This is a genomic window from Actinomadura oligospora ATCC 43269 (genome assembly GCF_000518265.1).
GTDB classification, from domain to species: domain Bacteria; phylum Actinomycetota; class Actinomycetes; order Streptosporangiales; family Streptosporangiaceae; genus Spirillospora; species Spirillospora oligospora.
Map to the genome: position 1 here is coordinate 1 of NZ_JADG01000018.1, position 56,330 is coordinate 56,330.

The 56,330-nt window shown below is 71.5% G+C and carries 58 protein-coding genes and 1 tRNA gene (1 of these 59 running past the window's edge); 13 read left to right on the forward strand and 46 right to left on the reverse strand.

What is annotated here, in order from left to right; translation table 11 throughout:
* Positions 1 to 284 precede the first annotated feature (284 nt).
* Both P696_RS48210 and dprA read left to right on the forward strand, forming a co-directional pair.
* Positions 285 to 1,646, forward strand: coding sequence for a YifB family Mg chelatase-like AAA ATPase (locus P696_RS48210; protein ID WP_157429922.1), 1,362 nt, complete (start codon positions 285 to 287; stop codon positions 1,644 to 1,646).
* A 130-nt stretch (positions 1,647 to 1,776) separates the two neighbouring features.
* A complete protein-coding gene (gene dprA / locus P696_RS48215; RefSeq protein ID WP_034487008.1) occupies positions 1,777 to 2,937 on the forward strand; it encodes a DNA-processing protein DprA in 1,161 nt (386 codons plus the stop codon).
* 943 nt (positions 2,938 to 3,880) lie between these two features.
* Here dprA and P696_RS0126095 read toward each other — a convergent pair.
* The 32 genes from P696_RS0126095 to P696_RS0126245 form a co-directional block, all read right to left on the reverse strand.
* Positions 3,881 to 4,195 carry a DUF2469 domain-containing protein gene (locus P696_RS0126095; protein ID WP_026414626.1) on the reverse strand — a complete coding sequence of 105 codons (315 nt, stop codon included), beginning with the start codon at positions 4,193 to 4,195 and terminating at the stop codon, positions 3,881 to 3,883.
* On the reverse strand, positions 4,192 to 4,914 hold the full coding sequence (locus tag P696_RS0126100) for a ribonuclease HII (protein WP_026414627.1): 723 nt from the start codon (positions 4,912 to 4,914) through the stop codon (positions 4,192 to 4,194). The genes P696_RS0126095 and P696_RS0126100 overlap by 4 nt, the downstream gene beginning before the upstream one ends.
* An 861-nt stretch (positions 4,915 to 5,775) precedes the next feature.
* Positions 5,776 to 6,864 (reverse strand): signal peptidase I, encoded by a 1,089-nt coding sequence (lepB, locus tag P696_RS0126105; RefSeq protein ID WP_342669042.1) that lies wholly within the window; start codon positions 6,862 to 6,864, stop codon positions 5,776 to 5,778.
* Between the two features lie 191 nt (positions 6,865 to 7,055).
* Positions 7,056 to 7,409: a 50S ribosomal protein L19 gene (gene rplS, locus P696_RS0126110; protein ID WP_026414629.1), complete on the reverse strand. Its 354-nt coding sequence runs from the start codon at positions 7,407 to 7,409 to the stop codon at positions 7,056 to 7,058.
* Between the two features lie 133 nt (positions 7,410 to 7,542).
* Complete coding sequence (trmD, locus tag P696_RS0126115; protein ID WP_026414630.1) at positions 7,543 to 8,328, reverse strand: tRNA (guanosine(37)-N1)-methyltransferase TrmD; 786 nt, start codon at positions 8,326 to 8,328, stop codon at positions 7,543 to 7,545.
* A 7-nt stretch (positions 8,329 to 8,335) separates the two neighbouring features.
* Positions 8,336 to 8,851: a ribosome maturation factor RimM gene (gene rimM / locus P696_RS0126120; protein WP_034487011.1), complete on the reverse strand. Its 516-nt coding sequence runs from the start codon at positions 8,849 to 8,851 to the stop codon at positions 8,336 to 8,338.
* A 395-nt stretch (positions 8,852 to 9,246) separates the two neighbouring features.
* A complete protein-coding gene (locus P696_RS0126125; protein WP_026414632.1) occupies positions 9,247 to 9,489 on the reverse strand; it encodes an RNA-binding protein in 243 nt (80 codons plus the stop codon).
* Between the two features lies 1 nt (position 9,490).
* Entirely contained in the window at positions 9,491 to 9,937 is a 447-nt protein-coding gene (gene rpsP / locus P696_RS0126130) for a 30S ribosomal protein S16 (protein ID WP_026414633.1), read from the reverse strand.
* A gap of 419 nt (positions 9,938 to 10,356) precedes the next feature.
* Positions 10,357 to 11,919: a signal recognition particle protein gene (ffh, locus tag P696_RS0126135; RefSeq protein WP_026414634.1), complete on the reverse strand. Its 1,563-nt coding sequence runs from the start codon at positions 11,917 to 11,919 to the stop codon at positions 10,357 to 10,359.
* A gap of 106 nt (positions 11,920 to 12,025) precedes the next feature.
* Positions 12,026 to 14,413: a [protein-PII] uridylyltransferase gene (locus tag P696_RS48220; protein ID WP_034487014.1), complete on the reverse strand. Its 2,388-nt coding sequence runs from the start codon at positions 14,411 to 14,413 to the stop codon at positions 12,026 to 12,028.
* Positions 14,414 to 14,420: 7 nt separating this feature from the next.
* Positions 14,421 to 14,765, reverse strand: coding sequence for a P-II family nitrogen regulator (locus P696_RS0126145; protein WP_281174989.1), 345 nt, complete (start codon positions 14,763 to 14,765; stop codon positions 14,421 to 14,423).
* Positions 14,762 to 16,105: an ammonium transporter gene (locus tag P696_RS0126150; protein ID WP_026414636.1), complete on the reverse strand. Its 1,344-nt coding sequence runs from the start codon at positions 16,103 to 16,105 to the stop codon at positions 14,762 to 14,764. Before P696_RS0126150 ends, P696_RS0126145 begins: the two co-directional genes overlap by 4 nt.
* A 278-nt stretch (positions 16,106 to 16,383) precedes the next feature.
* Positions 16,384 to 17,541 carry a signal recognition particle-docking protein FtsY gene (gene ftsY, locus P696_RS0126155; RefSeq protein ID WP_026414637.1) on the reverse strand — a complete coding sequence of 386 codons (1,158 nt, stop codon included), beginning with the start codon at positions 17,539 to 17,541 and terminating at the stop codon, positions 16,384 to 16,386.
* Positions 17,542 to 17,613: 72 nt separating this feature from the next.
* Complete coding sequence (locus P696_RS52985) at positions 17,614 to 18,492, reverse strand: glycoside hydrolase family 16 protein (protein WP_051468193.1); 879 nt, start codon at positions 18,490 to 18,492, stop codon at positions 17,614 to 17,616.
* A 114-nt stretch (positions 18,493 to 18,606) separates the two neighbouring features.
* Complete coding sequence (locus P696_RS0126165) at positions 18,607 to 19,347, reverse strand: DivIVA domain-containing protein (protein ID WP_026414638.1); 741 nt, start codon at positions 19,345 to 19,347, stop codon at positions 18,607 to 18,609.
* Between the two features lie 4 nt (positions 19,348 to 19,351).
* Positions 19,352 to 20,734, reverse strand: a complete 1,383-nt coding sequence (locus tag P696_RS52990) for a globin domain-containing protein (protein ID WP_051468194.1) — start codon at positions 20,732 to 20,734, stop codon at positions 19,352 to 19,354.
* 40 nt (positions 20,735 to 20,774) lie between these two features.
* On the reverse strand, positions 20,775 to 21,188 hold the full coding sequence (locus tag P696_RS0126175) for a globin domain-containing protein (protein WP_026414639.1): 414 nt from the start codon (positions 21,186 to 21,188) through the stop codon (positions 20,775 to 20,777).
* A gap of 125 nt (positions 21,189 to 21,313) precedes the next feature.
* A complete protein-coding gene (gene smc / locus P696_RS0126180; protein WP_026414640.1) occupies positions 21,314 to 24,991 on the reverse strand; it encodes a chromosome segregation protein SMC in 3,678 nt (1,225 codons plus the stop codon).
* 513 nt (positions 24,992 to 25,504) lie between these two features.
* Positions 25,505 to 25,702 (reverse strand): hypothetical protein, encoded by a 198-nt coding sequence (locus P696_RS0126185; protein ID WP_026414641.1) that lies wholly within the window; start codon positions 25,700 to 25,702, stop codon positions 25,505 to 25,507.
* Between the two features lie 178 nt (positions 25,703 to 25,880).
* A complete protein-coding gene (locus tag P696_RS0126190) occupies positions 25,881 to 26,189 on the reverse strand; it encodes an acylphosphatase (RefSeq protein ID WP_026414642.1) in 309 nt (102 codons plus the stop codon).
* Positions 26,190 to 26,300: 111 nt separating this feature from the next.
* Entirely contained in the window at positions 26,301 to 27,203 is a 903-nt protein-coding gene (mutM, locus tag P696_RS0126195) for a bifunctional DNA-formamidopyrimidine glycosylase/DNA-(apurinic or apyrimidinic site) lyase (protein WP_026414643.1), read from the reverse strand.
* On the reverse strand, positions 27,196 to 27,978 hold the full coding sequence (gene rnc / locus P696_RS0126200; RefSeq protein ID WP_026414644.1) for a ribonuclease III: 783 nt from the start codon (positions 27,976 to 27,978) through the stop codon (positions 27,196 to 27,198). The genes mutM and rnc overlap by 8 nt, the downstream gene beginning before the upstream one ends.
* Before the next feature lie 322 nt (positions 27,979 to 28,300).
* Entirely contained in the window at positions 28,301 to 28,480 is a 180-nt protein-coding gene (rpmF, locus tag P696_RS0126205) for a 50S ribosomal protein L32 (RefSeq protein WP_026414645.1), read from the reverse strand.
* Between the two features lies 1 nt (position 28,481).
* Entirely contained in the window at positions 28,482 to 29,009 is a 528-nt protein-coding gene (locus tag P696_RS0126210; protein WP_084338167.1) for a YceD family protein, read from the reverse strand.
* Between the two features lie 175 nt (positions 29,010 to 29,184).
* Positions 29,185 to 29,664 (reverse strand): pantetheine-phosphate adenylyltransferase, encoded by a 480-nt coding sequence (gene coaD / locus P696_RS0126215; protein WP_026414647.1) that lies wholly within the window; start codon positions 29,662 to 29,664, stop codon positions 29,185 to 29,187.
* Positions 29,665 to 29,799: 135 nt separating this feature from the next.
* Complete coding sequence (locus P696_RS0126220) at positions 29,800 to 31,254, reverse strand: penicillin-binding transpeptidase domain-containing protein (RefSeq protein WP_051468195.1); 1,455 nt, start codon at positions 31,252 to 31,254, stop codon at positions 29,800 to 29,802.
* A 57-nt stretch (positions 31,255 to 31,311) separates the two neighbouring features.
* Positions 31,312 to 31,875, reverse strand: a complete 564-nt coding sequence (gene rsmD, locus P696_RS0126225) for a 16S rRNA (guanine(966)-N(2))-methyltransferase RsmD (protein WP_026414649.1) — start codon at positions 31,873 to 31,875, stop codon at positions 31,312 to 31,314.
* Between the two features lie 95 nt (positions 31,876 to 31,970).
* Positions 31,971 to 32,909, reverse strand: a complete 939-nt coding sequence (locus tag P696_RS0126230) for a HEAT repeat domain-containing protein (RefSeq protein ID WP_051468196.1) — start codon at positions 32,907 to 32,909, stop codon at positions 31,971 to 31,973.
* A 195-nt stretch (positions 32,910 to 33,104) separates the two neighbouring features.
* Positions 33,105 to 33,176, reverse strand: a complete 72-nt coding sequence (locus tag P696_RS59405) for a putative leader peptide (RefSeq protein ID WP_378239651.1) — start codon at positions 33,174 to 33,176, stop codon at positions 33,105 to 33,107.
* Between the two features lie 106 nt (positions 33,177 to 33,282).
* On the reverse strand, positions 33,283 to 34,716 hold the full coding sequence (locus P696_RS0126235) for an MFS transporter (RefSeq protein WP_026414651.1): 1,434 nt from the start codon (positions 34,714 to 34,716) through the stop codon (positions 33,283 to 33,285).
* A 200-nt stretch (positions 34,717 to 34,916) separates the two neighbouring features.
* Positions 34,917 to 37,109, reverse strand: coding sequence for an ATP-dependent DNA helicase RecG (recG, locus tag P696_RS0126240; RefSeq protein ID WP_026414652.1), 2,193 nt, complete (start codon positions 37,107 to 37,109; stop codon positions 34,917 to 34,919).
* Positions 37,110 to 37,134: 25 nt separating this feature from the next.
* Entirely contained in the window at positions 37,135 to 38,724 is a 1,590-nt protein-coding gene (locus P696_RS0126245) for a DAK2 domain-containing protein (RefSeq protein WP_026414653.1), read from the reverse strand.
* Between the two features lie 271 nt (positions 38,725 to 38,995).
* On the opposite strand from P696_RS0126245, the gene rpmB reads away from it, so the two are divergent.
* Entirely contained in the window at positions 38,996 to 39,190 is a 195-nt protein-coding gene (gene rpmB / locus P696_RS0126250; protein ID WP_026414654.1) for a 50S ribosomal protein L28, read from the forward strand.
* 116 nt (positions 39,191 to 39,306) lie between these two features.
* Here the strand turns inward: rpmB and thiD are convergent, their stop codons facing one another.
* The 3 genes from thiD to P696_RS0126265 form a co-directional block, all read right to left on the reverse strand.
* On the reverse strand, positions 39,307 to 40,119 hold the full coding sequence (gene thiD, locus P696_RS0126255; protein WP_026414655.1) for a bifunctional hydroxymethylpyrimidine kinase/phosphomethylpyrimidine kinase: 813 nt from the start codon (positions 40,117 to 40,119) through the stop codon (positions 39,307 to 39,309).
* 79 nt (positions 40,120 to 40,198) lie between these two features.
* Positions 40,199 to 40,804: a cellulose binding domain-containing protein gene (locus P696_RS0126260; protein ID WP_026414656.1), complete on the reverse strand. Its 606-nt coding sequence runs from the start codon at positions 40,802 to 40,804 to the stop codon at positions 40,199 to 40,201.
* A gap of 101 nt (positions 40,805 to 40,905) precedes the next feature.
* Positions 40,906 to 41,934 (reverse strand): thiamine-phosphate kinase, encoded by a 1,029-nt coding sequence (locus tag P696_RS0126265; RefSeq protein ID WP_026414657.1) that lies wholly within the window; start codon positions 41,932 to 41,934, stop codon positions 40,906 to 40,908.
* 112 nt (positions 41,935 to 42,046) lie between these two features.
* On the opposite strand from P696_RS0126265, the gene P696_RS0126270 reads away from it, so the two are divergent.
* The 3 genes from P696_RS0126270 (at position 42,047) to P696_RS48235 (ending at position 44,771) form a co-directional block, all read left to right on the forward strand.
* Positions 42,047 to 42,280, forward strand: a complete 234-nt coding sequence (locus P696_RS0126270) for an Lrp/AsnC ligand binding domain-containing protein (protein WP_026414658.1) — start codon at positions 42,047 to 42,049, stop codon at positions 42,278 to 42,280.
* A 16-nt stretch (positions 42,281 to 42,296) separates the two neighbouring features.
* A complete protein-coding gene (locus tag P696_RS0126275) occupies positions 42,297 to 42,800 on the forward strand; it encodes a DUF3515 domain-containing protein (RefSeq protein ID WP_245627813.1) in 504 nt (167 codons plus the stop codon).
* A gap of 336 nt (positions 42,801 to 43,136) precedes the next feature.
* Positions 43,137 to 44,771, forward strand: a complete 1,635-nt coding sequence (locus tag P696_RS48235; protein WP_051468197.1) for a TlrC/CarA/OleB/SrmB family ABC-F type ribosomal protection protein — start codon at positions 43,137 to 43,139, stop codon at positions 44,769 to 44,771.
* Here the strand turns inward: P696_RS48235 and P696_RS0126285 are convergent.
* Genes P696_RS0126285 through P696_RS0126310 form a run of 6 tightly spaced genes read right to left on the reverse strand, consistent with a single transcriptional unit; the run spans position 44,735 to position 49,332 of the window.
* Positions 44,735 to 45,286 carry a nuclear transport factor 2 family protein gene (locus P696_RS0126285; RefSeq protein WP_026414660.1) on the reverse strand — a complete coding sequence of 184 codons (552 nt, stop codon included), beginning with the start codon at positions 45,284 to 45,286 and terminating at the stop codon, positions 44,735 to 44,737. The two genes, P696_RS48235 and P696_RS0126285, sit on opposite strands and share 37 nt — an antisense overlap.
* Positions 45,286 to 45,477 (reverse strand): ferredoxin, encoded by a 192-nt coding sequence (locus tag P696_RS0126290; protein ID WP_026414661.1) that lies wholly within the window; start codon positions 45,475 to 45,477, stop codon positions 45,286 to 45,288. The genes P696_RS0126285 and P696_RS0126290 overlap by 1 nt, the downstream gene beginning before the upstream one ends.
* Positions 45,474 to 46,799 (reverse strand): cytochrome P450, encoded by a 1,326-nt coding sequence (locus tag P696_RS0126295; protein ID WP_026414662.1) that lies wholly within the window; start codon positions 46,797 to 46,799, stop codon positions 45,474 to 45,476. The genes P696_RS0126290 and P696_RS0126295 overlap by 4 nt, the downstream gene beginning before the upstream one ends.
* The gene (locus P696_RS0126300) at positions 46,796 to 47,575 is read right to left on the reverse strand and encodes an SDR family oxidoreductase (protein WP_026414663.1); all 780 of its coding nucleotides are present in this window, start codon (positions 47,573 to 47,575) and stop codon (positions 46,796 to 46,798) included. The genes P696_RS0126295 and P696_RS0126300 overlap by 4 nt, the downstream gene beginning before the upstream one ends.
* Entirely contained in the window at positions 47,576 to 48,760 is a 1,185-nt protein-coding gene (locus tag P696_RS0126305; RefSeq protein ID WP_211245865.1) for a cytochrome P450, read from the reverse strand. It abuts the gene before it with no gap.
* A gap of 14 nt (positions 48,761 to 48,774) precedes the next feature.
* Entirely contained in the window at positions 48,775 to 49,332 is a 558-nt protein-coding gene (locus tag P696_RS0126310) for a TetR/AcrR family transcriptional regulator (RefSeq protein ID WP_026414665.1), read from the reverse strand.
* A gap of 143 nt (positions 49,333 to 49,475) precedes the next feature.
* Between P696_RS0126310 and P696_RS0126315 the strand changes: the two genes are divergently transcribed.
* The 3 genes from P696_RS0126315 to P696_RS57550 all read left to right on the forward strand — a co-directional run bounded on the left by P696_RS0126315 (position 49,476) and on the right by P696_RS57550 (position 51,517).
* Positions 49,476 to 49,823, forward strand: coding sequence for a DUF1330 domain-containing protein (locus P696_RS0126315; protein ID WP_026414666.1), 348 nt, complete (start codon positions 49,476 to 49,478; stop codon positions 49,821 to 49,823).
* 114 nt (positions 49,824 to 49,937) lie between these two features.
* The gene (locus P696_RS48240; RefSeq protein ID WP_211245866.1) at positions 49,938 to 51,194 is read left to right on the forward strand and encodes an ATP-binding protein; all 1,257 of its coding nucleotides are present in this window, start codon (positions 49,938 to 49,940) and stop codon (positions 51,192 to 51,194) included.
* Entirely contained in the window at positions 51,170 to 51,517 is a 348-nt protein-coding gene (locus P696_RS57550; protein WP_211245867.1) for a hypothetical protein, read from the forward strand. Before P696_RS48240 ends, P696_RS57550 begins: the two co-directional genes overlap by 25 nt.
* A 53-nt stretch (positions 51,518 to 51,570) precedes the next feature.
* Here P696_RS57550 and P696_RS0126325 read toward each other — a convergent pair whose 3' ends face one another.
* Together P696_RS0126325 and P696_RS0126330 are read right to left on the reverse strand one after the other, a co-directional pair.
* Positions 51,571 to 51,762, reverse strand: a complete 192-nt coding sequence (locus P696_RS0126325) for a hypothetical protein (protein ID WP_026414667.1) — start codon at positions 51,760 to 51,762, stop codon at positions 51,571 to 51,573.
* A complete protein-coding gene (locus tag P696_RS0126330; protein ID WP_170026584.1) occupies positions 51,759 to 52,175 on the reverse strand; it encodes an ATP-binding protein in 417 nt (138 codons plus the stop codon). The genes P696_RS0126325 and P696_RS0126330 overlap by 4 nt, the downstream gene beginning before the upstream one ends.
* A 146-nt stretch (positions 52,176 to 52,321) precedes the next feature.
* On the opposite strand from P696_RS0126330, the gene P696_RS0126335 reads away from it, so the two are divergent.
* Both P696_RS0126335 and P696_RS54875 read left to right on the forward strand, forming a co-directional pair.
* Entirely contained in the window at positions 52,322 to 53,113 is a 792-nt protein-coding gene (locus P696_RS0126335; protein WP_026414669.1) for a helix-turn-helix domain-containing protein, read from the forward strand.
* Positions 53,104 to 53,361: a DUF397 domain-containing protein gene (locus P696_RS54875; protein ID WP_084338171.1), complete on the forward strand. Its 258-nt coding sequence runs from the start codon at positions 53,104 to 53,106 to the stop codon at positions 53,359 to 53,361. Before P696_RS0126335 ends, P696_RS54875 begins: the two co-directional genes overlap by 10 nt.
* A 394-nt stretch (positions 53,362 to 53,755) precedes the next feature.
* On the opposite strand, the gene P696_RS0126340 is transcribed toward P696_RS54875, so the two are convergent.
* Both P696_RS0126340 and P696_RS0126345 read right to left on the reverse strand, forming a co-directional pair.
* Positions 53,756 to 53,995 carry a hypothetical protein gene (locus P696_RS0126340; protein WP_026414670.1) on the reverse strand — a complete coding sequence of 80 codons (240 nt, stop codon included), beginning with the start codon at positions 53,993 to 53,995 and terminating at the stop codon, positions 53,756 to 53,758.
* 262 nt (positions 53,996 to 54,257) lie between these two features.
* Positions 54,258 to 54,770 carry a DUF6624 domain-containing protein gene (locus P696_RS0126345; RefSeq protein ID WP_051468199.1) on the reverse strand — a complete coding sequence of 171 codons (513 nt, stop codon included), beginning with the start codon at positions 54,768 to 54,770 and terminating at the stop codon, positions 54,258 to 54,260.
* A gap of 115 nt (positions 54,771 to 54,885) precedes the next feature.
* On the opposite strand from P696_RS0126345, the gene P696_RS56225 reads away from it, so the two are divergent.
* Entirely contained in the window at positions 54,886 to 55,092 is a 207-nt protein-coding gene (locus P696_RS56225; RefSeq protein WP_157429926.1) for a hypothetical protein, read from the forward strand.
* Positions 55,089 to 56,270 carry an ATP-grasp peptide maturase system methyltransferase gene (tgmC, locus tag P696_RS0126350; RefSeq protein WP_064744120.1) on the forward strand — a complete coding sequence of 394 codons (1,182 nt, stop codon included), beginning with the start codon at positions 55,089 to 55,091 and terminating at the stop codon, positions 56,268 to 56,270. The genes P696_RS56225 and tgmC overlap by 4 nt, the downstream gene beginning before the upstream one ends.
* A gap of 26 nt (positions 56,271 to 56,296) precedes the next feature.
* On the opposite strand, the gene P696_RS0126355 is transcribed toward tgmC, so the two are convergent.
* A tRNA-Tyr gene (locus P696_RS0126355) sits at positions 56,297 to 56,330 on the reverse strand (it continues 49 nt past the right edge of the window).

A 56,330-nucleotide genomic window follows, 5' to 3' on the forward strand; every position in this document is an offset into this window, starting at 1 on the left:
TGGATGAGCCAAACGCTACGAGCGTGCACACCAGCTCGCACGTGATGACGGCAACGGGGAGAAGCCAGGCAACAGAGGCGTGCCAACCGGCCGCCTTGCCGAGAGCGTACTGAGGTGCTGCGGAGAGGGCGGCTACGGCCGCCAGGGAGACGGGGGTCCCGGCGTAGACGGCCCAGCGGGCTGGACGGCTCGAAACTTGTTGCTGCTGCACAGGTGCTGACTCCCGAGGCACGTGGTACGTTCAACATTGCTTCGGGTAGGACTGGCCCAACAGGCACGTCACGGTGTCACTTTTCCCGGCAAGCCTGCCGAAAAAGGGTTCGACCTTCGACATCGCCATCGCCGTGGCGCTGCTCGCGGCTGCCGAAGCGGTCTCCCCGTTCTCCTGCGCGGGTCTGACGCTGGTCGGGGAACTTGGGCTGGACGGCCGGATGCGAGCCATCCCGGGCGTGCTGCCCGCGGTCCTCGCGTCCGCCAACGCGGGCTGCCAGACGGTGGTCGTGCCTCGGGCCAACGCGGCCGAGGCCAGGCTGGTCCCGGACATCGAGGTCGTCCCTGTCGCCAGCCTGCGCGAGTTGCTGTGCCTGCTCCGCGACGAGCCGCCGCCCACAGAGGACGACCAGCCCGAGCAGGCGTCCACCCATTACGGCATGGATGGGCTCGCCCCACGTTGCCCAGACCGGCGGACAGACCTCGATCTGACGGACGTCCGAGGGCAGGCCGAGGCCCGCCGGGCCCTGGAGATCAGCGCGGCGGGCGGCCACCACCTTTTCTTCAGTGGTCCGCCTGGCTGCGGGAAGACCATGTTGGCCGAACGGCTCCCCACCCTGATGCCGCCGCTGGAGCCGGAGGCGGCCCTAGAGGTCACGGCGATCCACTCCGTCGCGGGCACCCTCCCGCCAGACCAGCCGATGATCACCAAACCGCCGTTCCACGCACCGCACCACACCGCGACAAGAGCGGCGATCGTCGGCGGCGGATCAGGTCGCGTCCTCCAACCGGGAGCGGTTTCCCTGGCCCACCGAGGAATCCTCTTCCTGGACGAGGCGCCCGAATTCCAAGGCGGAGTCCTGGACGCTCTCCGGCAGCCGCTCGAAGAAGGGGAGGTCAGGTTGTCCAGGGTGGAAGGCACCGCGCGGTTCCCGGCACGATTCACGCTGGTCCTGGCGGCGAACCCGTGCCCGTGCGCCGCCGCCAAGCAGATGGACTGCTCCTGCGCCCCGGGCATCCGCCGCAAGTACACCTCGCGCGTTTCGGGGCCCCTGCTCGATCGCATCGACCTGAAGCTGGAGCTCACCCCTGCGAGCCGCGCCGAACTCCGATACGACCTGGAGTTCGCCGAGTCCAGCGAGGTCGTGGCCGAACGCGTCCTGAACGCCCGCGAGCGTGCGGTGAAGCGCCTGTCCGGCACCCCCTGGCGCACCAATTCCGAGATCCCCGGCCCGGAACTCCGCCGCCATTTCACCCCGTCCGGAGAGGCGATGCGCGCCGCCGACGAAGCGCTCCAGAAGGGAACCCTCAGCGCCCGGGGCCTGGACCGCGTGCTCCGCGTCGCCTGGACGATCGCCGACCTGGCCGACCGCGAAGAGCCGGGCGACGACGACATCGGCGGTGCCCTGGCCCTATGGAACGGCCGCTGGACATGAAGCCCAAGCAACCCGCACTGATGCGCGCTCTCCAAGAGCGCAAACAGCCCGCGCCGGTGATTCCCCCACGGCTGCGGACCGTCCGCGTTGGTGTGCTCCCAAGAGAAGGAACTGCCCCGAGGAGGCGACCATGACCGATGACCAGACCGCACGAGCGATCCTCACGGCCTTGGCCGAGCCGGGCGAACCCGTGCTCAACCAGATCATCGACCGAGTCGGCGCACCCGGAGCGCTCGAAGCCATCCGCTCCGGCCGGTTGCCGGACGCGCCGACGGGCCGGACCGCCGACGACTCCGAAGTTGCCCGGATGACCGAACGCCTGGCCCACTGGCGGATCCGGTTGTCCGCCGCCGAACCCGCGAGTGACCTGCTCGTCGCCGAGCGCCTAGGCGTCCGGTTGGTCTGCCCGGGCGATCCTGAGTGGCCCACCACCCTGGACGACCTGGGCTCGCGACGTCCGTACGCCCTGTGGCTGCGCGGCCCCACCGACCTGCGCCACGGCTGCCTGCGCTCGGTCGCGCTCGTCGGGGCCCGCGCGGCGTCCTCCTACGGCCTGCGCATAGCGGCGGAGATGGCTTGCGAGCTGGGCGACCGCGGATGGACGGTCGTATCAGGCGGAGCCATGGGCATCGACGCCGCAGCGCACCGAGGCTCTCTGGCGGCAGGCGGCCCGACCGTCGCGGTCCTCGCCAACGGAGTGGACGTCCCCTATCCGGCCTGCAACGACGGTTTGTTCGCCGAACTCGCCCGCCGTGAGTTACTCATCAGCGAATCACCGCCTGGCACCGCACCGAGGCGCCAACGTTTCCTCGTCCGCAACCGCGTCATCGCCGCCCTCTCCAGGGGCACGGTCGTCGTCGAGGCGGGACGCCGCAGCGGGGCGCTGAGCACTGCCCACTGGGCCCGGAAACTGAGCCGCGTGGTCATGGCCGTCCCGGGCCCGGTGACCTCGGCGTCCTCCGTCGGCTGCCACGCGCTCCTCCGCGATCCGCCACCCGCCCTCCTGGTCACCCGAAGCGAAGAGGTGATCGAAGCCGTGGGCGAACTCGGCACGGACCTCGCTCCGATCCCTGCCAGCCCGGTCCTGTCCCGCGATCTCCTGGATCCGGTCTCCCACGCCGTCCTGGAAGCCCTGCCTTCCCGGGCGGCGGCGGGCCCGGCCCAGATCGCCGCGAAGGCCGGCGTGGACCTCCCCACCGCCAACGCCAAACTCGGCCTTCTCGCCGCCGGCGGTTTCGTAGAACGCGCCCCCGGCGGCTGGCGCCTGACCCAGAAAGCCAAAACCCCATGACCGCCCACCAGACGTCGTCCCGCAGCACAGCTCATCGAACGTCCACAGCCGCCCCGAGCCCCCAGGTCCATGCACCGGCTTTCGCGTCCACAGCCCCCTGGCACCGCAGCTCCGCAGCGCCCTCCCCAGAAACCCCGCCTGCACGATCACCACCCCGACCGGCGGCCCCATTGAAATCTGCTCATGCGCCCGCACCAGCACGCACACTCGCCAAAAACACTCAGCAACAGCACCAACATGCGTCCGGATTGATGAACTGGCATCAACCGCCTGACTCCAGCAACCGGGGTGGACAACTCACACGCCTGAGCCGGATTCCGCCCAGCATGACCGCACGAGCCACGCGGTGGTCGCACACAGGGTCTGCGGAAGGCGGACGCGGAAGGCGGTTTCTCTGGTGAGGCGGCGCAAGTTGGCAGCTTGCTGGCACTGCCGGTGCTGAGCACGCTCAGCGAGCGCCCGTTGTGCCCCGCCTCTCGCGAGGCAGGGACTGGTCCCACGACGACACGGCCACCACGAAGGAACCCGGCGTTCCATGAGGGGTCGCTGCGGTTGTCGAGAGGGCTGGTGGAGTCAGGCTGCGTTTCGGTGACGGTCTCGTGGCTCGTCGGGGCTCGGTGGCCCAAGCCGACATGCCACGGCAATCGTTAGCGGGGCATGGTCGGGGTCGCCTAGTGGAAGGGGGACTCGCAGCCCCGGTCGGCGTTACCTCCAGCGCCCTCTCCATCCTCACGACCGTCTTCGACGGGGAAGCATGCAAGAAGGCGATCCGAAGCGCTGCGACCGACGACAGCGCTGGTGCTGGGGCCTGCTTCTCCTGCGGATCGTTGTGTATGTGGGGGCCTAGGGCTGGAGGTTGCTGGTGGAGCGGAGGAGGGCAGCGTTGAGGGATGTCAGCGCAGGTGGTACTTGGGAAGGGGGATTTGATTGGGCGGAGTGGGATTTATTGGTCGGCGGGGAGTTCGAAGTCGCTCTTGGCTAGTTCTTCGACGTTGACGTCCTTGAAGGTGACCACGCGGACATTCTTGACAAACCTGGCGGGACGGTACATGTCCCAGACCCAGGCGTCCTGCATGGTGACCTCGAAATAGACCTCGCCGTTGTCGGCGCCTCGGACCTGGAGGTCGACCGAGTTGGTCAGGTAAAAGCGGCGCTCGGTCTCCACCACGTAGCTGAAGAGGCCGACGACGTCGCGGTACTCGCGATAGAGCTGGAGCTCCATCTCGGTTTCGTACTTCTCGAGATCCTCGGCGCTCACACTCGTACCCCTTCCGTCCGGGTCCTGTGGTCCTCCCCGGTCTGCTCCCCCGTGACCACATCCCCATTCTTACGCACCAGCCGGCCCACGTTGACGAAGGAGAGGCGGTGTTCGGCACATGGACCGTGTTCGGCGAGCGCGGCGGTGTGCGCCTTGGTCGCGTATCCCTTGTGCACGTCGAAGCCGTAGTGGGGGAATCGCTCGTGCAGATCGATCATGATCCGATCCCGGGTGACCTTCGCCACGATCGAGGCGGCGGCGATGCAGGCAACCACCTGATCACCCTTGATCACGCCCAGACTGGGCGCCATCAGTCCGGGCACCGAGAAGCCGTCGCTCAGGACGTACGCGGGACGCTGGCCGAGCGCGGCCACGGCGCGGCGCATGCCGGTGATGTTGCATCGATGCACGCCGAAGCGGTCCACCTCGTCCCGGGGAACGATGATCACGCTCCAGCTCGCGGCGCGCTCGACGATCTCCTCGTAGAGCGCCTCGCGGCGGGCCGGAGTCAGCAGTTTGGAATCGTTGAGGCCTTCGATCCGGCCTCGTTTGCCGTCCGCCAGAATCGCGGCGCCGATCACCAGCGGCCCGGCGCAGGCTCCGCGGCCCGCCTCGTCCACCCCGGCCACGGGGCTGAAACCCCCGTGTCCGAGGGCGCGCTCGAAGCCGTACAGCCCAGCGTCACGCCTGGGCGTGAACCGCAGTGGACGACCGTTCATACTCGCAGCGTACGTCCCTGGAAAGCCGGAAAACCCCGTTTTGACGCTCAAGAGCGCCCTGGAACGGACGATCATCGCGAAGCCGCAGTTCGCGCCTGTGTCAGCGGTGGTTCAGCCCAAGGCGGAACCACCGGTCGAGGCCAACTGGACCCGATCCATGCCTGCCGTTCCCGCGCCAAGCCAGTTGACAGCCAGCCAGCGGGTCAGGGCACCCACGCACAAGCCGGTTCGCCGGTCCCACCAGGGCGGTCCCAGGCCGCCCGCCCCCGGCGCGTCCGGCCCCGGCGATCCGCCTCTGGCCATCGCCCTCAGCGGCGGACACCCCTGGTCCCGCCCAGGGCGGGGCTCGGCGGCCCGGCCCTGCCCTCTGGCCCCCGGCGCCCCTTCGGCGACGGACATAGCCTGGAGGCTTTACCCACCGCCCTGGCCCCATCTGGGGCGGTCCCCCAGCGATGCGCCCCCTGGCCGTCGCCGTCGGCGGCGGGCGCAGCTGGTCCCGCCCCGGGGCGGGACCAGCGGCCCGGCCCGGCCCTCTGGCCCCCGGCGACCCGCCCTCGGCGGCGGGCTCAGGCTAGGGGGCTTTCCGCCGCCTTTCACTGGCCCCTTCCCGGGCGATCCCCCGGCGATCCGCCCTTTGGCCGTCCGCCCCTCGGCGGCACAGCTGGCCCCGCCCGAGGGCGGCCCTAGGCGGTCCGGCCCTCGGCGGTCCGGCCTCGGTGGTGGGAGCAGGCTGGAAGCTTTGCTCGCCGTCTTATCGCTGGTCGCGCCTGGGGGCGGGGCCCCGGGTGCTCCGGCCCGGCCCTCCCCGGCGGCCCGCCATCGGTGGTGGGTGCAGGCTGGAGGGGCGGTGCCGGGAGCGGCTTAGCGGCGGAGGTGGAGGCGTAGGCGGCGGGTCAGGTAGGTGATGGGGATGGCGCCCAGGGAGCCGAGGGTCAGTGGGGCTGCCGGGGCCAGGGCGGCGGCCGTCTTGAGGGTCGGCTGCTTGAAGGTGGACGGGATGGGGAGGGTGTCCAGGCGGTTCAGGGGCCAGACGATGACGAAGGCGCGGCCGATGACGTGGTCGATGGGGATGGTGCCGCCGCCTCGGTCGCCGCGATGCCAGCGGGAGTCGGACGAGGCCTCGCGGTGGTCGCCCATGACCCAGAGCTGGCCGGGGCCGACGGTGGCGTCGAAGGGGTCGATGGACGGCTTGTTCTGCACCCGCGTGGACGGGTCGGTGAACAGGTAGGAGTGCTCGTCCAGCGGGACGCCGTTGACGGTGACGCGGCCCTGGGCGTCGCAGCACTTCACGTGGTCGCCGGGGACGCCGATGACGCGCTTGATGTAGTCCTTCTCGTTCGGCGCGACGCCGAAGGCGCCGCCGACCGCGCGCAGGACCCTGCTGACGGGGTTGCTCGGTCGGCTGACCTGGACTTCCGGGTCCCAGGAATCGAGGCCGTTGAAGACGACGACGTCGCCGCGGGAGATGTCCCGGGTGTGGTAGACGACCTTGTTGACCAGGACGCGGTCGCCGATCTGGAGGGTGTTCTCCATCGACCCGGACGGGATGTAGAACGCCTGGACGACGAACGCCTTGATCACCAGGGCGAGGACGAGGGCGACGCCGATCAGCACCGGCAGTTCCTTCAGGAACGAGCCCGGCTTCTTGCGCTTCTTCCCGGTCGGCTCGGCGGACTCGGCGTCGTCCGGGGACGTGTCGGGCCGCTCGACGGCGGGCTCGCCACCCTCGGCGCCGGCATCGGGGGCCCCGGCGGTGGGATCGGGGCGCCCGGCGGTGGGGTTCGGGTGCCCAGCGGTGGCATCGGGGCGCCCGGCGGTGGGGTCGGGGTACCCGGGAGTGGACGGGGCGCGTTCGGTGTCGGACGGCTCGCGTTCGGAGGGGGACGGCTCGCGTGCGGGGGTCACGGTCTGCTTCTCTTCGGGCACCGCGCCCTCGGCTTCGGAACGCACGTCTCTCCGATCGTCCTCGTAAGTCATCAGGGCGCCAGACTAGCGGCGGGAGGGCCGCCGAATCTCGTGCATGGCCGTGTCGTGGCCACGTCCCGATCCGCTCCGACGTGCACTTTCCCCCAAAACGGGCGGCGCCCCGGGATCCGTGGTCGGGATCCCGGGGCGCCGGTCGCTCAGCGAGGCGAGAGCGATCAGAAGTCGCGCTTCTCCTTGATGCGAGCCGCCTTGCCGCGCAGGTTGCGCAGGTAGTACAGCTTGGCGCGGCGGACGTCACCGCGGATCGCGACCTCGAGCTTCTCGATGTGCGGGCTGTTGATCGGCCAGGTGCGCTCGACGCCGTAGCCGCCCTTGCTGATCTTGCGGACGGTGAAGGTCTCGCGGGAGCCGCCGCCCTGACGCCGGATCACGACGCCCTCGAAGACCTGGACACGGGTGACCTTGCCCTCGGTGATGCGCGCGTGAACGCGCACCGTGTCGCCGGGACGGAAGTCCGGGACGTCGGACCGCAGGGCGGCCTTCTCGATCTCCTGGATCAAAGCGTGCATGGCAGCTGTACCTCAGTCGTGTCGAACGCGGACGTCGAGAGGCCCCGGCCTGAGTGCATGGGGGCGTCGCTCCGCACAAAATGGATCTTCTTGGAAGTCTGCGCGCCGCGCGTCACGAGCACACGGCGACGCTCTAGTTTGCCATATCTTCGCCGTGCTCCGGAAAACCGGTGTCGGCGAGGATCTTCCGATCATGTTTGTCAAGCGTTTCGGGGGCGAGGCGTCCGAGCAGCTCGGGGCGGTTCTCGGCGGTGCGGCGCAGCGCCTGGTCGCGCCGCCAGCGGGCGATCGCGCCGTGGTTGCCCGAGAGCAGGATCTCCGGGACGGCCCGCTCCCGCCAGACCGGCGGCTTGGTGAAGACGGGCCCCTCCAGAAGCGATTCCATGGCTCCGGGGGCGAACGAGTCGTCGGCGACGGACTCGGCGTTCCCGAGGACGCCGGGGATGAGCCGTCCGATCGCCTCGACCATCACCAGGACGGCGACCTCGCCGCCCGCCAGCACGAAGTCGCCGAGGCTCACCTCGGACACCGGCATGCGGGTGGCGGCCTCCTGGACGACACGGGAGTCGATGCCCTCGTAGCGTCCGCAGGCGAACAGGAGGTGCTCCTCGGCGGCCATCTCGGCGGCCATGGCCTGGGTGAACGGGCGTCCGGACGGGGTCGGCACCACGAGCCGCGGGGCCGGGCCGTCCGGCGGGGCGACGGCGTCCAGGGCCTCGCCCCACGGCTCGGGCTTCATGACCATGCCGGGGCCGCCGCCGTAGGGGGTGTCGTCCACGGTGCGGTGCCGGTCGTGCGTCCAGGACCGCAGGTCGTGGACGTGGACGTCGAGCAGCCCGGTGCGCCGGGCCTTGCCGATCAGCGAGACGTCGAGGGGGGCGAAGTACTCGGGGAAGATGCTGATGATGTCGAGTCGCATCGGGGGGTCAGTCCTCGTCCAGCAGGCCGGCGGGCGGGTCGATGACGAGCGCGCCGCCCGCGACGTCCACCTCGGGGACGAGCGCGGTGACGAACGGCACCAGCAGCTCGCCGCCCCCGGTGCGGCGGATGACCAGCAGGTCCTGGCCGTGGTGGCGGACGTCGGTGACCTCGCCCACGTCCGTGCCGTCCACGGTGCGGACGGCCAGGCCGACCAGCTGCGCGTCGTGGAAGTCGTCGGGGTCGTCCGACTCGGGGATGTCGTCGGCGTCCACGACGAGCCAGGTGCCCCGCAGGGTCTCGGCGTCGTTCCGGTCGGCGACGCCCGCGAACCGGACGATCAGCCGCCCGGAGTGCCAGCGCGCCTGCTCGACGACCAGCGGACCGGCGCCCGCGGGGTCGGTGGCGATCTCGGTGCCCGGCGCGAACCGCAGCTCCGGGTCGTCGGTCCGCACGTCCACGGTGCTGTCACCACGAACGCCGTGCGGACGCCCGATCCGGCCGATCACGATCCGTTCGGCCACGAGCCGTTCCTTCCAGCGAATGATCAATGTCGGAGAACCCCGCGCCGTCACCGTTCCGGCGGCGAACGCGTCCCTGCTTCCAGCCTGCCAGCCGGACCCCATGCCCGGGACAACCGGGCCCTGCCATCAGTACAGACGGCCGGTGCGGCGCACCTGGGGTAAAACGCGATCCGAGCCGCCGCGTCGTGGGACGACGTGGCGGCTCGGATCGTTGTCGGACCCGCGAGCGGGTCCGTTATGACGTCCTCCCCGATGTGGGGTGGGTGCCGCCGTCACTCGGACGGCGGTGAAGTGAGCTCCCGGGATGGGCGCGCCGAGGCACGGCCTCGGCGCGTCCCCTCGTGCGGACGGAGCGTCCGCGGTGGGGAGCCCTGCGCCCGAGCCGCCCTACGGGGTCAGCGGACCTCGTTGACGTCGAGCAGGTCGACGCGCACGTAGCGGCCTCCGGAGAGGGCGCTGATGACCGTGCGCAGGGCCTTGGCGGTACGACCGCTTCGGCCGATGACCTTGCCGAGGTCGTCGGGGTGCACACGCACCTCCAGAACCCGGCCGCCCCTGATGCGGCGGGCGCGGACCCGGACGTCGTCCGGGTTCTCCACGATCCCTCGCACCAGGTGCTCGAGCGCTTCTTCGAGCACGTCAGTCCTCGCTCTTGACTTCGGTCTCGGCGGAGTCGGCGTCGGCCTTCTTGGCCTCGGCCTTCTTCTTCGGCTTGGCGGCCGGAGCGGCGGCTTCGACGTCGCCCATCGACTCCTTGACGGCGGCCTCGAAGACGGCCTTCTTGTCCGGCTTCGGCTCGGCCTTGCGCAGGGTGCCCTCGGCGCCCGGCTCGCCCTTGAACTTCTGCCAGTCGCCGGTGACCTTGAGCAGGTTCAGCACCGGCTCGGTCGGCTGCGCGCCGACGCCCAGCCAGTACTGCGCGCGCTCGGAGTCGATCTCGATGAGCGACGGCTCCTGCTTGGGCTGGTAGAGGCCGATCTCCTCGATGGCGCGACCGTCCCGCTTGGTGCGGGAGTCGGCGACGACGATCCGGTACTGCGGGTTCCGGATCTTCCCCAGACGCTTGAGCTTGATCTTGACTGCCACGGGTGTGGTGTTCTCCAGACTTGGTACAGGCGAGCTTGGCCGCACCAGGTGGGGACACCGGCGACCGGCCAGCTCTGTGGACTCCGGGCACGCGGGACGAGAGAGGGCGCCAGCGCGATTCCGGGTTTCCAGCCTGCCATTCTGCCAGACGTTCGCGGAAAAAGCGCAATCGGACGATGACACGCGGCCACGCGGTCGGCAAAGCCCGCCTGACCTGCGGGAACGTTTCGCCCAGAACGAACACGCGAACCGCCGGTCCCGGGCCGTCCAAGGGGCCGGAAAATAAGGCGAATCGGCGCGCACCGACATCCGTGACCACGAACCGCCCACACGTCCCACGGGCGCCCGGCACGGCGAACGCCGCGCCCGCCGGAGGGCGGGACACGGCGTTCGCTGTGAGTCGGGTTACTTCTTCCGGGTCACTTCTTCTTGCCGCCGCCCAGGTCACCCAGGTCGGGCATCTGGAAGCCGGGCGGGAGCTGCTTGGCCAGGCCGGGCGGGAGCTGGCCGCCGAGGCCCGGCGGGAGGCCCTGGGGCAGGGCGTCGGCGGCGGGCTGGTCGGCGGGCTGCTTGCCGACGGCGCGCTTGCGCGGGTCGCCGCTGCGCTGCTTGCCCTTCTTCTTCGCCGCCTTCTGCGCCTGCTTGGCGCGGCGGCGGCCCGGCATGCCGGGGAAGCCCATGTTGCCGGCCATCGCGCGGACCATCTTCTGCGCGTCGAAGAACCGGGTGACCAGGCTGGACACCTCGCCGACCTGGACGCCGGAGCCCTTGGCGATGCGGGCCCGCCGGGAGCCGTTGATGATCTTGGGGTTGGAACGCTCGTCGGGCGTCATGGAGCGGATGATCGCGGCGACCCGGTCCAGGTCCTTGTCGTCGATCTGGGAGATCTGGTCCCGGACCTGGCCCATGCCGGGCATCATCCCGAGCAGGTTGCCGATCGGCCCGAGCTTGCGGATCATCATCATCTGCTCGAGGAAGTCCTCGAGCGTGAAGTCCTCGCCGGACGCGAACTTGGTGGTCATCTTCTCGGCCTGCTGGGCGTCGAACGCCTGCTCGGCCTGCTCGATCAGGGTGAGGATGTCACCCATGTCGAGGATGCGCCCGGCCATCCGGTCCGGGTGGAAGACGCTGAAGTCGTCCAGCTTCTCGCCGGTGGACGCGAACATGATCGGACGGCCGGTGATGTGCCGCACCGACAGGGCCGCGCCGCCGCGGGCGTCGCCGTCGAGCTTGGTGAGGACGACGCCGTCGAAGCCGACGCCGTCCACGAAGGCCTGCGCGGTGTTCACCGCGTCCTGGCCGACCATGGCGTCGACGACGAAGAGGATCTCGTCCGGCGTGACCGCGTCGCGGATGTCGATGGCCTGCTGCATCATCTCCGCGTCCACGCCGAGGCGGCCCGCGGTGTCGATGATGACCATGTCGTGCTGGGCGTGCCGGGCCTGCTCGATCGAGCGGCGCGCCACGTCCACGGGGTCGCCGACGCCGGAGCCCGGCTCGGGGGCGAAGACCTGCACCCCGGCCCGCTCGCCGACGACCTGCAGCTGCTGGACGGCGTTGGGGCGCTGGAGGTCGGCCGCGACCAGCAGCGGCGCGTGCCCCTCCTTCTTCAGGTGCCGGGCGAGCTTGCCCGCGAGGGTGGTCTTGCCGGCGCCCTGCAGGCCCGCGAGCATGATCACGGTCGGCGGGTTCTTGGCCAGGTTCAGCCGCCGGGTCTCGCCGCCGAGGATGCCGATGAGCTCCTCGTTGACGATCTTGACGACCTGCTGCGCCGGGTTGAGCGCCTGGGAGACCTCCGCGCTCGCGGCCCGTTCCTTGATCCGCGCGATGAAGTCCTTCACCACGGGCAGCGCGACGTCGGCTTCGAGCAGCGCGACGCGGATCTCGCGGGCCGTCGCGTTGATGTCGGCCTCGGAGAGCCGGCCCTTGCTGCGCAGCGACGAGAAGACCGTCGTCAACCGGTCGGAGAGCGTCTCGAACACGTGTGGACCCGTCCTTGGAAAGCTTCGTGGGATCGCCTATCAGACTATCGGGTCATGCGCCGGGTCCCGCCCCGCCGGTTTTTCCGCCTTGTCCGGCTTGCCGTGATCAGCCCAGCGCCCCCAGGACATGGGCGCGGACGGTCGCGGCGGACTCCCCCAGCGGACGGCCCTCGGCGTCCACGACGTAGAAGGCGTCGACGGCCTCGGCGCCCAGGGTGTCGACCCGGGCGGCGATCACCTGGAGGCCGCACTCGCCGAGCGCCTGGCCGACCCGCCACAGCAGGCCCGGAACGTCGTGGGCGCGGACCTCGACGACGGTCGCGCTCTCCGACGCGTCCGGGACGATCGTGACGCGCGGCGGCGGGACGGCGGCTCCGGGCCGGGTCCGGACGGACCGCGCACGGCGTTCGAGCCGGTCCGCGACGTTCAGGCGTCCGGCCAGCATGCGGCGCAGGTCGGACTCCAGCGCGGCCGGGTCGGGCGGATCACCGAACTCCGGGACGGCCGTGAAGTCGAGCACGGCGGTCGCCGTCCCCTCCGTCCCGGCGGCCTTCGGGGCGGTTTCGGAGACGGTCCGGGCCGTGCGGACGGCCAGGCGGTGCAGGGCCAGGACGCCCGCCGCCCGCCAGAGCAACCCCGGACGGTCCGGGGCGGCGATCATGATCCGCGCGCCCTGGACACGGACGGCGGCGCCGTCGTGCCTGGCCAGCGCCAGGGTGTCCGGTCCGAGGGACGGCGCGGGCGGCAGCGTCCCGCCCGCGAGGGACATCAGGGCGCGGCGGGCCAGTTCCGCCACGAGCCCGGCCTTCCAGGACCCCCAGGCGGCGGGACCGGTGGCCTGGCCGTCCGCGACGGCGAGGGCGGCGAGCAGTTCGAGGACGTCGCGCTCGCGCCCCGGGGCCTCGGCGACGGCGTCCAGGACCGTCTCGATCGTCTTCGGGTCGTCGATGTCGCGGCGGGTGGCGGTCTCGGGCAGCAGCAGGTGGTGCCGGACGACGGTCTCCAGCACCTTCACGTCTCCCGCCGGGAAGCCCGTCCGCGCGGCGGTCTCGCGGGCGACGGCCGCGCCGCGGACCGAGTGGTCGCCCGGCAGGCCCTTGCCGATGTCGTGCAGGAGCGCGCCGACGAGCAGCAGGTCGGGACGGGCGACCTCGCGGGCCAGCGCGGCGGCTCCGGCGGCGGCCTCGACGAGGTGGCGGTCCACGGTGAAGCGGTGCACGGGGTTGCGCTGCGGCCGGTTCCGGACACGCTCCCAGTCGGGGAGCAGCCGGACGATCAGCCCCGCCTGGTCGAGGGCCTCCCAGACGCCGATCGCGGCGGGGCCCGCGCCGAGCAGCGAGACCAGGGCGTCGCGGGCCGCCGAAGGCCACGGCGCGCCGGGCAGGACGGCCCTGCGGGCGAGCGTGTCCACGGTCGCCGGAGCGAGGGGCAGGCCGTTCTGCGCGGCGGACGCGGCGACGCGGAGCGTCAGCGCGGGGTCCCCCAGGTCGGCGTTGCGGGCGAGCACGACCTCGCCGTCCTGCTCGACGGCGCCGTCGCCGACGGGCCTGCGCCGGGCTCGGGCGCGTCCGTTGCGGGGGCGGACGAACCGGTCCACGCGCCGCCAGACCTGGTCGTCGGCGTGGGTGATCGTCCGGGCGGCGGTGGCGACCGCCCGCAGCAGGACGTCGGCGTCGGGCATGCCGAGCGCCGTGGCGACGGCCTCCTGCTCCTGGAGGACGAGCCGGTCGGACGGCCGTCCGGTGGCCGTGTGGAGCGCGTGCCGGACGTCCAGCAGCAGGTCGTGGGCGTCGCGGACGCGTCCGTCCGGTGCGGGGGCCACCCAGGACGCGGCGACGGCGTTCATGACCTCCACGTCGCGGAGCCCGCCGCGTGCCTCCTTCAGGTCGCCTTCCAGCAGGAACGCGAGCTCGCCCTGCGCGTCCCAGCGTTCCCGGCACAGGCCGCCGAGCTCGGCGAGCCGCTTCCGCGCGTCCGTCCGCCAGTCGGCGAGGACGGCCGCGCGAGCCTCGTCCGCGAGTGTGGGGTCCCCGGCGATGTGGCGTGGCGTGAGCAGGCCGAGCGCGGCCTTCATGTCGTCGCGGGCGACCGCCTGCGCCTCCTGGACGATCCGGACCGAGTGGTCGAGCCGCAGTCCCGCGTCCCAGATCGGGTACCAGATCCGATCGGCGATCTCCGCCACGTCGCCGCGTCCTCGATGCAGGAGCACCAGGTCGAGATCGCCGCCGGGCGTCAGCTCGCGGCGCGCGTGGCTCCCGACGGCGACCAACGCCACGTCCGCCGCCCTCGCCGGGACCGGCGGCTGCTCGGCGCTCGGTCCCCGGACCCCGCCTTCGGGGCCCAGCGCGGCGTTGAAGAGGCCGGTGAGGTGACGGTCGAGGTCGGTGGCGCGGGCGGCGCGCGCGGCGGCGAGGGCCGCGCGGGCCGCGGGGCCGGAGGAAGGGGCTCCGGGCCCGCGGCCCGCTGGTCCGGGCGTTCCCTGGGCGAGGACCACGCGACGCCTACAGGGCGTCCGGGCCGGTCTCGCCGGTGCGGACGCGGACGACCGTGTCCACCGGGACGGCCCAGACCTTGCCGTCGCCGATCTTGTCGGTGCGGGCGGCCTTGACGATGACGTCGATGATGTCGTGCGCGTCCTCGTCGTCCACCAGGACCTCGACGCGGAGCTTCGGCACGAGGTCCACCTTGTACTCGGCGCCCCGGTAGACCTCGGTGTGGCCCTTCTGGCGGCCGAAGCCGCTGGCCTCGCTGACGGTCAGGCCCCGGATCCCGAACGCCTCCAGCGCCGCCTTGACCTCGTCCAGCTTGAACGGCTTGATCACCGCGGTGATGAGCTTCACGGTCACGCCTCCACCTTCTTCTCGGCGGCCACTCCGCCGCTGGTCACAGGGCCGGGCACGGAGGTCACGTGACCGGTGCGGACCGAGCCCGCGCCCGCCGGGGCGAGATCGTAGGCGGTCTCGGCGTGCGTGGTGAGGTCCACGCCGGTCGCCTCGGCCTCCTCGTCGATCCGGAAGCCCATCGTCTTGTCGATCACCTTGGCGATGACCCAGGCCATCGCGAACGAGTAGAGGCCGATCACGACCGGGCCGAGCACCTGCAGGCCGAGCTGGTGGACGCCGCCGCCGTAGAACAGGCCCTTGTGCTGCGAGGACAGCGCCGGGTAGGCGGCCAGGAAGCCCAGGGAGACCGCGCCGACCGCGCCGCCGACCAGGTGCACGCCGACGACGTCGAGCGAGTCGTCGTAGCCGAGCCGGTACTTCAGGCCGATCGCGTAGGCGCAGACCGCGCCCGCGACCAGGCCGAGGACGACCGAGGCCCAGGGATCGACGAACCCGCACGCGGGGGTGATCGCGACGAGGCCCGCGACCGCGCCGGACGCGGCGCCGAGCGTGGTGGCGTGGCCGTCCCGGAGCTTCTCGACGACCAGCCAGGCCCCGGCCGCCACGGCGGTCGCGATCTGGGTGTTCATGAACGCGAGGCCGGTGGTGGTGTCGACGCCGATCTCCGAGCCCGCGTTGAACCCGAACCAGCCGAACCACAGGATCGCCACGCCGAGCAGGACGAACGGCAGGTTGTGCGGACGCATCGGCTCCTTCGGCCACCCGCGCCGCCTGCCCAGGACGATCGCCAGCGCGAGCCCCGCCGAACCGGCGTTGACGTGGACGACCGTCCCGCCCGCGAAGTCCTCGATGCCGAGCTTGTTCAGCCAGCCGGTGCCCCACACCCAGTGCGCCACGGGGAAGTACACCAGCGACGCCCACACCACCGTGAAGGTCATCCACGCGCCGAACTTCGCGCGGTCGGCGATCGCGCCGCTGATCAGCGCGACCGTGATGATCGCGAAGGTGAGCTGGAAGGCCGAGTAGACCAGCAGCGGGATGTTGTGGTCGGGGGCCGTGCCCTGCTGGATCGCGGTGGCCGTCCCCTTCAGCCCGACCGCGTCGAACCCGCCGAGGAACTTGTTGACGAACGAACTGCCGTTGTCGGTGAAGGCGACGGAGTGGCCGAAGAGCACCCATAGGACGGTCACGCTGATGATGCTGCCGAACGACATCATCATCATGTTCAGCACGCTCTTCGCGCGCGTCATGCCGCCGTAGAAGAACGCGAGCCCGGGGGTCATGAACAGCACCATCGCCGTGGCGGCCAGCATCCAGGCCGTCGCGCCTGTATCGATCTTCATCTCGGGGGATGCCCCTCCTCGACCGGGAACGTGGACTGGGCAAAAGATTCCGGCGCGGCCGTTTCGCCTGTTCGGCTCCCGTGTTTCGGCGGTGTGAAACCCCGTCACGGCGTGTTGCGCGGTTGTTTCGGAACCCTCACCGACTCCCCGGTCCGGACAGGTGTTTCGGGCTTTTCCGCTAGGTCATTTCATACGAGAAGGCCCCGCCGGTCGGGTGACCGGCGGGGCCTTCTCGATCAGTCGGTGCTCGGGTGATCGGGCAGGTGATCGGGCGATGATCAGTCGCCGAGGATCGCGTCCACGAACGCGTCGGGCTCGAAGGGGGCCAGGTCGTCCGGGCCCTCGCCGAGGCCGACGAGCTTGACCGGAACGCCCAGCTCGCGCTGCACCTGGACGACGATGCCGCCCTTGGCGGTGCCGTCCAGCTTGGTCAGGGCGATGCCGGTGATGTTGACGACCTCGGCGAACACGCGGGCCTGCTGCATGCCGTTCTGGCCGGTCGTGGCGTCCAGGACGAGCAGGACCTCGTCGACCGCGGCCTGCTTCTCCACGACCCGCTTGACCTTGCCGAGCTCGTCCATGAGCCCGGCCTTGGTGTGCAGCCGTCCCGCGGTGTCGATGATCACCGTGTCGACCCTGCTGTCGATGCCCACCTTGACCGCGTCGAACGCGACCGAGGCCGGGTCGGCGCCCTCGTCCTTGCGGACGACCTGCGCGCCGACCCGCTCGCCCCAGGTCTGGAGCTGGTCGGCGGCGGCGGCGCGGAAGGTGTCGGCCGCGCCGAGGACGACGGTCTTGCCGTCCCCGACCAGGACGCGGGCCAGCTTGCCGGTCGTGGTGGTCTTGCCGGTGCCGTTGACCCCGACGACCATCAGGATGGCGGGCTTGTCGCCGTGCCTGTCGGTGTGGAGCGAGCGGTCCAGGTCCGGGCCGATCTGCTTGACCAGCTCCTCGTGCAGCAGGGCGCGCACCTCGGCGGGCGTGCGGCTGCCGAGCACCTGGACGCGGGTGCGCAGGTCGTCGGTGATCTGGCGGGCGACCGAGACGCCGATGTCGGCGCCGATCAGGGTGTCCTCGATCTCGTCCCACGCCTCGTCGTCGAGGTGGTCGCGGGACAGCAGGCCGAGCAGGGTCTTGCCGAAGGTGTTCTGGGACCGGGCGAGCCGGGCGCGCAGCCGGACGAGGCGGCCCGCGGACGGCGGCGGGACCTCGATCTCCGGCTTGGGCGGCGCGGCGGGCGTGGGCGGGGCCCGTTCCACCGTCGGGGCGGCCTGATCCTCCTCCGGCGGCGCGGTGGTCGCGCCTGCCTGGATGTCGGGCCGCTCCGCTGGTTCGACGGGAGCTTGGGGCTTGCGGCGGCCGGGCCGCAAGAACATCACGCCGCCCACGATCAACGCGAGGACGGCCAGCCCGGCGATGAGGATCACGTATTCCATAGCGGGTCCAGTTTTCCAGACGGCCGCCGATGCCCCGTACCCGAGCGCCGGATGGAACGCCTTCCGGCCCCGTCAGCGCCGATACATGCGGATCCAGTCGACCTGGAGCGTCGCGGGGGCGTTCCCCTTGATCCCGCGCGCGGTGCGGCGGGCGTCCTCGGGGAACCAGTCGAGCTGGATCGTCTGCCCCATCCGCCCGCGGGGCAGGGCGTAGCGGCGGGTGGTGTGGAACCAGCGCCTGCCGTCCACGAAGCCGCTGACCCACGTGGACGTCCACTCAACGGCGAAGGCGTGCCAGCGGGTCAGGTCGACGTGGACCTGACCGGCGATCCGCCTGTCCTTGCGTGTGGGCCCGTAGTGCAGGAAGAACTCGGCCTTCTGGCGGGTGCCGTTGTCGGCGACCTCCAGCCAGTCCACCTCGCCGCCACCGCCCTTGGGGGCGACTCCCCCGCGGGCGCGCGTCGGCCACAGCAGCAGGACGGGGTGGTACGAGGCGCAGGAGCGGGACATCCGGACCCGGGCCTCCCAACGACCCGTCCGCTGCGAACCGCGTTTCCAGGCCGCGCCGCCGGTCATGCCATTGGGACGTCCGGTCAGGGTGAGGACGCCTTTCCGGACGCTCACCGCACGCGGGCTGCGACGCCCTTTACCTCCCTGACCTGGGCCGTCGTAGATCTCCCAGGCGCGACGGTCGAGACGCCTCGCGCGGAAGTCGTCGGACGCGACCGGCTTTCCCCAATGGAAACGCCAGGCGGCGGTGGCCGGAGCACCCGGCGGCGGACGCCAGGGCGGCCTGGGCGGCCTGGGCTTGGTCGCGGGGATCGCCCGCGGCGGACGCCGGGGCGGCTTGGGCTGGTGGGGTTTGGTCGCGTGGATCACCGTTCCGGCCGGCGCGAGGAGCGCGGCCGGAACGGTGACGGCGATGATCAGCGTTCGGACACGCGTGGCCACCTTTGGACGCTACGGAAACCGGCTTAGAAGGCACCTCCCCAGATTCCTCGATCCTCGGGAAAGAAAGCCCTCAATAGGCAAAGTCCGCCCAGATCGTTGAGGCTTATCGACCGTTCAGCGAGGTTTCTCGGGATTCTCCTTCTCCGACTTCTCCCACTCGTCCACGTTCCGCAGCAGCGCCTCGAGGTACGCGCGCAGATGCGTCCGGTAGACGTCGCTGTAGGTGCGCAGATAGGCGATCTCACGCTCCATCCGGCGCCGCTCGTCGGCGTCGAGCGACGCGCCGTCCACCCGGGTCATCTCCATCGGGGACTCCGGATAGGCGGGCCCATCCGGATGGCCCGCCGAGGGCGTGTCCGGCCGGGCCGGTGGCGCGGCAGGTGGGGACCCGGCCGACCGCGCGGCCTGGTCGGCCATGGCGGCGGCGCGGTGGTGCGCCTCCTCCATCATCCGCCCGGCCCGCGTCTGCGCGTCGGTCAGGATCGCGTCCCGGTGCTGCCGCGCCTCCTGCGCCATCTCGCGCGTGTACCGCTCGGCGTCCGCGACGTACAGGTCGGCGGTCTGCTGCGCCTGCGACAGGATCCGGACGGCCTGGAAGTGGGCGTCGTCCGGCCGGGCGTCGTCGGGCCCGCCGTCCGGCGGCGCCGCGCGCAGCCGGTCCACCTCCTGGGCGAGCGCCGCGCGCTCGTTCAGGAGCTGGACCAGCTCGTGCTCGACCCGCTGGAGGAACTCGCGGACCTGGTCCTCGTCGAGGCCCCGGCGCCCGAGCGCCGCCCGCGCGAAGGCCGCCGCCTGGACCTCGCCCGGGGTCAGCCGGGGGCCGCCCGGGGCGAGGGGAGGGTGTGCTGGGTTCACGAGATCACCTCTGTGCGAAGGATTCCAGCCGGATGCGGTCGCGGGGCACGCCGTCACGGAGCAGCCGGTCCGCCGTGCTCTCGACCATGGCGTCCGGCCCGCACACGTAGATGTCGTGGCCGTGCCAGGAGCCGTACCGTCCCACCACCTCGGCGAGCGTGCCGTGCTCGATCCGCGGCGGGGCGGACGGCACCGGTGCGGCGGCGGACCCGAAGGTGTCGCCGAAGGCGGCGTGCCCGGACGCCGCGTCCCCGGACGCCGCCTGCCCGGGGGCCTGCCCCGGAGGCCGGCCGGACGCCGAACCCGGAGGCCGGCCGGGCGACGCGCCGGAAGGCGGCCCGCCGAACCAGCTGGACGCCCCGAAGGACACCGGCGAGCCGGGAACACCGGGAGGCCCGTAGCCCTCGGGAGCGCCGAACGGCGAGCCGAACGACATCCCGAATCCACCCCCGCCCGGCTCGTCCGACACCGCCGCCACGACCGTGAGCCAGGGGTGTCCGCCCGCGAGCTCGGCCAGGTGCGGCAGGTCGTACAGGGCGTCGCGGGTGCGTGCCCCGAAGAACAGCGTGGTGCGCGGCGGCGTCTGCCGCTGCGCCAGCTGCTCCAGGATCGCCTTGAGCGGCGCGAGGCCGGTGCTGCCCGCGACCATCAGCACGTCCCGGTGGGACGACTCGTCCAGCACGAGCGTGCCGACGGCCGCGCCCATCCGCAGCCGGTCCCCCGCCTGAACGGACCGGACCAGCACCGGGCTGACCGCCCCGCCGTCCACCAGCCGGACGTGGAAGTCCAGCGTGTTGTCCGGACGCGGGGCGTTCGCCATCGACAGGTAGCGCCAGTGCCGCAGCCGCTGCGGCAGCTCCACCGCGACCGACTGGCCGGGCGCGTACGGGAGCGGCTGGTCGGGCCGCACCCGCAGCACCGCGATGTCGAAGCGGCGGCGTTCCACCGCGACGACCTCGCCGCTCCACCACGCGGGCGCGGCCATCCCGTCCTGGTCCGCCGCCTCCAGCATGACGTGGGAGACCACGTCGTAGGCGGCGACCCAGTCGGCCTCCAGCTCGGGTGTCCAGGACGCCCCCGAGTAGTGCCGCAACGTCGCGACCAGGCTCGCCCCGACGTGCGGATAGTGCTCGGCGATGATCCCGAACTTGCGGTGGTCCCGGCCGAGTCCCTGCAGGAACGGCACCAGCTCGCCGAGGTCATCGACGTTGGAGACGATCTGCCCGAGCGCGCGCAGCAGCTTGTCGCGCTGCCCGCTCATCCCGATCGGGAACATGTCCCGAAGGTGCGGGTTCCGCAGGAAAAGGTCGGAGTAGAAGAACAGCGCCACCGCGTCGCCGTGCTGGGCGACCTGGGCGAAGTTCTCCTTCAGTCGTTGGGCGTCCACTCGTTCTCCCGGTAGCGGCCGTGGTCGGGGGCTCCGGGTCTCACGCGTTCGCCCGCTCACCCTCCGCGGCCTCGGTCATCACCTGCGCGACCACGCCGTAGGCCGCGGCCCAGTCGCCCTCCAGCTCCGGCGTCCAGGCGGACCCGCTGAAGTACTTCAGGGTCGCGATCAGGCTCGCGCCGACCTGCGGGTAGTACTCCGCGACGACGCCGAACCCGTTGTGCCGGACGCCGAGGTCGCGCAGGAACGGGACGAGCGTGTCGGTGTCGTCGACGTGGGCGACGATGTGCGCGAGCGCCTGCAGCAGCTTCTCGTGCTGCTTGGCCATCGAGCCGGAGAACAGCTTGCGCAGCTGCGGGTCACGCTCGAACAGGTCGGCGTAGAAGTACTCCGCGACGTCCTGGCCATGACCTCCGACCAGGGCGAAGTTGTCTTTCAGGCGTGCTACGTCCATGGGTCGTCCGCCTCTCTAGGGCGCGCCCGCACGCCGGGCGGGGTCGCTCCAGGCGGGGGAACACGAGCGCACCGGCGGACATGTCTACCGGATCACCCAACCCTCTTCAACCTGAACGAGTGGAACTAAACGGACACCGCGGCGGGCTCCGGTTCGTCCCGGACGAGTCGCTGGCTGACCACCTGTGTCACACCGTCACCGCGCATCGACACGCCGTAGAGCGCGTCCGCGCCCTCCATCGTCCGCTTCTGGTGGGTGATGACGATCAGCTGGGACGACTCGCGCAGCTCCTCGAACACCTTGATGAGGCGCTGGGTGTTGGTGTCGTCGAGCGCCGCCTCCACCTCGTCCAGGACATAGAACGGCGACGGGCGGGCCTTGAAGACCGCGACGAGGAACGCGATCGCGACCAGCGACCGCTCGCCCCCGGACAGCAGCGACAGCCGCTTGACCTTCTTGCCCGGCGGACGGGCCGAGACCTCGACGCCGGTGGTGAGCATGTCGTCGGGCTCGGTGAGCGACAGACTGCCCTCGCCGCCGGGGAACAGCCGGGCGAAGATCCGCTCGAACTCGCGCTCGGTGTCGGCGTAGGCGGACGCGAACACCTGCTGCACCCGGTCGTCGACCTCCTTGACGACCAGCAGCAGGTCGCGGCGGGTCTTCTTGAGGTCCTCCAGCTGCGAGGTCAGGAACGCGTGCCGCTCCTCCAGCGCCGCGAACTCCTCCAGCGCGAGCGGGTTGACCTTGCCGAGCTGGTTCAGCTCGCGCTCGCCCTTCTTCGCCCGCTTCTCCTGCGTCGGACGGTCGTACGGGACCGGCTGGGCGTCCTCAGGAGCCTCCGGGCCGGGCGGGACGGGCTGGTCCGGCCCGTACTCGCCGACCAGCGCCTCGACCTCCAGGCCGAACTCCTCCAGCGCACGCTGCTCCAGCTGCTCCAACCGCAGGCGCTGCTCGGCGCGCGCGACCTCGTTGCCGTGCACGACGTTGACGAGCCGCTCCAGCATGGACGACAGCTCGCGCACCTGCGTGCGGATCACCCGAAGCTCGGACTCGCGGGCGGCGCGCGCCTCCTCGGCCGCCTCGCGCTGCGTCACGGCCGTGGCGAGCGACTGCTCGATGCGCGCCAGCGCGGCCAGCGAGCCGTGGTGCACCGCCTCGGCGATCTTCGCCTGCTGCTCGCGGCGCGCGCGACGCCGGGCGGCGCGGGCGCGCTCCTCGCGCTCGCGGCGGGCTCCCCGTTCGAGGGCGTCGGCGCGTCCGGAGATGGCCTGGACGCGTTCCTCGGCGGTGCGGACCGACAGCCGCGCCTCCATCTCGCCCGAGCGGAGCTCCTGCAACTGCGCGGACAGCTCGTCGCGGGCGGAGGTGTCCTCACCGGCCTCGTCGGCGACGTTGGCGGCCTCCTCGGCCTCCTCCAGCCGCATCGCCAGCTCGTCGGCCGCCTGAAGGTCGGCCTCACGGGACTCGGCCGCGGCCTCCAGCGACTTGCCCAGGCGTTCGACCTCACCGCGCGCGGCCCGGACGTCCGCCTCCAGCCGCGCGGCGCGCTTGGCCTCCTGCGCGGCCAGCGACTCGACCTCGCGCACGCGCGCGCGGATGCGGTCGAGTTCGGCCTGGGCGGCGTTGACGCCGAGCTGCGCCTCCCCCACCGCGGCCTGCGACGCGTCCAGGGAGACCTGCGCCTGCTGCTCGGCCTCGGTCGCCTCGGTGAGGTCGGTGGCGCTGCGCTCGGCGGCGGTCTCGGCGGCCTCGAGGTCGGCGGTCGCCTCGTCCAGCGTGGCGCGCATCTGCAGGATCGACTGCCCGCCGCCCGCGCCGCCTCCCTGCGCCCAGTGCGCGCCCACGAGGTCGCCGTCACGGGAGACCACGCGCAACGACGGATGCGTCCGGACGAGCTTGGCCGCGGACGTCACGTCGTCGGCGACCGCGACGTCCCGCAGCAGGAACTCCATCGCGGGACGTACCCCGGCCGGGACGGTCACCGCGTCGATCGCGTAGTCCACGCCCGGGATCCGCTCGACCGCGTCGCCCACGTCGGCGCCGCCGATCAGCAACCCCGCCCGCCCCGCGTCCTCGGCGCGCAACAGCGTCAGCGCGGCCTCGGCGGTGTCGAGCGAGCCGACGGCGATCGCCTGGGTCACGTCGCCGAGCGCCGCGGCGACGGCCGTCTCATACCCCGGACGGACGGTCAGCAGCGACGCGACGGTGCCGAGCACGCCGTCCAGCCCGGACGCGAGCAGCGCCTCACCGCCGTCCGCCGCGGACGCGAGCGTGAGGTTCAGCGCCTCGATGCGGGCCTGGAGCGCGGTCACCCGCTTCTGCGCGGCCTGGTCGGCGGACCGGGCCGCGGACACGGCGGCACGCGCGTCCTTCAGCTCCTGGCGCGGGACGTCCACGCCGGCGCGCACGCTCTCCGCCGTCTCCTTCGCGGCGGCCAGCAGCTCCTGAGCGGCCTCGTGCTCGGCGGCGAGCACCGGGTCCTCCACGACCTCGGCCTCGAACGCCTCGAACTCGGCCTGCGCGGTCGCCGCGCGCTGCTCGGCGTCGGCGCGCGCGGCCGACAGCCGCCCGATCTCCGACTGGCCCGCCTGCGCCTTGCTGCGCAGCGCCTCGACGCGTCCGCGCAGCCGGGCCAGCTCCTCACGGCGGTCGGCGGCGGCGCGCGCGGCGGACTGCAGACGCCGCTCCTCGGCGTTCAGCCCCTCCTCGGCCGCGGACCGTTCCCGCACGGCCTCGTCGAGACTGTTCTGCGCCTCGTCCAGAGCCTCGCGGAGCATCTCCTCCTGCTCGCGGATCTCGGCGGCCTCGCGCTCCATGTCCTCGGGGTCGCGGCCCCGGCGCTCCTCGTCGCGCGCCTCCGCCGCGTTCCGGTGCCGCTCGGCGGCCAGGTCGGCGACGCCGCGCAGCCGCTCCTTCAGCGACGACAGCTGGTACCAGGTGTCCTGGACGAGCGCGAGCTTCGGCGCCTGCTCGGCCTCCTCGGCCTCCAGCACGCCCTCGCGCTCCTGCGCCCCGGCGAGCGCCCGCTCGGTCTCGACTCGCCGCTCGCGGATCTGCGCCTCGTCGGCGGCCTCGCGCTCCAGCCTCGTCCGCAGCGTGACCAGGTCGTCGGCCAGCAGCCGCAGCCGGGCGTCGCGCAGGTCGGCCTGGATCGCGGCGGCGCGGCGGGCGATCTCGGCCTGCCGCCCGAGCGGCTTCAGCTGGCGGCGCAGCTCGCCGACCAGGTCCTCGACGCGGGTGAGGTTGGCCTGCATCGCGTCCAGCTTCCGCAGCGCCTTCTCCTTGCGCTTGCGGTGCTTCAGGACGCCCGACGCCTCCTCGATCACCGCGCGGCGGCCCTCGGCGCCGGAGTGCAGCACCCGGTCCAGCTGGCCCTGCCCGATGATCACGTGCATCTCGCGGCCGATGCCGGAGTCCGACAGCAGCTCCTGGATGTCCAGCAGCCGGCAGGAGTCGCCGTTGATGGCGTACTCCGACTGGCCGGACCGGAACATCAGCCGGCTGATGGTGACCTCGGTGTAGTCGATCGGGAGCGCGCCGTCGGTGTTGTCGATGGTCAGCACGACCTCGGCGCGGCCGAGCGGCGGACGGTTCGCGGTGCCCGCGAAGATCACGTCCTCCATCTTGCCGCCGCGCAGCGACTTGGCCCCCTGCTCGCCCATCACCCAGGCGAGCGCGTCCACGACGTTGGACTTCCCGGACCCGTTCGGGCCGACGACGGCGGTGATCCCGGGCTCGAACCTCAGCGTGGTGGACGACGCGAACGACTTGAACCCACGCAGCGTCAGGGTCTTCAGATACACGCGCTCGCCGTCCTCCTCCGGGTTCGCGGTCGGGGAGCGGCGCCGGTGCGCGCGTCAGGCCGTCGCCCCGGGACGTGCCGAGGCGCCCGGCAGCGCGCGGCTCGCGGTCGTGCGCCGTCGCGGACGGCGCCGGGCGGGCTCGCTCACCCCCGTGGCCCGCCGGGCGGACGCCCGCGAGCCTGTCGAACGATACCGGCAGAGGGCGCGGTCACCCCGCATCCACGCGGCCGTTCTCCGCCAATGTGCCGCGATCGGCCGCATAACGCCCCGGGCCCCCCGGCCGCTCACGGCGTCCGGGGACGGCCCGAAGGCACGCCCGGTGACCGGGCGTGCTGACGGGACGTGCCGCTGAACCACCGAACTCGCCGGGTCGGACGAGCCGTCAGAGCTACGGGCGCGTACCAACGACGGGTCAAGAAGACCGGACGGAGGTCGGCGGCGCGGCGGGAAAGAACAAGGGACGCCATGGGAAACGGCGTCCTTGACTGCGCTGACGTAAAAAAGCGGCGCCGATCAGGTCAGCGCCGGTTCGCGATCCTTCACTCCGAGCGACACCATGTCGCCATCGGCCGCCGTCGCGAGCGCGTCGTTCTCCTCCTGGAGCCGGACGAGCTCGGCCTCCAGGTCTCGTACGCGCTGCTGCAGGCGCCGCATCTCCGCGACCATCCGGGGGTCGGGACCGCCGACGTGGCCGAGTAGAGCCTTCGCCATGACTAAGGGTCCTCCACGCTGAGTAACCAGCAGGAATCGCGCACGGGAAGCAACTGGACTCGGTGCGCGTATCATCTAGAGTCGCACCGGCACGAGTCCTGGTCAAGACGGACATCACAGGCCGGTAACAACCTGTCGTCCCTAGTTTAGCAGGATCAAACCGGAATTCCCTACCCGGTCAACGTTCCTCGAAACCGGAGACCCCGCCGCGCGGCGCTCCCCAGCGCTCGACCACGCCGGTCACGCGTCCCGGACGGCTCGGAAGCCCGGTTTCGGGCAGGGCGCCCGGGCGCAGCAGCGCGAGCAGCCGATCACAGTCCGTACGCGGACCCTCGGCGTTCACCTCGACGCGGCCGTCCCGGAGGTTCGACGCGCTCCCCACGAGCCCCAGCTCCAACGCGCGCGCCCGCACCCACCAGCGGAACCCGACCCCCTGGACGTGACCGCGTACCCACGCGGTCAGCCGCACGTCCGGTTCGTCCGACATCCTCGTCCTCCCCGTGTCCTCTGTCTCCGGCTCGGTCCGCGCCGTCCCGGCCGCGTCCCGTGTCTCAGTTCACACCCTGGCCCAACGCGCACCCTGCTTCGGGGCACGCCGTCAGTAGCGCGCCCGGCGGGGGCGGGGCTGGCACCTCGGGCAGCTGAAGGACGAGCGGTTCATGAACTCGTCGCGGCGGATCGGGGTTCCGCAGCGGCGGCACGGCTCGTCCCGGCGTCCGTAGGCGTCCAGCGACCGCTCGAAGTAGCCGCTGTCGCCGTTGACGTCGACGTACAGCGCGTCGAAGGACGTCCCGCCGACCGCGAGCGCCTCGCCCATCACCTCGCGCGCGGCCTCCAGCACCCGCACGGCCTCGGCGCGGGTCATCGTCTCGGTGGGACGCGCCCAGTGCAGCCGCGACCGCCACAGCGCCTCGTCGGCGTAGATGTTGCCGACGCCGCTGATCAGCGACTGGTCGAGCAGCGCCCGCTTGACGCCGGTGCGCCGCCGCCTCAGCGCCGTGACGAACGCCTCCTCGTCGAAGGCGTCCTCCAGCGGGTCGGCGGCGATGTGCGCGACCGGCTCGGGCACGGGGTCGCCCATCCTGGACGTGACGAGGTCGGCGACCAGCAGGTGCCCGAAGGTCCGCTGGTCGACGAACCGCAGGTCGGAGCCGTCGTCGGTGAACGTCATGCGGACGCGCAGGTGCTTGTGGCGCTCACGGTTCTGCTCACCCACCAGCAGCTGGCCGCTCATGCCCAGGTGGGCGAGCAGCGCCTCGGTGGGCTCGGCGCCCGTCTCGTCCGAGGCGTCCTCGGCGAGCAGGGGCAGCCACAGGTACTTGCCGCGCCGCCGCGGCCGGGTGACGACGCGTCCGGCCAGGCGTCCGGTGAAGTCGGCCGGGCCCTCCTCGTGCCGCCGGACGGCGCGGGGGTGCAGCACCTCGGCGGACGCGACCGTCCGCCCGGTCACCCAGCGGTCCAGGCCGCGCCGGACGACCTCGACCTCGGGAAGCTCAGGCACCGGCGACCGCCGCCGCGGCGCCGCCCTTGCCCTCGCCGTCCCGGCTCTGGCCGGAGCCGCCGTTGTCGCCCGCGCCGCCGTCCTCGCGCTGGACGACCGTCTCGCGGATGGCGTGCCAGGCGGCCTCGGCGGCGTGCTGCTCGGCCTCCTTCTTGGACCGGCCCTCGCCGGAGCCGTAGGCCGTGCCGCCGACCCGCACCGAGGCGCGGAACGTCTTCTGGTGGTCGGGGCCCGACTCGGCCACGTGGTACTCGGGGACGCCGAGCTCCTCCACGGCCGTGAGCTCCTGGAGCGAGGTCTTCCAGTCCAGGCCCGCGCCGAGGCCCGCCGAGCGGGTGATCAGCGCGTCGAACAGCCGGTGCACCAGGGCGGACGCCTCGTCCAGGCCGCGGTCGAGGTAGACCGCGCCGATGAGCGCCTCGAGGGTGTCGGCGAGGATGGACGACTTGTCCCGCCCGCCGGTGCCCTCCTCGCCCCGGCCGAGCCGGATGTGCCGGCCGACGCCGAGCTCGCGCGCGACGCCCGCGAGGGCGCGCATGTTCACCACGGCGGCACGGAGCTTGGCCAGCTGCCCCTCGGGCAGGTCGGGGTGGCCGCGGAACAGGGTGTCGGTGACGACCAGGCCGAGCACCGAGTCGCCGAGGAACTCCAGGCGCTCGTTGGTCGGCAGGCCGCCGTTCTCGTACGCGTAGGAACGGTGCGTCAGCGCCCGCTCCAGCAGCTCGGGCGTGACCTCGACCCCGAGCGCCGAGACCAGCTCGGCGCTGTCGGGGATGGGACGGTCCTTCTTGCCGCTCACAGGCCCTCCTCGCCTGGCGGGGCAGCCCCGGGAGGCTGCCTGTGGACGGCGCGTGCGGCGGCGATGGGGCGACGGAGGCGTGTCCGCGAAAGCGAGGTGCGCGCCGGTGGGAATGAGTTCCCGGCGTGCACCACGGCTCCGGGCGCGGGCCTCGGCCGGTCACCACGCTGGCGCTGCGCGCCGGGTGGCCGGTCCCCGGGCCGCGGCGGCGGGCGCCGGCGCGGATCTCCCGGGGAACCGCGAGGGGCGGCCGCGTTCAGAACGCGAGACCGCCCCCCGGTGACGACGAGTTCGGCCGTCAGGCAGACGGCGCGATGACCTGACGCCGGTCGTAAGTGCCGCACGTCTGGCACGCGGTGTGCGGCAGCTTGGTGTCACGGCAGGTCGGGCACTCGACCAGGGTCGGGGCAGCGGTCTTCCACTGCGAACGACGGTGCCGCGTGTTGCTGCGCGACTTCTTCCGCTTCGGGACGGCCACTTCAGCCCTCCTGCTTTCCTCGTTGTAGGTCGATGGATCCGAGCGCCGCCCACCGGGGGTCGGCGGCGTCGTGGTGGTGGTCGGGCCCGGCGTCCGCCAGCCTTACACCGCACTCCGGACACAGGCCAGGGCAGTCGTCCTGGCACAGCGGCGACAGCGGCAGTTGGAGGACCACCGCGTCCCGGAGCACCGGCTCGAGGTCGAGCAGGTCGTCCTCGAGGCGGAGCTCGTCGTCGCCTGCGTTCCCACCGGAGCGGGTGTCAGGATAAACGAAGAGCTCCTGGAAGTCCGCCTCGAAGTCCGAGGCGATCGGGTCCAGGCAGCGTGCGCACTCCCCTTCGAGGGGAACCCGTGCCGTTCCGGTGACGAGCACGCCCTCGAGCACCGCCTCGAGCCGGATGTCCAGCTCCATCGGCGCGCCCTCGGGCACTCGCACCAGTTCGATGCCGAAATTCTCCGGAGCCGGCACGGTGAGGCGCTCCCGCCGCTCGGACCCGGGCTGCCTGCTGAGGGCTCGGGTGTCGAGCACGAGCGGGCCTTGCGCGGGTTCGTTGCGGGACAGGGCACTCCTGCTTTCGTGAGGCATGGCGAATCGCGACCGTCGTTCCTGGCCGATGTCCCAGGGTAGCCGACCTGGGGCGATCACCCAACTCAGGGGCCGGGTCAGGTGCACTGAGGCCCCACCGCCCCCGGAGGGGCACCCCTCAGGAGCGGCGGAGGCGCTCGGCGAGGCGGTCGTGGACGAGCTCCGGCACGAGGCCCGAGATGTCCCCGCCGAACTTGACGACCTCCTTCATGAGGGAGGACGACAGGTAGGAGTAGAGCGGGTTGGTGGACATGAACATGGTCTCCACGCCCGCCATCCGGTGGTTCATCTGGGCCATCTGGAGCTCGTACTCGTAGTCGCTGACCGCGCGCAGGCCCTTGACGATCACCGGGATGTCGTTGACCTTGCAGAAGTCGACGAGCAGGCCGTGCCAGGAGTCGACCCGGACGTTGCCGTACTCCTTGGTGACCTCGCGGAGCAGCTCCATCCGCTCGTCCACGGTGAACAGGCCCTGCTTGGTCTTGTTGATCATGACGGCGACCACCACCTCGTCGAAGAGGCGGGACGCGCGGCTGATGATGTCGAGGTGGCCGTTGGTCACGGGATCGAATGAGCCGGGGCAGACGACACGGCGCATGAGACGGCTCCATCCTTCGGGCGGGGACGACCTGCGGCGCGACCGTACCAAATCGCCCACAACGGGCCCGCGGCCGGGTCGCGGGCTCCTCACCCGGGCCGCCGGGTCCGGCGAAGAGGTCGACATGTTCGCAGGTCAGCCCCCCAGAGCATCGATGATCTTGGCGGCGATCGGGCCGGACTCGATGCCGTAGCCGGGCGCCTCGGTCATGACCGCGACGGCGTACCGGGCGCTCGTCCCCGGTCCGAAGCCGATGAACCAGCGGTCGTTGTAGGAGACGCCCTGGATGTCGGCGGTGCCGGTCTTGCCACCGCCCACGGACGTCCCCTGGAGGGTCTTGCCCGTGCCGGACCGCACGACCTCCCGCATCATGTCGCGCATCTCACCCGCCTGGTCGCCGGACAGGGCCTGGCCGAGAGACTGGCGGGTCGCGCCCTGGACGACCGATCCGTCCGCGCCGCGCAGCCTGTTCACCAGGTGAGGGCGCATGACCTTGCCGTCGTTGACGACCGCGGCGGCGACCATGGCCATCTGCAGCGGCGTCGCGACCGTGCTGCCCTGCCCGATCGAGCCGAGCGCGCTCAGCGACGGCTGGTCGGTCTTGGGGAACGAGCTCGCCGCGCCGGACAGGCCCTTGTCGTACTCGATCCTCTTGTAGAAGCCGAACTTCGCCGCCTGGTCGGCCACCCCGCCGTTGCCGGGCTGCTCGGCCCCCATGAACGCGAACGTGGTGTTGCAGGACTGCGCGTACGCCGTGATCAGCGGGATGGACGCGTTGTCGCACGCGCCGCCGATGTCCCCGGCGTCGTTGTTGATCGGCTGCCCCGCGCCGCGCGGCTGGTAGCTGCGTCCGGCGCGGACGCCGGTGTCCCGGGTCGCGCCGGCGGCGAGGTCGGCCGAGGCGACGACGGTCTTGAACGTCGATCCGGGCGGGAAGAGCTCGCCGGTCGCCTTGCTGAGCAGCGGTTTCAGGGGGTTCTTGTTGAGCCGGTCGAACACGGCCCCGGCCTGCTCGGCGTTCGGGACGGCCACCTGGTTGGCGTCGTAGGACGGATAGGAGGCGAGCGTCAGGATCGCGCCCGTCCTCGGGTCGAGCGCGACGGCGGCGGCCCTGCGCGCCCCGCTGGCGGCGAGCGCCTCGTAGGCGGCCCGCTGCGCGGCCGGTTTGACCGTGGTCTCGACCGTCCCGCCGGGGACCTTCCGGCCGAGGATGCGGTCGACGAGGCTGGTGGTCTTCAGGCGCGGGTCGGTGCCGTCCAGGATGTGGTTCTCGGAGTCCTCGAGCTGGGTCTGCGAGAACCTGGAGAAGTAGCCGGTGATCGGCGAGAAGGTGACGCTGTCCTTGTAGCGGCGCTGGTAGCGGTTCTTGGCGACGGCGTCGGACCAGGCGATCCGCTCACCGCCCGCGACGATCGGCCCCCGGGCGATCGAGTCGCGGTCCGCGAACTGGCGCGCGTTCAGGGGGTCGTCCCGCAGCGACTGCGCCTGGAAGCCCTGGACGTAGGTGATGTTCACCAGCAACGCCAGGACCATGGCCAGGGTGATCATCCAGGTCCAGCGCAGGGCCCTGTTCGTGCCGCCCGAACTCATGCGGACCCCTGCCCTCTGAGATCACCCGGACACGCATCGTAGTCGCCGCCCCGGCGGTCACCCCGTGGCGCGCCCGTACCAGAACACGGCTTCGCCGTAACGACGGTCACGTTCGGGCATATACCCCGTCGGCCACGACAAAGCCGGTGAGCGGACGGATCGTTCGACGGCGATCAGCGCGTCCTCGGCCAGCCAGCCGTTGTCGCGGAGGGATTCGAGCAGCTCGGTGACGGCCCCGTCCGCGAGGGCGTAGGGCGGGTCGGCGAAGACCAGGTCGTACGGCTCGTCCGGCGGGCGCTTCACGACGCGCTCCACCTTGTCGGCGACCACCGTCGCGCCGGGCAGCCCCAGCGACTCGACGTTCTGCCGGACGACCTTCACCGCGCGGGGATGCGACTCCACCAGCAGCGCGTGCGCGGCTCCCCGCGACAGCGCCTCCAGCCCGACCGCCCCCGACCCGGCGAACAGGTCGGCCGCCCGCAGCCCGTCCAGCGGCCCCAGCAGCGCCTGGACGGTCGAGAACAGCCCCTCCCGCGCCCGGTCGCTGGTGGGCCGCGTGTCCCGTCCCGCCGGGACCGCCAACCGCCGTCCGCCCGCACTTCCCGCGATAACCCTGCTCACGGCACAAAGTATGACCGTCCGCGGGTCCCGGAACGGACAGGGAATCCCCACCCCGAGATTCCCCGTCCGCACCGCGACCCGCGGACGGCTCGTTCCTAGCTGGACAAGGCCCAGCGGGCCTGGGTCCGGACTCCCGGGTCGGAGTCCGAGAGGGCCTCGGTGAGCGCGGTCAGGACCTCCGGGTGTGTCGGCACCCACTGTTCGAGGGACTGGACGGCGGCGCGCCGGACGTCCACGATGCGGTCGCGCAGGGCGCGCACGAGCGGCTGGACGGCGACGTCCGGGGCGGCGAAGGCGAGCGCCAGGGCCGCGCGGCGGCGGACCTGCCAGCTCGTGTGGGCGGTGGCGGTGACGACGCGTCCGACGAGGGGTTCGGGCGCGCCGAGCTCGCCGACGGCGTCGATGGCGGCCATCCGGACGACGGGGTCGTGGTCGCAGAGCAGGTGGTCGAGCGCCGACGGCGCGGGTTCGGGGAGGGCGGCGTCCTCGGCGAGCCGGGCCAGTCCCCCGGCGACCGCGACGCGGACCTCGCGGGCCGGGTCGTCGGCCGCCTCGGCGACCTCGGCCGCCGCGCGCAGGGTGACCAGGCCGAGCACGGCCTGCACGCGGATGTGCGGCTCGTCCTCCTGCAGGCCCTGCGCGTACAGCTCGGTCGCGGCGCGGACCAGGGCGTCGAGCAGCGCGGTCGCGGTGCCCCGGACGCGCCCGTCGCGGTCGGGCGCCGCTGCGAGCAGCAGCGCCTCCACTCCGTCGGTGCCGACGACGGCCTCGGGCAGGTCGTCCAGGGTGCGGGCGGCGGCCTCGCGGACGCGGAGGTCGGGGTCGGCGAGCGTCCAGGCGAGGGTGTCGGCGGCTCCCCGGGGCGCGTCCCCGGTGTGCAGCAGCCGTCCGAGCACGTGGACCGCGGCCTCCCGGACCGCCGCCTCGGGGTCACGGAGGTAGGGGTCGAGATCGGCGAGCGTCGGACGGTCGAGGGCCTGGAGGTCGAGGACGCGGGCGAGCATCGAGGGCGGCGGGACGGGCTTGATCGACATGTGGGGCCTCGCTTGTGCCGTGCGGATCGTCGTGGGCGACGCGCGAGCGCGTCGGCGGCCTCCCGGGGTGACGCCGGAGGCGGGCCACGCGATGCCGGTCGCGATGCCGGTCGGCGATGCCGGTCGCGAAGCGATGGCGCGCTCGTGCGGGTCTCCGGATCACGCCCCGGACGGGACGCGGAGCCGGAGGCTCCATCAACACAGCGCGCTGGCCTGCCGTCGGAGGTCGACGTGGCGGCGCGCGACGAGAGAGGTTCGCTCGGTCACGGGACCATCGTGACCCAGGTTTTCCCTATAGTCAACTAGAAAAGTAGGGATTTACGCCGGAGAAGAGGGGACGCGCCGGGTGCGCGTCCCCTCTTCGGACAGTCGGTCACGCGACCTGCTCCAGGTCCGGTGCCGCCGGAGCCTCCGTCCCGGCGGGACGCGGCTTGCGCAGCAGGACCAGGGCCGCCACGCCACCGGCGGCGGCGATCACCGCGGCGACCAGGAAGGCCGCGCGGAAGCCGTCGGTGAGCCGGACGGCGTCCCCGAGGGCGTTGGCGCCGTGCGAGGCCGCGAAGGCGGTGGCACCGGCCAGGCCCAGGGCCGAACCGACCTGGTAGGAGGTGTTGACGATGCCGGACGCGAGGCCCGCCTGCTCCGGCGGGGCGCCGGCGAGGGCGGACATCATGGTCGGGATGAAGGCGAGCGACATCCCGAGCGCCGCCACCAGGGACGCGGCGAGCACGTCGGCGGCGAAGCTGCCGTCGGGGCGGACGAAGGTCATCCCGGCGAGGCCGAGCGCCAGCACCAGCAGGCCGGTGACCGCGAGCGGCTTCATCCCGAAGCGGGCCATGAGCTTCCCGGTGACGCCGACCATCAGGATCATGATCGTGACGGTCATCGGCAGCAGCGCCGCGCCGCTGGCGAAGGCGCCGAAGCCGAGCACCTGCTGCAGGTAGAGGTTCAGGAAGTACCAGGCCGGGATCCAGGCCGCGCCGAGCAGGGCGAAGGCGATGTTGGCCGCGGCGAGGCCGGGCACCTTCCAGATGGACGGCGGGGCGAGCGGGGCCTTGACGACCTTCTGGACGATCGCGAACAGGACCAGCAGGACCACGGCGCCGGCGAACTCCAGCAGCGTCGAGGCCGAGCCCCAGCCCTGCTCCGGAGCCCGGACGACCGCCAGGACGGCGAGGGCGAGACCACCGGTGACCGAGATCGCGCCGAGCACGTCCACCGAGCCGCGGTGGCCGCGGACGGCGGGCAGGACGGCCGGGATGGCCGCGAGGGTCGCCAGGCCGATCGGGATGTAGATCACGAACACCCACGGCCAGCTCAGCCACTGGGTGAGCACGCCGCCGAGGAACACGCCGGCGGTGCCGCCCGCGGGGGCCGCCGCGCCGTACAGGGCCATGGCCTTGCCCAGCTCACGCGGGTTCGAGCCAAAGGTGATCATGAGCAGGGCCATCGCGGCCGGGGTGATCAGCGCGCCGCCGACACCCTGGATGCCGCGGCCGAGCAGCTCGACCCAGGCGCTCTGGGCCGCCGCCGCGACCACCGAGCCGGCGATCAGGACGGCCCATCCGGCCGAGAAGACCCGGCGGGCGCCGAGCAGGTCGGCGAGCCGTCCGCCGAGGAGCAGCAGGCCGCCGAACACGACCACGTAGGCGTTGAACACCCACTGCAGGTCGCCGGGAGAGAAGCCCAGGTCGTGCTGCATGTCGGGCAGCGCGACGCCGATGATCGAGGTGTCCATGATGACCATGAACTGGGCTGTGGCGAGCACCAGGAGGGCCCACCACCGCCTCGGGTGGTGCTTCGACATCTCCGACTCCTATACAGCTAGGGGGTAGGGGTATTACTTGTTCCGACGCGGAGAAACATAACACACCCCCTGGGGGTATGAATCGTGACGCCCGTCACACATGCGACGACCCCCGGTCCGCGTCACCGCGGGCCGGGGGTCGTCGGGGCGGGGCCGAGCCCGCCGGAAGGGCGGGGCCGGGCCCGCCGAAGGGCCTCTGATCAGGTCTTCTCGAGGTACTCCGTGCGCTCCTCGTCGAGCAGGGACGCCAGTTCGGCCGCCAGCCCGGGGTGCCGCTCCAGTTCCGGATCGTCCTCGACCAGGGCGGTCGCCTCCTCGCGGGCGAGGCGGATCACGTCCTCGTCCCGCTGGAGGGTCAGCAGCCGCAGGCTGGACGCCCGCCCGGCCTGCGCCGCGCCGAGCACGTCGCCCTCCCGGCGCTGCTCCAGGTCCAGCCGGGACAGCGCGAACCCGTCGGTCGTCGAGGCCACCGCGTCCAGCCGCTCGCGCGCCTTGGACCCCGGCTCGGCGTCGGTGACCAGCAGGCAGAGGCCGGGCAGCGTGCCACGCCCGACCCGGCCGCGCAGCTGGTGCAGCTGCGACACCCCGAACCGGTCGGCGTCCATGATCACCATGCCGGTCGCGTTCGGCACGTCCACGCCGACCTCGATCACCGTCGTGGCGAGCAGGACGTCCAGCTCACCCACCGTGAACCGGCGCATGACCGCGTCCTTCTCGTCCGGGTGGAGCTTGCCGTGCAGGACGCCGATCCGGAGCCCGGCGAGCAGCTCGCCCTCCAGCATCGGCAGCAGCTCCATGATTCCGAGCGGGGACCGGCGGCCCTCCTCGTCGGGCGCGGGCACGTCCCCCTCGTCGCCCTCCTTCTCGCCGATGCGCGGGCAGACGATGTAGACCTGCCGCCCCTTCCCGGCCTCCTCCCGGATCCGCTCCCAGGTGCGGGCGAGGAACGCCGGTTTCTCCGGGGGCACCACGTGCGTGCTGATCGTCGACCGTCCGGCCGGGAGCTGCCCCAGCACGGACGTCTCCAGGTCGCCGAACACCGTCATCGCGACCGTCCGCGGGATCGGCGTCGCCGTCATGACCAGCACGTGCGGACGCCCGCCCGACACCTTCTCGCGCAGCGCGTCCCGCTGCTCGACGCCGAACCGGTGCTGCTCGTCCACGACCACGAGCCCGAGATCGGCGAACTGGACGTGGTCCTCGAGCAGCGCGTGCGTCCCGACCACGATCCCCGCGTCCCCGGAGGCCGCCTCCAGCAGCGACGCCCGCCGGACCTTGGCCCCCTGTGCCCCGGTGACCAGCGTCACCCGCGTCGCGGCCTCGGCCCCGCCGATCTGCCCCGCCTGCCCGAGCTCCCCGAGCATCTTGGTGATCGACCGGTAATGCTGCTGCGCGAGCACCTCCGTGGGCGCCAGCAACGCCGCCTGCCCCCCGTTGTCCACAACCTGCAACATCGCCCGCAAAGCGACCATTGTCTTGCCGGCGCCGACGTCGCCCTGGAGGAGGCGGTGCATGGGGTGGGACTTCGCCAGGTCGGCGGCGATCTCCGCGCCCACCTGGAGCTGGCCCTCGGTGAGGTCGAAGGGGAGACGCTGGTCGAAGGCGTGCAGGATGCCGTCCCCCGTGGACGGGCGGGGCCTGGCGGGGAGCGCGGCGGCGGCGCGGCGGCGCTGGGCCAGCGCGATCTGCAGGACGAACGCCTCGTCCCACTTCAGGCGCTTGCGGGCGCGGCCGAGCTGCTCCCAGTCCTTCGGGCGGTGGATGCCCTCGTAGGCGTCGGCGAGGGAGATCATGCCGAGGCGCTTGCGGAGGACCTCGGGCATGGGGTCGTCGCCGAGGTCGGCCAGGTCCAGGACGGTCGCGACGGACTTGCCGATCGCGTCGATGTCCAGGCCCTTGGTGGTCGGGTAGATCGGGATGATCTCGTCCGCCCACTCGCGGGCGGCGGCGTCGGCGTCGCGCGCGGCGACGACCTTGTACTGCGGGTGCGCGAGCTGGCGCTGCGGACGGCCCGAACGCGGCCGGTAGGTGCTGATCTTGCCCGCGAACAGGCCGCGGGTGCCCGGGGACAGGTCGCGTTCGGGGATGTAGGAGCCCCGGCGGCCGAAGAAGCTCAGCTTCAGCTCGCCGGTGCCGTCGGTGACGGTGATCTCCAGGACGTAGCCGGGGCTGCGGGACAGCGTGCGGCCCTGCACCTTGACCACCTCGGCCATGACGGTGACGTGCTCGCCGTCGGCCAGCTCGTTCAGCGGGGTCAGCTCGCCCCGGTGCGCGTAGCGGCGCGGGTAGTGGTGCAGCAGGTCGCCGACCGTGTGCAGGTCAAGGCCCTTGGAGAGGACCTTGGCGGTCTTGTCGCCCAGGACTTTGCGCAACGGCTCGTCGAGGTTCGTCACCCGTCTTTTCTACCGCGCCCGTCGGTCATTCGACGCCGACGAGCAGGGGGTGGGAGTCCTGGCGGCCGTCGTAGGAGGCGGTCTCGACGTCCGGGTGGCGGGCGCGCAGGTGGGCTTCCAGGACGCCCGTGAGATCGGCGGGCGCGGTGGAGCCGCGGACGAGCGTGACCAGCTCGCCGCCGCCGGACAGCATCCGGTCGAGCAGGCCGCGCGCGGTCCCGGCGAGGTCCCGGCCGATCAGGGCCACGTCCCCGTCGATCAGGCCGAGGACGTCGCCCGGACGGCACAGCCCGACGCTGGTCACGGCCTCCTCGGCGGCGATCTCCAGCCGTCCGAACCGGGTGGCCCCGGCGGCGCGGGTCATCGCGATCACGTCGTCGGCGAACCGCCGCAGCGGATCATGGACGGCCAGCGCCGCCAGGCCCTGGACGGACGCCCGGGTCGGCACGACCGCGATCCGCGCGCCGCCCTCGCGGGCCCGTTCGGCGGCGGCCTCGGCCAGGTCCAGCACCTTCGGCTCGTTCGGCAGCACCGCGACCTCGTCCCCTGCAGCGAGGATCGCCTCGGCGAGGACGGCCAGCGGCGGGACGGTCCCGGGCGCGCGCCGCACCACCGTGGCCCCGGCGTCCTCGAACAGCTCGGCCAGGCCCTCGGCGGCGGTGACGGCGACCACGGCGCGTCCCGTGCAGGGCGCCTGCGGGCCTCCCTCCTGGGCCTTCAGGTAGGTGACCCGGATCCGGTGCGGACGGCCCGCCCCGATCCCCGCCTCGATCGCGGCCCCGGCGTCGTCCACGTGGACGTGGACGTTCCACAGGCCGTCGCCGCCGACCACCACGAGCGAGTCGCCGAGGCCGTCCAGGGCTCCGCGCAGCTCGTGGATTCCGTCGTCGGGGGCGTCCAGGAGGTACATGACCTCGTAGCCGGGACCGGGACGGGACTCGTCCGGCGGGGTGGCAGCGGGGCCGGGCGCGGTTCGCGGCGGGATCTCGTAGCGTTCGGGGAACTCGTCGGTGATCACGGCGGTGAGGGCGTCGAGGACCACGCAGAGGCCCGCGCCGCCCGCGTCCACGACGCCGCTGCGCGACAGGGCGTCGAGCTGCCCGGTCGTGGCCCGCAGCGCGCGCCGCGCCCCGGCCGCCGCCGCCCGCACCGCCCCGGCGAGCGTCGTCTCCTCCCCGGTCTCGCCGGACGCGTCGGCCAGCACGCTCAGAATCGTCCCCTCGACGGGGTGCTCCACGGCGTGCCTGGCCAGCAGGGCCGCGTACCCGAGCGCCTCGCCGAAGACCCGGCCGTCCGGCGGGGGCGCGCCGCGTCCGCCCAGGATCTCGGCCATCCCCCGCAGGAACTGGCTGAGGATCACGCCGGAGTTGCCGCGCGCCCCGAGCAGCGCGCCGCGCGCGAGCGCCGGCCACACCTCGGCTGCCCCGGCGTCCGCCGGGAGCCCCTGGACGGCGTCCGCTGCGGCCAGGACGGTCAGGTGCAGGTTCGTCCCGGTATCGCCGTCCGAGACGGGGAACACGTTGAGCGCGTCGATCTCCGCCCTCGTCCGGCCCAGCGCCTCGGCGGCCAGCCCGCACCACCGCCGCACCGCCGCGCCGTCGAGGACCTCGCCCACACCCGCTCCCGTCGGCCGTGCCGCCCTGCGGACCACTCCAGGACCACTGGTCTATCGCGGCGAACCCGCCCTTGGGAACACCGCGGGACGAGGCGAACCCGCAGGCCGGTCCCCGGGCCGCTCCATATGCCGATTCGCCTACCGGCCGCAGCCTGGGCTACTCTGATTCGTGCGCCTCGTCCGGGGCGCTTGCCAGGATGCGCCTCCGGTGACCATCACCGAGTCAGAGGCGGTCCGGTCCAGAGCATCGACACCCAACTTGGAGTTTCCCGTGGCTAGCGTCTGCGACGTCTGCGGCAAGGGACCCGGTTTCGGCATGCGCGTCTCCCACTCGCACCGCCGCACCCCGCGCCGCTGGAACCCCAACATCCAGCGTGTGCGCGCCGTCCTCAACGGCACCACCAAGCGCATCAACGCCTGCACCTCCTGCATCAAGGCGGGCAAGGTCGTCAAGCCGACCGTCTGACCTTCCAGACTCCGAGAACCGGCCGAGGGGCTCCCCCTCCGGCCGGTTTCTCTTTGTCTCGGCGGGCTGGGAGGCCCTGGGCTTCCGTGGGAAGCCCAGGGCCCTGGTACGACCGGTCAGGCGTGGTGGAGGTTCCAGGCGTGGTCGACGGGGCCGATGCCTGAGCCGAGGGGGAAGCCCGCGGCGATGGCGCCGGTGACGTAGCGCTTGGCCTTCTCGACGGCCTCGGGGACGGGTTCGCCCTTGGCCAGGTTGGAGGCGATCGCGGACGCCAGGGTGCAGCCGGTGCCGTGGGTGTGCCGGTTGTCGTGGCGTTCGGCGGTGAAGCGGTACTCGGCGACGCCGTCGAAGAGGAGGTCGGCGGGTTCGCCGGGGAGGTGGCCGCCCTTCACCAGGACCCACTGGGGGCCCAGTTCCTTGACGGCCTCGGCGGCGGCGCGCATGCCCGACTCGTCCACGACCTTGACGCCGGTGAGCTGCTCGACCTCGAAGAGGTTGGGGGTGACGACCGTCGCGATGGGCAGCAGGCGCTTCCGGACGGCCTCGACGGCGTCCCCCGCGAGCAGCGAGTCACCGTGCTTGGAGACGCCGACCGGGTCGACCACGACCGGGGCGGGCACCTCGGCGAGGACCTCGGAGACCAGCTCCACCAGCGGTCTCGAGGCGAGCATGCCGGTCTTCACCGCGTCCACGCCGATGTCGGACAGGACCGAGTCGAGCTGGGCGCGGACGGCCTCGGCGGGCAGCTCCCAGTAGCCCTGGACGCCCAGGGAGTTCTGCGCGGTCACGGCGGCGATGACGCTCATGCCGTGGACGCCGTTGGCGAGCATGGTCTTCAGGTCGGCCTGGATCCCCGCGCCGCCGCCGGAGTCGGAACCGGCGACGGTGAGGACGAGCGGAGGGGCCTGACCTGGCTGGTGGGACGTCATGGCGCCCACTCTAGGCAATCCGGACCCCCACGGTGATCAGGGGCGGAGCGCCGGACGGCAGGTGGCTTTGAGACACGCCCTAGCCGCGGACGCAGGTCGCGCGGTTGAGGACGCAGTCGACCGGGGCGGCGACCGCGCCCACGGACGTGAAGGTGAGGCGCAGCGACGCGCCGGGCGGCAGGGCCTGGCCGGAGCGGCTGCGGACGTGCACCACGGGGCCCGTCTGGACGACGCTCGCGCCGGAGACCGCGCGGACATTGCCGCCCGGGACGCGGAAGGCGAGCGCCCACTTCGGGACGGTCGTCGAGCCGTGGTTACTGATCGTGACGATGCCGCGGAACCCGTTGGACGTGCGGGACGCCACGCGGAACGCCACGGTGACGTCGGTGCGGCCCGCGCCGCGGCTGGCGCGCCCGCCCGGCGAGTGCTCCGACATGGATCCGTCGCTGGGGCCGTCCGCGTCCTGCGGTGTGGCCGCCTGCGGCGACTTGTTGAAGTTCAGCGAGATCTGCTGCGTGCTGTAGGCCAGAACGATGACGCCGACCGCGATCATGAGCGCGACGAGCGGCATCAGCGGGAACGGCACGTGCGCGACCAGCTGCTTCCACCGAGGCCCCGCGGCGGGCCCCGCCGGTGGCGGCGGACCCTCGTCGTCGGGCGTCTGGAGTCTGGTGTGTCGTCCCATCCCATCCCTCTTCGATCACAGGATGTATACCAAACCCTCACCAAGCATGCCTACCGGACGAGTAAACCACCGGAACGCCGTCGACCCCTTTTAACCTGGGCTTAACCCCGGAAATGGTCCCAGCCTCGGACGCCTGGAACGCTCCCGTCGACGGTGACCCCGGCACCCTCGGCGACGCGTCCGACGACCGTCCAGGACGCCGGGAACACGGTGCCTCCGGGGAAGGTCGCGGCGAACGCGTGGTCCTCCCCGCCGGTGAGCGCCAGGTGGAGAGGATCCGGCACCGGAACGCCCCCGGCGCCCGGTTCGGACGAGGTTTTACCTTCGCTTTCGATCGTCGGCGTTTCGTCATGGGACGCCAGGGACCGGTCATGGAACGCCAAGGACGCGGAGATCCTCGGCGGGAGCGGGACGGCGGCGGCCGAGACGTCGATCGCGACGCCCGACAGCTCGGCGATGTGCCCGAGATCCTGGAGCAGGCCGTCGCTGACGTCGAGCATGGCGGTCACTCCTAGTGACCGCGCCTCCTCCCCCGCGGCGTACGGCGGCTGCGGACGGCGGTGCGCGGCGACCAGCTCGTCCGGCCCCCCTTCCAGGCCGTGTTCGAGGAGGTGCAGCCCGGACGCGGCCCAGCCCAGCCGTCCCCGGACGGCGACCACGTCGCCGGGACGCGCGCCGGACCGGGTGACCGGCGGCGCGCCGCCGAGGTCGCCGAGGGCGGTCACCGCGATCGTGACGGTGGGCGAGCCGACCGTGTCGCCGCCCGCGATGGACGCCCCGACCAGCGCGGCCTCGTCCGCGATGCCGTCGGTCAGGCGCCGCGCCCACTCCACGGACGTGGTGCGCGGTGCGCCGAACCCGACGAGCAGGGCCGTCGGGCGTGCGCCCATGGCGACGACGTCGGCGAGGTTCTGCGCGGCGGCCTTTCGGCCGATGTCGTAAGGGGACGACCAGTCGAGCCGGAAATGGCGTCCTTCGACGAGGACGTCGGTGGTGGCGACGACGCGTCCGTCCGGGGCGGCGATCACCGCGGCGTCGTCGCCCGGGCCGAGCAGCACGTCCGGGCCCAGGGGACGCCCGGTCACCCTGCGGATCAGCCCGAACTCGCCGAGATCGCCGATACTCTCCACGTTTCCCCTGTTCTCCCCGTTCACCCTTTTGGGCGGCCCCCGGTCGCCCGCGGCGGCGCGTAACACGATACGGTGACCGTCCGACGTTGAATCTCCGCCCGGGGAGGACGTGATGGTGCAGGCCTACATCCTCATCCAGACCGAAGTGGGCAAGGCCGCGGCGGTGGCCGACACGATCCGCGGTGTCTCCGGCGTGACCCTGGCGGAGGACGTCACGGGTCCCTACGACGTGATCGTTCGAGCGGAGGCGCGCAATGTCGACGAGCTCGGCAAGCTCGTCGTCGCCCAGATCCAGGGTGTCGAGGGGATCACCCGGACTCTCACCTGTCCGATCGTTCATATCTAGAACGACTGTGGGCGGTATGTCCGCCTCCGCACCCGTCATGCACGGCCCGTTCAGGACGGTCGTGCGCAGGGCGGCGGCGGGGGTCTCGCTCCTGGCCGTGGCGCCGCTGCTCGCGGCCTGCGGCAGCGGCTCGGTGCAGGTGCCCGCGCCGAAGCCTGACGCCGCAACGGTCAAGCTGTGCCAGGGGCTCCAGCTTCCCGCGAAGCTCCACGGCCTGAAGCGCCGCGACACCACGCCCGACTCGCCGCTGACGGCGGCGTGGGGCGATCCGGCGATCGCGCTGCGCTGCGGTGTGCCGCTGCCGTCCACCTACCGGATGGACGAGCAGCTCATGGAGGTCAACGGGCTGCAGTGGCACGGGTACCCGCACGACCGCCCGATCACCTGGACGGTCCTGGGCCGCCAGGCGTACGTCGAGGTGACGATCCCGCCGAAGTACGCACCGCCCGGGGACACGCTGATCGAGATCGGCCAGGCCATCACCGCCACGATTCCGGCCAAGCCCGAAAACCAGATCTAGGGCGTGTCTCGAAGTCGGCGCCCGTGGCGAGCGGCGTCCAGGTGCGTGCATCGTGGGGGCGGAGGAGGGAGTCGGCCCGGGTTTGGCCGTCGACCGACGACAACCCCGCGAGGCGCGTGCCTGGGCGTCGCGCAGTAGGGCAGGTGGCTTTGAGACACGCCCTTGTCCGGAAAAACTTGCTTGCGCGGTTCGTGAGGCTTCACGTACCGTGAGGGACGTGGGTTCGCTGATTTTTCTCTGATCGACACGTGACCGCCGCGTTGAGCCGCTGACGCTCCGCCGCGGACCGTGTTCCGACGCGTCCCTGTCGATCAGTGAAACCTCTCGGGAGTCTTCTTGCGCACCGCGCAACTCACCCTTCGTCATGTCACCAAGCGTTACTCCGACCGTGTCGTCCTGAGCGACGTCGAACTGACCGTGAAGCCCGGCGAGAAGGTCGGGGTCATCGGCGACAACGGAACCGGCAAGTCCACCCTGCTCAGGCTGCTGGCCGGGCGTGAGCACGCCGACAACGGCGAGCTCACCGTCGTCGCGGACGGCGGTGTCGGCTACTTGCCGCAGACGCTCGCTATGCCCGCGCACGCGACCGTCCAGGAGGCGATCGACCTCGCGCTGGCCGATCTGCGCGCGATCGAGGCGCGGATGCGGGCCCTCGAAGAGCGGCTCGCAGGCGACCCGTCCCTGCTCGATCTGTACGGCGACCTGCAGGAACGGTTCGAGGCACGCGGCGGGTACGACGCCGACGCGCGCGTGGACGTCGCTCTGCACGGCCTCGGCCTGCCCGGCCTCGACCGCTCGCGTCCACTCGGCACGCTGTCGGGCGGGGAGCGGTCGCGGCTCGCTCTCGCCGGTGTCCTCGCCGCCTCGCCCGAGCTGCTCCTGCTGGACGAGCCGACCAACGACCTGGACGACCAGGCCGTCGCGTGGCTCGAAGACCACCTGCGCGCGCATCGCGGGACGGTCGTCGCGGTCACCCACGACCGGGTGTTCCTCGACCGGCTGACCACGACGGTCCTGGAGGTCGAGGCGGGCAAGGTCGTCCGGTACGGCAACGGCTACGCCGGCTACCTGGCCGCCAAGGCGGCGGAACGCGCCCGACGCCTGCGCGAGTACGAGGAGTGGAGGCACGAGATCGCGCGGAACCGCGGTCTCGTCGCCGCCAACGCGGCCCGCGTGAACGCGATCCCGCGCAAGGTGGACAAGCCCGGGTTCGGCCACGGCGCGTTCCGTGGACGCGGGCGCGCGCACGGCGCGATGAGCCGCATCCGGATCTCCAAGGAGCGTGTCGAGCGGCTGACGGCGAACCCGGTCGCGCCGCCGCCCGACCCGCTGTCGTTCACTGCCGAGGTGAGGACGGCGGGCGACGACACCGTCGCCGCGCTGGACGGCGTCCGGGTCGGGGGACGTCTGGAGGCGTCCTCGTTGCGGATCGGGCCGGGTGAGCGGCTGCTGGTCACCGGGCCGAACGGCGCGGGCAAGTCCACGCTGCTCAAGGTCCTCGCCGGTGAGCTGGACCCGGACGAGGGCACGGTCGTCCGGCCGAAGCGGGTCGGGCATCTGCGGCAGGACGAGGTTCCGTGGCCGCCCGGGATGAGCGTGCTCCGCGCGTTCGCGCACCGGCGGCCCGGAGACCTGGACGAGCACGCTGACATCCTGCTGTCGCTCGGCCTGTTCGAGCCGTCCGACCTGGGACGGCGTGTCGGCGAGTTGTCCTACGGGCAGCGGCGGCGGATCGAGTTGGCCCGGCTCGTCTCCGATCCCGCCGACCTGCTGCTGCTCGACGAGCCGACGAACCACCTGTCCCCCGTCCTGGTGGAGGAACTGGAGGCCGCGCTCGGGGGATATGAGGGCGCGCTCGTCGTCGTCACGCACGACCGGCGGATGCGGTCGCGTTTCACCGGTTCACGGCTCGTCCTCGACCGGGGGCGGATCGTTCACCACATCGGCGCGGGAGCCTCCCCGCGCGCGTAGTAGCCGGGGACCGGATCCCTGGAGGCGGCCCTGTCGAGGCGGCGTCTCATGCCGTCCGACAGGGTTCCCGCCTTCATCATCTCGACGAACACGGACGTGACGTTGCCGAGGTCGAACCAGTCACGCTGCCAGGACCAGCGCAGGTCCCCGGCGTAGCGGAACCAGCTGCCGCCGATCCCGGCGACCTCGTACGGCGTGCCGTCCGGACGCTTCGCGTCGGCGACCTGCCTCCAGAACCCGACGACCTCGCCGCGCCGCTCGTCCACGAGAATCGCCTGGTAGGGGTAGGTCCAGCCGTCGAGCCCGCCCATCTCGGCGCCGAGCGCGACGTCGCGGATCTCCTCGCGTCCGACGGCCATGAAGTCCTGGCCGGGGCCGACGTTCCAGCCGTAGGTGGCGTCCTCGGTATAGAGGTCGGCGAGCGGACGCCAGTCCCCCGCCGCCTCGCAGCGCCGGTTGGCCTCCAGCCAGTGCTCGACCATCGCGTCCAGCTCGGTTCGGGAGAAAGCGGGCATCACGCCTCCATCCGTAGCGCCCGGGTCGGGCAGAACCGGACGGCCGCCGCGACCTCGTCGTGGTGCTCACTGCCCGGCTCGGGATCGAGAATGCGGACCTTGCCCTTCCTGGCCACCTCGAAGACGTCCGGCGCTTCGAGCTCGCACATCGCGTGGCCCTGGCACAGGTCGAGGTCGACGTCGATCCTCATCGCCGCCTCCGGTAGCGGACGGCGCAGGGGCGCGCGAGCTGGACGACCATCTTGGAGTGGTCGTTCCGGTACGTCCCGGGCGGCTGGGCGAGTTCGAACTCCCAGTCGCGGAGGAGGACGGAGAAGATCGCTTTGAGCTGGATCATCGCGAAGTTCGCGCCGACGCAGCGGTGCCGTCCCGCGCCGAACGGGACCCACGTCCAGCGGTTGAGCAGGTCTTCTTCCCTGGGCGTTGCGTAGCGGTCGGGAAGGAACGTGTCGGGGTCGGGGAAGTCCTCGGGGATGCGGTTGGAGATCGCCAGGGAGCAGCCGACCATCGTGCCCGGGGCGATCGTGTGGCCCTGGACCTCGAGTTCGCGTTGCGCGACCCGGAGGACGAGGATCAGCGGCGGGTGCAGGCGCAGGGCCTCCTTGACCGCCGCTTCGAGGCGCGGGATCGCGCGAAGCGCCTGGAAGCTGACGTCCCGCCCGTCGGCGTAGAGGTCGTCCAGCTCCCTGGTGACGTCCTGCAGGGCCTCCGGGTTGCGGAGCAGTTCGATCAGCGTCCAGGCGGCCGTGCCGGACGAGGTGTGGTGCCCGGCGAACATCATCGAGATGAACATGCCGGTGACCTGGTCGGCGCCGAACCTCGGCGTGCCGTCCGGCTCGCGGATCGACAGGAGGACGTCGAGCAGGTCGCGGTCCTCGCGCGGCGGATGCGGGTCCCGGCCGTCCATGATCTCCTGGACGAGCCGTACCAGCGCCGCGCGCGCCTCGTCCCGCCTGCGGAAGCTCTCGATCGGCGCGTACGGGTCGACGTAGGCGATCGCGTCGGTGCCGCGTTCGAGGTCGTGGTACAGCTCGGCGAACCGGCCGTCGAGCTGGTCGCGGAACCTCCGTCCGATCAGGCACGCGGACGAGGTGTAGATGGTCAGCTCGGCGAACCAGTCGAGCAGGTCGATCTCGCCCTCGTCGCCCCACCCGGCGACCATCCGGGCGACCTCGTCCGCGATCGTCGCGGCGTGGCCCTTGAGGAAGGACCCCTTGAGCGCCTGGTTGTGCAGGGCCTCGCGGCGCTGTTCGGGCGTCGCGTCGAAGACGACGCCCTCGCCGAAGATCGGCGTCATGAACGGGTACGCCTCGGCCTGGTCGAGGTCCTCGTCGGGGGCGCGGAAGAAGAACTCGTTGGCCTCGGCGCCGGTGAGCTGCACGACGCGGCGTCCGCCGATCCGGAACTCGCCCACGTCACCGCACTCGTCCCGGACGCGTCGCATGAGCGCGATCGGGTCGCGGCGGAGTTCTTCCAGGTGGTCGGGGCCTCCCGACACGATCGGGATCGTCACTTCTCCTCCAGCGGGGCTTCCGGCTGGACCTCGATGAGCGAGAGATGCGCGCCGCGCGGTGTGGCGACGGCGGCCACCACAGCGGCGGCGACGTCGGACGGGCGCAGGAAGTAGGGGTGACGCGCGTGTCCCCATTTGACCCAGTCGTCCAGGACCTGGGCGGTCGTCTCCGGATCCCAGTTCATACCCATCCCTGTGGACGTCGGGCCCGGCCGGACGAGACTCGCGCGCACGCCTGTGCCTTCGAGTTCCATCTGCATCTGGCGGGCCATGCCTTCGACGCCGTTCTTCGCCGCGATGTACGCGCCCATGCGCGTTCGGGGTGAACGGACGACATCGGACGAGATGAACACCATGTCGCCGCGTCGGCGCGCGACCATTCCGGGGACGAACGCCGACACCATCCGGTGGGCTCCCACGAGGTGCACCTGGAGTTGCGCGGCGAACTCGTCCGAGTCGATTTCGTGGAGTCTGTGCGCCTGGAGGTCGCCCGCGCCGGAGACGACCACCTCGATCGCGCCCAGGTTCTCCGCCGCCGCCTGAGCGAACGCTTTGACAGAGTCGCCGTCGCCCACGTCCAGTTGGTGCGCGAACGCTTCGCCGCCGCCCGCGCGGATCGTCGCGGCCAACTCCTCGCATCTGTCCGCTCTGCGTGCACCGAGCGCCACGGGGTGCCCGGCCATCGCGAGCGCCGTCGCCGTGGCCGCTCCGATTCCGGACGAAGCGCCTGTGACGACTGCTGGGCGACGTGTCGGATGTGGTTCGAATCTGGGCATCTACCTCGTCTCCCATCGGACGGGCAGGCTCGCGAACCCGCGCACGTTGATCGAGTGGACGCGGCGCGCGCTCGCCTCGTCCACCTCGAAGGACGTGACGCGTTGGACGAGTTCCGTGAGGCCGATGCGCGCCTCCAGGCGGGCGAGGTTCGCGCCGAGGCAGAAGTGCCGTCCGCCGCCGAAGCTGACCAGCGGGGACGTGTCGCGGTCGAGGTCGTATTCGTCGGCGCGTTCGAAGGCGCGCGGGTCGCGGTTCGCCGATCCGACGAGGAGCAGCACGCGCTCCCCTGCCGGGACGGTCGTGCCGTGGAGCTCGACGTCCTTCGCGACCGTCCGGCCGATCATCTGCGAGGACGTGTCGTAGCGGAGCGTCTCTTCCACCCAGTCGTCCACGCGTCCGGGATCCTCGAACGGCTTGCGCAGCTGGCCGGGATTGCGGGAACCCCAGTACAGGGCGTTGGCGAGGAGTTTGGTCGTCGTCTCGTTCCCGGCGACGACCATGAGGAAGAGGAAGGAGAGGAGTTCCTTGTCGTCCAGGTGGTCGCCGTCGGTCTCGACGTCGAGGAGGGCCGAGGTCAGGTCGTCGCCGGGACGTTCGCGCTTCGCCGCGACGAGGTCCTGGTAGTAACCGACGAGTGTGAGCGCGGCCTCCATGCCCGCGGGCGGGACGTCGTGAACGCCGTCCTCGCGGTGGACGACCAGGTCCGCGAGCCGCCGCACCTCGTCCCGGTCGGCCTCGGGGACGCCGATCATCTGGGAGATCACGTCCATGGGGAGGCGTCCGGCGAAGTCGGCCACCCAGTCGCACTCGCCGCCGCCCAGGGCCTCGTCCAGATAACGCCTGGTCAGCGCCCTGATGTCGTCGCTCATCTGCTCCACGCGGCGCGGGGTGAAGCCCTTGGAGACCAGCGCGCGCATGCGCGTGTGCTTGGGTGGATCGAGGGCGAGGAAGGACATCGTCCGGTGCGCGAACGGGCCCCAGGCACTCGGCTCCAGCGAGACGCCGTTGCGGTTGGAGAACGTCGCGAAATCGCGGAACGCTTTGGCGACGTCCGCGTGCCTGGACAGCGCCCAGAAATCGAGCTCATCGTTGCGGTACAGCGGTTTCTCGTCCCGCAACCGCGCGTACAGGGGGTAGGGGTCTTCGTGAACGGCGTAGTCGTACGGGCTGTAGGAGGGGTCCACAGCCGCCACCTCGCTTAGGGGTCGGGCAGGATCAGCTCCGCCATCTCTTCCAGTCGGTCTGCCACGCGCGCGTACGAGGTGTAGCCCATCCCCGCGTGCACGAGCGCCCCCGAATAAGCCAGCTCCAACGCCCCCAGAACCTTCTGGTCGTCCGACCCGAGCGCCTTCTGGAGCCGCCCCCGGATCGCGACCCCGATCTTCAGCCGCAGCTCGCGGACGTCCGGATCGGTGCCGAGCATCGCCGCCGTGCAGGCCGCGGCCAGCTCCGGCTCGTCCGAGACCAGCAGCGCGATCTCCCGCAGGACCTCGACGACCCGTCCGCGCCCCGGTGCCCCGTTCACCTCGGGCAACGCGCTGAGCCGCCGCCAGAACACCTCGGTGACCAGGTGGTTCTTGGACGCGAAGTACGTGTAGGCCGTCGCCGGCGCCACCCCGGCCCGCCGCGCGACGTTCCGCACGGTCAGCCCGTCGAACCCGACCTCCCGCACCTCGTCCACCGCGGCCTCGGTCAGCCTGCGCACGGTCTCGGCCTGCCGCGAGGTCAACCGCCGCCGCGTGGACTCCGTCGCCATTTCCCTAGACACATGTCCAGACACTAGTTCAGCGCTTCTGTGCCGTCCACCCTCATGCCGCGCATTACCTGTCGGGTCATCGCCTTGCCGCACCCCAGCCGGAAAGATCAGTCACACACCCGCACAAGACCGGAGGAAACACCGTGACCGCTTACGTCATCGCCCGTCTGCAGGACGCAGCCCCGCACGCCGACATCGCCGAGTACATCGAGCGTCTTCCGTCGACGTTCGAGCCGCACGGCGGGCGCTACCTCGTCCACGTCGCCCAGCACCAGATCCTGGAGGGCGACTGGACGGGAAGCGTCGTGATGATCGGCTTCCCCGACGCCGCCGCCGCGCGCGCCTGGTGGGACTCCCCCGCCTACCGCGAGATCGCGCCGCTGCGCTCACGGCACATCGAAGGCGACATCATCCTGGTCGAAGGCGTCCCCGACGACTACGTCCCGACCGCCGCCGTGAAGGCCCTCCGCGAGGCCCTCGCCACCGACTGACCGAACACATGCTCCGGCGCATGCCCCGGTTCGTCGCGGTCAGGCGTCGACCAGCGCGTCGAACGCCGCGCGAAGCCCCTCCACCCCAATCATGTAGCGGATAGCGTACGGAGCGTGAAGTTCTTCAACGTCGCGGGTCCCTGCCGTCCCGGCCGCCACTACATGCTGCCGCCGGAGCCGCGCCTCCCCGAGGCCCGCGAGTTGATCGAGGAGGGTTTGTACTTCGTCCTCCACGCGCCTCGGCAGACGGGAAAGACCACGACGCTCGACGCCCTTGCCGACGACCTGACTGCCACGGGGCGGTTTCTGGCCGTTCGCTTCTCCTGCGAAGACGCAAGGGTCACCGGGAACGACTATGCGGCTGCCGAAGAACTGGTGTTGACGGCCATTCGCGAGGCGTGCGCCACACTGGACGTTCCGCCGGACTGTCTACCGCCCACGACTTGGCCGAAGGTGGCGCCCGGCTCGCGACTCCGCGTTGGTTTGAGCGCTTGGGCCCATCGTTCGCCTCTGCCGCTGGTTCTGTTCTTCGACGAGATCGACGGCTTGACCGGAGCGAGTCTGATCAGTGTCCTCAGTCAGCTTCGTAACGGCTACACGATGAAGGCCGCGTTCCCGCATTCGGTGGCACTCTGCGGACTCCGAGACGTCCGTGACTACAAGATGGCCTCAGGTGGAGACCCCGAAGGAATGCAGGGTACGAGCCCGTTCAACATCAAGGCCGCGTCGCTGCTGCTCAACGATTTCACCTTCGGCGAGGTCGCCGAGCTTTACGGACAGCACACCAAGGAGACCGGGCAGAAGTTCGAGAACGCGGCCGTTCAGCGTGCCTTCGAGGTCAGCCAGGGGCAGCCCTGGTTGGTGAACGCGCTGGCCCGGCACATCACGCGTCACATGCGGGTGCCGGTGTCCGAGCCGATCACCGACGCCCACATGGACGAAGCCGTCGAACGGCTCATCCTTGAACGCGCCACCCACCTGGACTCACTGGTCGACCGGCTCGTGGAGCCTCGAGTGCACCGGGTGATCGAGCCCATCCTGGCCGGAACGAACCTTCCCCTGGACGAGCGGTACGACGACGACCTCTCCTTCGTCCGCGATCTCGGACTCGTGACCCGGGGGCGACCCGTCCAGATCGCCAACCCCATTTACCAGGAGGTCGTCGTCCGGGTGCTCTCACAGGCGGTGGAACGGTCGTCGACGCCGAGCCACGCGCCTTTCTCCTCCCGGACGGACGGCTCGACATTCCCCGGCTTCTCACGGAGTTCGTCGCGTTCTGGAAGGTCAACGGGGAGATCCTGGACAAGCGCGAGACCTACCACGAGTTCGCCTGCCAGCTGGTCTTCATGGCGTTCCTCCAGCGGGTGGTGAACGGCGGCGGCTTCATCGACCGCGAGTACGCCGTCGGACGCGACCGCGTGGACATCGCCGTCCGCAAGCCGCATCTGGATGAACACGGACATCGGGCCGTCCAACTCTCGGCGTTCGAACTCAAGGTCCGGACGGACAAGTCCGGCGACCAGGTCGCCAAGGGCCTCGTCCAGCTGGACGGCTACCTCGACGACCTCGGCCTCGACACCGGCACCCTCGTCGTCTTCGACCGCCGCACGATCGCACCGCCCATCGCCGACCGCACCGGAATCACCAACGCCCTATCCCCATCCGGCCGCCCGATCACCCTCATCCACGCCTGACCCGCACCGTCGGCGGCTCTCCGGAAGCAGCTCTCAGCGACGCCGCACGCCGGTCAGAGCATCATGCGCGGCGAGCCGCCCTCCATGCCTTCAGCTTCCATAAGCGCGTCGGCGAGGACTTCCGGGGATGACGCGCTGACGAGCAGAGCACCCGTCGCGCGCCAGACCGAGCGGTCGTCCACGAAGACGTCCCACTGCGGAAACACCTCGCGAAGAAGGTGCAGGAGCAGAACCCGGCCGGTCACTCGACGTCCAGCACCGCGAAGACGACCTTGCCGCCGCCCCCGCGCGGACGGACGCCCCAGGCGAGCGTCATGAGCTCGACCATGGCCAGCCCGCGTCCGGTCGTCTCGTCCAGCGTGAGGGCCTGGACGACGGGCTGGTCATCGGAGCCGTCCTCCACCTCGATCACGGGACCGGCGTCCGAGAGCAGCACACGCGCGGTGATCGGGTCACCGGGGTCACAGGCGTGCTTGAGCGCGTTGGTGACGAGCTCCGAGACGACCGTCCGTGCGAGATAGACCAGGCCGGAAGCGTATTCGTGGGCGCTGAACCACTCCGCCACGAAATCCCGCACCTCCTTGATCGACTCCCCGCACGCCTCCACCACGATCTCGGCCACCGCCGCCGCCACGCACTGATCGTTTTCCCTGCTCATGCACGCCCCTCGCATTTCCCTCACACAGAGTTGCCGAATGTGTACTCATCCAGCCACGCGGCGGCGTAGCGTTCCGTGACAACAAGCGAGCACCAACAACTCACTCGCATCCGATAGCAACGGCGCTAACTGAACGGCGGTCAGGGATGCCCGAGAACAAGATCGACCCGATCCTGCTCAGCTTCGGCCAGGGAGTACGTCAGTTCCGCGTGGCGCGGAACTGCAACCAGACGGAAGTAGCCAGGCGCACGAGCGTGTCGCGCAGTTACGTCGGGCTGGTGGAGACTGGGCGAACACGGTGCCGACGCGACTTCGCCACACGCCTCGATGGGGCGCTTGAAGCTCGAGGGGAGATTGTCCGGGCGTGGGACGAGCTCCTTCAGGAGTTCAAGGCTGCCCGCTACGCCGCGCACTTCGGCAGCTTCCCCCGGGCAGAGGGAACCGCGAGCATGCTCCGCACCTTCGAAGAGCGTCTCGTGTATGGCCTGTTCCAGACGGAGGCTTACGCTTCCGCGCTTCTCTCGGACGAATCCAAGGTCCGGGCACGCATGAAGCGCCAGGAGCGTCTGGTCCGGGAACACCCTCCGGCCATCCATTCCGTGATGGACGAGAGCATCCTCTATCGGGAGGTGGGGAACTCAAAAACCATGCATGATCAGCTCGAATTCCTACACGCGCTGTCTCACCGGCCGAACATCACCATCCAGCTGCTTCCGGTGGTCTACGTCCGCAACCTGTGGTCTTGCTTCGCCATCGCTACACAGCCCGATCAGAAGGAGTTAGGGTACACCGTGAAAGCTTACGGTGGTGAGACCTCATCCGACCCGAATGACCTCGCGATGCTCAATGAGACCTTCGCGTGCCTGCAGGCCGAGGCTCACAACGCCCGAGACACACGTTCTCTGATCAGAAGGGCCATTGACGACCGATGGAACTGAGTCAGACGGTGTGGCGCAAGGCTTCGCGCAGCAACGAGAGCGGCGACAACTGCGTCGAGGTTGGAGCCGTCCCGCGTTCCGCATGGCAAAAGGCTTCGCGCAGCGACGAAATCGGGGACAACTGCGTGGAGGTTGCGGACGCGCGTGGTCGGGTGGCGTTGCGGGACAGCAAGGATCCGGATGCTGGGGTGCTTGCGTTGAGTCGGGAAGGCTTCGGGGCCGTCCTCGCGGCCCTCAAGGCAAGCTAGCCGCCTAGCGCAGTCCTCGTATCCTCATGCACCGTCAGGGGCGGTCGGTCAACGTTCCTCGGCGAACGCCTCGATCAGCTGTCGGGCGGCATCAGCGACCTGCGCATCATCATCCCGGCTGAGGCGCCACACAATGAGCTGCCCGCAGCGCACCGCCTGATGAGCACGACGCTCCCATGGCCGGAAGCCGTCGTGACGCGACTTCCGGCCAGCCTCATAACTCAAGCACTTCACCGTCGTCCCGGCCGACACCACGATGCCCGTCGTCTGATGGGACGCGCTGGGCAGGACGCGGGAAGCGTGGTGCTGTGCGGCCCCGAACTGTGAGCGGGCCCCAGGCCATCCCGAACTCAGATGAGCGCACTCACCCGGGTACAGCCAGAGCCACAAACCGTCACCCGCCGTTGCTCGGCCAGTATTCCTCTCCCGCAGGGGCGAACCCACCGGTGCTCGGGTAGAAGTCGTCCTTCGCCGGGACGAACCCGCCGGTGGTCGGCCGGTAATCCTCGCCCGCCAGGGTGATCCTGCTGCCGTGCGGCCCCTGCTCCTGTTGGGCTGAGGCGGGGGCGGCGGCCATCATGAGGCCGGCGGTAGCCGCCCCTGTGGCGATGATGACCTTGAGGTGCGTGCGCATGCGTCTCCCTCTGCCGGATGCTGGACGAACGGCCGGAGATGGCCGTTCATCCCCAGCCTTGGAGGGGGGAAGTTGTCTGGCAATCCCCGACTCCCTACGCCAGACAAAACGCGTACCGTCCGCCGACGGGTCACGCTGCGGACCGAGTGCCGCTGTGAGTCGGCCGCCGCCACGGGCGGGCCCGGGACCTGGTCTAGGAATCCACCGGCGAGGGCTTGGCGAACGCGCGCGCCCGCAGCCGGGTCGGCGGGCCCCTCACCGTTCATGGATTCAGATCGCGCATTGTGCGGTCATAGTCTGAATGTGGCCCAAGCCCGACCGCAGCCCGGCGCTCGTCGAGACGCTCGGGATCCTCTATCGGTCGGGGCCGCAGCACTCCGTCCTGAGTCCAGTACTGGGTGCCATAAACCTGTGGCCGGTCATCGGCCACGCGCACCCGGTCAACGAGATAGGCGAGATCAGACGGCTTCGCCTGGCCCGCCTCGACGGCCGCGCGCAACAGCGGCAGACAGCTGCGCTGGAACTCAACGTCGCGATCGGCGTGCTGCGCCAGCAGCCATGCGGCCTGAGCGGCCCGCTCACCCACCACGTCCGCACCGGGCCAACCTTGCTCAGCGATGACGCCCTTCAAGAATGCCGTGTTGTCAGCGTCCACGGCCCGCCACTCGGCGATCGCCTCCGCAGACAGCGACTCCCCAGGCGCGACGGCCGTCCGCACCGCCTGATCCCGCTCCACTCGGCGCAGCAACTCATCGCGAAGACCCGCATCGAACACGCTGCCCTCCCGCAGTCAGCGCCCCCTGGTCCAACTTCCCCCACCCACACCCCTCAACACCCAGCGGCGCTGATGTACAGCGGTTCCGCGCAGCCCAGGTCACCGCATCGAGTTCGTGGACACTTCCGTTCAGGAGTGTGTTGGTGGGCTGGGTGGGATCGGTCTGGTCTCCTGCGCGGCAGACTTCGCCATCGACCCGCGCGGCGAGTGGTTCTTTCTTGGTGACCTGAACCCCAACGGCGAGTGGGGCTGGCTGGCCCATCACTGCGATCTGCCGATCGCGGCTTCCATCGCCGACGTACTCGAAGGAGTAGAGCGATGACCCGATCCAGCATCGACGCGGACGCCGCTCGGAGAGCAGCCGCGCTGGCTGATCGGCTCGCGGGGGCTGGCGAGATCACCGACCCCGCATGGCGGCGGGCCTTCGCGCACGTTCCACGACACGTGTTCGTTCCGCACTACGCCCGGTACGAGCACACCCCCGATGGCGTCCGATACACGCTGGTCAGCGGGGACGACCCCGACCAGCGCGAACGGTGGCTCGACGGGGTCTACTCCGACGAGACCCTGATCACCCAGGTCAGGGGCGTGCCTGTCGAGGTCGCACTCGCAGGTGGGAGTCGCGGTGGGGCGTGGACGAGTTCGTCCACCGCGCCTGGGCTCATGGCGCGACTGTTGGAAACCCTGGACATCGCCGACGGCATGACCGTGCTGGAGGTCGGGACGGGCACCGGCTACAACGCCGCCCTCCTGAGCGAGCGTCTTGGCTCGGCCCATGTCACGTCGATCGACATCGACGGCGGGTTGGTGAGTGACGCACGGGGGCGACTCGCCGGGCTCGGATATCGGCCAACGTTGGCGACCGCGGACGGGCGCGACGGCTTCCCCGGCGCAGCACCCTACGACCGCGTGATCGGAACGTGCGCGTTCCCCAACATTCCGTCCAGCTGGATCGTCCAGTCCCGGCCCGGCGGGCTCATCCTCGCCAACGTCGCCGGGGGTCTTGGCGGAGCGATGGTCCTTGCCAAGGTCGGCCAGGATGGCACGGCGTCCGGCCGCTACCTGCCGAGGTGGGCGGGGTTCATGCCCGCACGGTCGTTGAAGCCCGCCGCCGATCCCCCCTACCCCGAGGCCGAGGACATGCGCGAAACGGAACTCTCCTCCGACGTTCTGGACGACCCCGCGTTCGCGTTCTTGGCGCAGCTGCAGCTCGGCGACGCTTCGCCGTACTGGGCCACGCACGAGGACGGCTCCCAGCTCTACGGCCTGGCCGCGTCCGACGGATCCTGGGCCGAGCTCTACCCCGCCGATGACCAGGGCCGACACCATGTCGAGCAAGGTGGGCCACGTGCGCTCTGGGACCTGGTCGAGACGGCGTACACATCGTGGGAGGACTTCGGCTGTCCGGACTGGTCGAACTTCGGAATCACAGCCAGCACGGCCGGGCAACGAGTGTGGCTGTCCACGGACGCTGGGATCTCGTGGCCCTCGCCCGAGTAGGAACTTCCTGTTCAGGTGTGCGTTTGTGGGGTGGGTGGGATTCGAACCCACTCAGCGCTG

Bases quoted from the DNA above. Each gene is read 5' to 3' on its own strand.
- ftsY (WP_026414637.1), bottom strand. From the start codon at position 17,541: ATGGAATACGTGATCCTCATCGCCGGGCTGGCCGTCCTCGCGTTGATC.
- P696_RS0126230 (WP_051468196.1), bottom strand. From the start codon at position 32,909: ATGTCGATCAAGCCCGTCCCGCCGCCCTCGATGCTCGCCCGCGTCCTC.
- P696_RS0126220 (WP_051468195.1), bottom strand. From the start codon at position 31,254: ATGAGTTCGGGCGGCACGAACAGGGCCCTGCGCTGGACCTGGATGATC.
- P696_RS0126100 (WP_026414627.1), bottom strand. From the start codon at position 4,914: ATGAACGGTCGTCCACTGCGGTTCACGCCCAGGCGTGACGCTGGGCTG.
- P696_RS0126235 (WP_026414651.1), bottom strand. From the start codon at position 34,716: ATGTCGAAGCACCACCCGAGGCGGTGGTGGGCCCTCCTGGTGCTCGCC.
- rplS (WP_026414629.1), bottom strand. From the start codon at position 7,409: ATGCACGCTTTGATCCAGGAGATCGAGAAGGCCGCCCTGCGGTCCGAC.
- thiD (WP_026414655.1), bottom strand. From the start codon at position 40,119: ATGACGTCCCACCAGCCAGGTCAGGCCCCTCCGCTCGTCCTCACCGTC.
- P696_RS0126285 (WP_026414660.1), bottom strand. From the start codon at position 45,286: ATGCCCGCTTTCTCCCGAACCGAGCTGGACGCGATGGTCGAGCACTGG.
- P696_RS0126290 (WP_026414661.1), bottom strand. From the start codon at position 45,477: ATGAGGATCGACGTCGACCTCGACCTGTGCCAGGGCCACGCGATGTGC.
- P696_RS0126190 (WP_026414642.1), bottom strand. From the start codon at position 26,189: ATGTCGGACGAACCGGACGTGCGGCTGACCGCGTGGGTACGCGGTCAC.
- P696_RS0126175 (WP_026414639.1), bottom strand. From the start codon at position 21,188: ATGGACGTAGCACGCCTGAAAGACAACTTCGCCCTGGTCGGAGGTCAT.
- P696_RS0126310 (WP_026414665.1), bottom strand. From the start codon at position 49,332: ATGGCGACGGAGTCCACGCGGCGGCGGTTGACCTCGCGGCAGGCCGAG.
- P696_RS57550 (WP_211245867.1), top strand. From the start codon at position 51,170: ATGGCGTTCCTCCAGCGGGTGGTGAACGGCGGCGGCTTCATCGACCGC.
- P696_RS0126330 (WP_170026584.1), bottom strand. From the start codon at position 52,175: ATGAGCAGGGAAAACGATCAGTGCGTGGCGGCGGCGGTGGCCGAGATC.
- P696_RS0126340 (WP_026414670.1), bottom strand. From the start codon at position 53,995: ATGCGCACGCACCTCAAGGTCATCATCGCCACAGGGGCGGCTACCGCC.
- P696_RS0126300 (WP_026414663.1), bottom strand. From the start codon at position 47,575: ATGCCCAGATTCGAACCACATCCGACACGTCGCCCAGCAGTCGTCACA.
- P696_RS0126150 (WP_026414636.1), bottom strand. From the start codon at position 16,105: ATGAAGATCGATACAGGCGCGACGGCCTGGATGCTGGCCGCCACGGCG.
- P696_RS0126335 (WP_026414669.1), top strand. From the start codon at position 52,322: ATGCCCGAGAACAAGATCGACCCGATCCTGCTCAGCTTCGGCCAGGGA.
- P696_RS0126260 (WP_026414656.1), bottom strand. From the start codon at position 40,804: ATGGGACGACACACCAGACTCCAGACGCCCGACGACGAGGGTCCGCCG.
- P696_RS54875 (WP_084338171.1), top strand. From the start codon at position 53,104: ATGGAACTGAGTCAGACGGTGTGGCGCAAGGCTTCGCGCAGCAACGAG.
- P696_RS0126270 (WP_026414658.1), top strand. From the start codon at position 42,047: ATGGTGCAGGCCTACATCCTCATCCAGACCGAAGTGGGCAAGGCCGCG.
- trmD (WP_026414630.1), bottom strand. From the start codon at position 8,328: ATGCGACTCGACATCATCAGCATCTTCCCCGAGTACTTCGCCCCCCTC.
- P696_RS0126275 (WP_245627813.1), top strand. From the start codon at position 42,297: ATGTCCGCCTCCGCACCCGTCATGCACGGCCCGTTCAGGACGGTCGTG.
- P696_RS0126185 (WP_026414641.1), bottom strand. From the start codon at position 25,702: ATGGCGAAGGCTCTACTCGGCCACGTCGGCGGTCCCGACCCCCGGATG.
- dprA (WP_034487008.1), top strand. From the start codon at position 1,777: ATGACCGATGACCAGACCGCACGAGCGATCCTCACGGCCTTGGCCGAG.
- coaD (WP_026414647.1), bottom strand. From the start codon at position 29,664: ATGCGCCGTGTCGTCTGCCCCGGCTCATTCGATCCCGTGACCAACGGC.
- tgmC (WP_064744120.1), top strand. From the start codon at position 55,089: ATGACCCGATCCAGCATCGACGCGGACGCCGCTCGGAGAGCAGCCGCG.